This window comes from Halomonas sp. Bachu 37, assembly GCF_039691755.1.
Taxonomy (GTDB): Bacteria; Pseudomonadota; Gammaproteobacteria; order Pseudomonadales; family Halomonadaceae; genus Vreelandella; species Vreelandella kashgarensis.
This window is the reverse complement of record NZ_CP137552.1, coordinates 1,434,161-1,491,115: the sequence shown is the minus strand read 5'-3', so window position 1 is coordinate 1,491,115 and position 56,955 is coordinate 1,434,161. Positions and strand designations below refer to the sequence as shown.

Sequence of the window (56,955 nt, the reverse complement as noted above, 5' to 3'; positions counted from 1 at the left end):
GGTATGCAGCTTTATACAAACTACTGCATGGGCTGCCACTCCCTGGAGCATCAGCGTTTTGCCCGGGCGGCGGAAGATCTGGGTATGCCGCAAGATCTGGTCGAGGAGAATCTTATCTTCTCGCCGGAGCTGGCTTATAACGATCAGATGCACAACGCCATGTCGCTGGAAGATGGGAATAACTGGTTTGGCGCTGCCGCTCCTGATCTTTCCCTGCGGGCGCGTTTGCGTGGTCATGACTGGATCTATTCTTACCTATTGAGCTTCTACAAGGATCCTAGCCGACCGACCGGTGTCAATAATGCCGTCTTCGAGCTGGTCGCCATGCCTAACGTACTGGAGCCGCTGCAAGGTGTTCAGGAAATGGTGTGTGCCCAGACGGATCGTCCGGAAGAGGGGCAGCAACCGGATCCGCTGACCGGCAAGTATCAATCCTGTCATGTGCTGCAAGTCACGGAACCAGGTGCGATGGAACCCGACGAGTTCGAGGAAGCGGTTTACGACTTGACCAATTTCCTGACCTATGTGGGCGAACCATCCAAACTGCATGCGCAGACGCTGGCACCCAAGGTACTATTGTTCATCTTCATTTTCGGCGTGATCGCCTACCTGCTCAAGCGCGAGTACTGGAAAGACGTTCACTGATCGATTCATCATAGAGAAAATGAAAGGGCGCACGGCCAGCCGGCTGTGCGCCCTTTCTGTTGTCATTAATTCGGATAGAGTCGCCTGCTTCCCCTAAAACGGGGTGGGCGTGTTATTATCCTTCTCTTGATTTGATGCGAGGATTGTTTCATGGGTGTTGTGGCCAAACGGTCGTCGATGATTTTTTATTCTGGAAGCGATGACCACTTCAGTCACCGTGTACGTATCGTACTGGCTGAAAAGGGTGTTGCGGTGGATATACTCGAAGTCAACGACGAGCAACCAGCGGAAGAGCTTGCCGACCTTAATCCGTACAATAGCGTGCCGACATTGCTTGATCGAGACCTGGTACTTTACGAATCCAAGGTCATGATGGAGTATCTGGATGAGCGCTTCCCGCATCCGCCCCTGCTCCCGGTTTATCCCGTCGCACGCGCCCAGAGTCGCCTATGGATGCATCGTATCGAGCGCGAGTGGTGCCCGATGGTGGATCAGATTCGCCTGGGCAGCAAGAAAGAGGCGGACAAGGCTCGCAAGGAGCTGCGGGAAAGCCTGATCGGCATTTCGCCCATTTTCGAAGATATGCCTTACTTCATGAGCGAAGAGTTTACGCTCGTGGACTGCTGTCTGGCTCCCATTCTCTGGCGCCTCCCCGAGCTCAACATTGACTTGCCGGAAAAGCAGGTCAAGCCTTTATTGAGTTACATGCAGCGTGTTTTCGAGCGTGACGCTTTCAAGGCCGCCCTGAGCGAGCGCGAGAAGGAAATGCGATCTTGATTTCGCGGCCCTGACTTCAGGGCCTTCCCTCGCAAGAAGGAGCGAACTATGCAATCGAGTCGACCTTATCTTGCCAGAGCCCTTTACCAATGGCTGCTGGACAATGAACTAACTCCGTATCTGGTGGTAGATGCCGAGCTGCCTGGCGTCGAAGTGCCTCGGCAATTCGTTCAAAACGGCCAGATTGTGCTGAATGTAGCGCCTACCGCCGTGCGTGATCTGTTCATGGAAAACCAGGCCGTGGGCTTCAGTGCTCGCTTTGGCGGCCAGCCCATGCAGGTCATGATTCCTACCGAGGCATTGATCGCCATATATGCGCGGGAGAACGGCGTCGGCATGGTCTTTGGTCATGAGCCGGAGCTGGAGACACCGACGGAAGATGCCCCGGAAACAGCGGCCGCGACTCGTCCCGAGCTGAGTGGTGTCGACGGAGGAGCCGAGAAGGACGATGACGCGGCCAAGGAGAAGGCCTCGCTTCGCCAGGATGACAAGAGGGAGGGGGGGACGAAAACCACAGAGAGTAAGAAAGACGAAAAGAAACGCCCCTCCTTGCGTGTCGTCAAGTAATTCAGGCCTACCATTTTCTGGAAGTCAGTCGTTAGCCAGTTTTCAGCCCCGGCCCCGCCAGGTTTTCCTGACGGGGCCGGTTCCGTTGGCAGTGGCTAACGATCAATCCAGGTAATCGAATACCTTGACGATGCGTTGGATACCGGCAACGCTGGATGCCGCCTGGACGATCCGTTCAGCCTCGGCGCGCGTAACGATGCCCATCAGGTACACGGTTGCGTTTTCGGTCGTGACCTTGAGCTTGGAAGAATCGACACGATCATTGGTGGCCAGGCTGCTGATGACATTGGTAGTCAGCCAGGTATCGGCCAGGCGCTGCGTGGCGGGCAGGTTGGCCGCTATGGTCAGTTCATTGTGAACAGTATCCACACCGCGTAAGTCGCTCACCACGCTTTCCGCCATATCCTTCAATTCCTGGCTCGGCACCTGGCCGACCAGAAGTACTGTGCCATCAAAGCTGTGCGAGCGTATGCGCGCATCACCCAGGCGGGCGTCGGCCTGCTTCAGGGAGCGGCCAATCTGATGTTCGATGGTTTCATCGATGGCTTCGACATCATCGCTGCGTTGGCCATAGTTGCTCTGATTCGTTGCAGTGTTGGTGGCGCAGCCACCAATGAACAATCCGATGCAAACGCTGGCAACAGCAAGCATGCGGGTTTTTGCTTGAACGGCCATCTCTATCTCCTCGGAGTTCTTGTGACGGGTATGACTCATGTGCGAGCAACGGTTAACACGGGTCGATAGTGTGGCCCAGGTTATTCCATCGCGCCGAATATCTGTTCATCGATCAAGTCGCAAAGGCAATGAATGACCAGTAGATGGACTTCCTGGATACGTGCCGTGGAGGTCGCGGGGACGCGTATTTCACAATCATCCTGGCCCAGCAGCGATGCCATGTTGCCGCCGTCCCTGCCGGTAAGCGCTACCACGCTCATTTCGCGATCATGCGCCGCCTGGATGGCCTGAATGACATTGGCGGAATTGCCGCTGGTGGATATGGCCAGCAGGATATCCCCCGGTTGACCCAGGGCCCTGATCTGCTTGGAGAAGACGTCGTTGTAACTGTAATCGTTGGCAATCGAGGTCAGAGTCGACGTATCGGTGGTGAGTGCGAGAGCCGGGAGGCTGGGGCGCTCACGCTCGAAGCGGTTGAGCAGTTCTGACGAGAAGTGCTGGCTATCGCCGGCGCTGCCACCGTTGCCGCAGGCAAGTATCTTGCCCTCGTTCACTAGGCTATGCACCATCATCTGACTGGCCACCTCAATGAAAGGCGGCAAGACTTCACTGGCGTAGGTCTTGGTGTCGATGCTGGCGTTGAAATGTCCGAGTATGCGTGTCTGAAAATCCATGCGGCTTCCTGGTCCGGAGGGGTCAGTACGCTTCGAAGGCCGCCTTCACCCAAGTGAATTCTAGGTCGGGCGGAGAGCCGATAACGGCCAGGACATCGAAGCGGCAGGGACATGATATCCCGTTGCGCGCCAGATAAAAACGCGCCGTGCGAACCAGGCGTTGCTGCTTCGCTGGCGTTATGGTTTCCAGCGGATGACCGTGACGCGTATCGAGGCGATGTTTGACCTCGACAAAGACCAGAACATCGCCGTCTCGCATCACCAGGTCAAGCTCGCCGCCCTTGGCATATTGATTTCTTGCCACCAGGGTCAGTCCCTGGTGGCCGAGCCATTGGGCTGCGACCCGCTCGATGGCTGAGCCGCGTGCTCGTGCGGTTCGGGAGTTATTCGTCACCCATCAATCCGGGAGCGAGAATCGGGCGCGGGACACCATTCTCGAACTTGGCCCAAGGCAGTTCACGACGAATGCGACCATCGGAACCTGCGCGCAAGACGCCGGTGCTGCCCTGGACTCCCTGCTCCAGCTGCGACAGGTCGGCAAGGGCGAAGGCGATTTCGTAGGCATCGACTCCCATGGCCATCAGACGGAGCATCGAGCCGTCGGCCTCGTCGCTAAGACGCTGGTAGCTCGGGTAGAAAGGGAGGGCTTCTTCACCGCCCACGGCGGCATCTGGAATCAGCCACGGAATGTCGATGAACATGATGCCATCGAGATCCTTGTCTAGCCGTGGTTGCAACGGGCCTTCGTGAAGGTGAGATGTGGCATAGACCGGCAGCCCCTGGGCGTAATAGTAATCCAGGGTCGGTGGGATCTGGCGGGCGTAGTCGGGGAGAGCCAGCAGGAACAGTGTGTCGATATTGTCGAGTCGAGCGCGTTCACCGCTAACATTGAGGGCGGTGCGTACCGCGGCGGTAACGGCATTGTCCGGGTTGTAGCGTACGGCGTTGGTGATGTCACCGCCTTGTTCGCTCCACTGCTCCCAATACGCTTCTCCCACACGGCGACCCCAGTCGTTGTCAGGCACCATGAGCGCTGCCTGGCGATGGCCATCCTGCCATGCGCGCCGAGCCGCCTGGCGCGCTTCATCTTCCGCCGACAAGCCGTACTGGAAGAGTCGACGCGCCTGGTTGTAGTCGCCACTGCCATAGTTCAGGGCGAGCGTGGGCAGGGGGACGTTATCACGCTGTTCCAGCTGGCTTACCTTATCCTTGTCCAGCGGGCCCAGTACTAGTTGGGCGCCTTGCTGCCGGGCGCGGTCATAAAGCGCATCGAGATCTTCCCGGCTGCTGTCGTAGAAGCTGAGTCGGGTGCCTGTGCCGCTGATCTCGTGGTGACGCCGGATGGCAGTGGTGAGGGTTTCCGCCACGCTCGAGAGTGGCCCCGATTGGGGCAGAAAGACGGCGATATTGCGTAGTTCCTTACCCTCCAGTTCCGGCAATGCCAGCAGTTCGGGGTCGGGGCGATCGAGCGTATCCCGAGCCCAGCGCTGCCGCTCGGTAAGGGCTCGCTGTTGCTCAGCGGTCATGGAGAGTTCGGCGTCCAGTACCTGAGTGGCACGCAATACGTTGCGTGGCTCCTCCTCGCCCCGGGCGAGTTCGGAAAACAGCACGGCCCAGCGAACCCGATCGTTTTCACCAAGTTCGGATTCATCGATGGCATCGGCGGTTTCATAGGCTTGGCTGCGCTCGCCTTGGCGAGCCAGTATTTCGGCGGCTTCCAGGCGTGTTCTGGCGGCCTCGGCCGGCGCTTGCTGAGACGCTTGTTGCAGGAGTTGGCCGGCGTCTCGCTCGGGCGCGCGGTCCACCTGGGTGGGAGGCTGGTAGGCGCAACCCGCCAGCAGCAGCGTCGTGATGGTAGCGGCCAGCAGGCCACGAATAGTGTGTTTCATGTATCCTTCCTTGTCCCATTTACGCTTTGTCGTAAGTCACCTAGTCGTGAGCCACTGCTCAAGCATAGCGCACCGTCCGTGCTATCCATCAACAAATCGGGAGCCATGATGACAGACATGAATGTGGGAACATTGTACGTGGTTGCCACGCCGATTGGGAATCTGGACGATTTGACGCCGCGAGCGGCGCGCGTCCTGGCGGAAGTCGATCTGATCGCAGCCGAAGATACGCGCCACAGCGCCAGGCTATTGGCTCATCTTGGCATTAAGACGCCCATGGTATCGCTGCATGAACATAACGAATCGCGCCGCATCGAGGAGCTGGACGCCAGGTTGGCGGCTGGTGAGCAGGTCGCCCTGATCAGCGATGCCGGCACGCCGCTGATCAGCGATCCGGGATTCGTGTTGGTCCGCGAGCTGCGTGAGCGTCGCCGTCGTATCGTGCCGCTCCCTGGCGCCTGTGCCCTGACCGTGGCGTTGAGTGCAGCGGGTCTGCCGACGGATCGCTTCATGTTCTGTGGTTTTCTGCCGGCCAAGCAGGGCGCTCGCCGTCAGCAGCTGGAGCAGTGGAAGGAGCGTGAGGAGACATTGGTTTTCTACGAATCTCCCCATCGCATACATGCCACGCTGGAGGCATTGCAGGATGTCTTTAGCGCGCGGCCTGTGGTGCTGGCTCGCGAATTGACCAAGACGTTTGAAACCTTCCTGCAGGGAAGTGCCGAAGCGCTGCTGGCCACATTGGCCGATGATCCCAATCAGGCGCGTGGGGAATTCGTGGTAATGGTGCAAGGCAGTCCGGCCGTGTCCACCGAAGAAGGGGCGGATATTTCCGCCGATACTTTGCTCCAGGCGCTGCTCGACGAGGGAGTTGGCGTCAAGCAGGGGGCGGCGGTGGCGGCACGCCTGCTGGGCGGCCGCAAGCAGGTCTGGTATGCCCGTTTACAAGCAATCAAAGGCGAGCATTGAGGCCAGCGCGGGGCGCTGGTATGCTTGCCGCCGGAGTTGGCCAGACAGTCGCCGCCGACGCGCATCAAGTGCGTTCGGGGGAGGAAAGTCCGGGCTCCATAGGGCAGAGTGCCAGGTAACGCCTGGGCGGCGCGAGCCGACGGAAAGTGCAGCAGAGAGTAGACCGCCTAAGCCCTTCGGGGCCGGTAAGGGTGAAAGGGTGCGGTAAGAGCGCACCGCGCGCCTGGCAACAGTGCGTGGCATGGTAAACCCCACTCGGAGCAAGACCAAATAGGGACCCGATGGCGTGGCCCGCGCTGGGTCCGGGTAGGTTGCTTGAGCGCTGTGGTAACGCAGCGCCTAGAGGAATGGCTGTCCACGACAGAACCCGGCTTATCGGCCGACTCCCCCACACATACAGGGCGCTGGCTCAGGTAGCCACGCTCAACTCATGGAAAATGCATGCCTGCATCCGATGCCAAACCGGTTATTTCCGATTTTCGCCATGCCAGTGTTTTGCTGGATGGCGCCGTTGATGCGTTGGTGCATGCCCCAAAAGGCGTCTACCTGGATGGCACCTTCGGCCGTGGTGGGCATTCACGGGCCATCCTCGCCAGGTTGGCACCCGAAGGACACTTGCTGGCGATGGATCGCGATCCCCATGCCATCGCCGAGGCCGCCAAGCTGGATGACCCTCGCTTTACCATCGCGCAGCTGGATTTCGCCCGGCTGGGTGATTTTGCCGAACGCCAAGGGGTGAACGGAAAGTTGTCCGGCATCCTGCTCGATATCGGCGTTTCCTCGCCGCAATTGGACGATCCCGAACGCGGTTTCAGTTTCATGCGCGATGGGCCGCTGGATATGCGCATGGACCCCAGTCAGGGCCAGAGTGCTGCGGAGTTCCTCGCCAAGGCCAGCGAGGCGGATATCGCGCATGTGTTCAAGACCTATGGAGAGGAGCGTTTCGGCAAGCGCCTGGCGCGTGCCGTGGTAACACGTCGCGTGGAGCGACCCTTTAACCGTACCGTGGACCTGGCAGAGGTGCTCAAGGCCGCGCACCCAGCCTGGGAGAAAGGGCGCCATCCCGCGACCAAGGCTTTTCAGGGGCTGCGAATTTATCTCAATGGCGAGCTCGAGCAACTCGAGGCGGCACTGGAAGCGGCGCTGGAGGCACTGGCACCGGGGGGGCACCTGGTGGTGATCAGTTTTCACTCTCTGGAAGACCGCATGGTAAAACGCTTTATCCGCCATCATGTGCGCGGCGATACGCATTTGCCTCGCGGCGTGCCGGTACGCGATGACCAGCTTAACCGCCGCCTCGAGTCGCTGGGCAAGGGGCAACGGCCCAGTAGCGAGGAAGTCGAAGCCAACCCGCGCGCGCGCAGCGCGGTAATGCGAGCGGCGCGCAAGTTGGCATGAGGCGTGGATAATGGTTGCTTTTCCTTCCCCCCGTATATTGGCCTTGTTGAATGCCCGCTGGCCGTTCAAGCTGCGTCCGAGCCTCTGGGGGGTATTGGTCCTGGTCTTGATAGCGGGCTGTCTGGCCTCCGCTTTGGCAGTGGTTACCTTCACGCACATGACTCGTGATCAGTTCGCCCAGTTGCAGAAACTGGAGCTGGAGCGAAACCAGCTGGATACCGAGTGGGGCCAATTATTGCTGGAAGAGGGCGCCTGGTCTTCTCCCGCACGAATCGAACAGGTCGCCACCGAACGCTTGAACATGCGACTTCCCGATGTGGATGATGTCGAGGTCATCCGGCCATGAGCACTCCCCGTCGCGGCGTTTCCTCTCGCCAGGCACCAATTGCTCCTCCGCTGGGCAAATGGCGTATCGGTTTGATGTTTTTCATGATTGCCGTGGCCATGACGTTGCTGCTGGGGCGGGTTACCTTGCTCCAAGTGATTGATCGTCCCTTCCTGCAGAGCCAGGGAGACGCCCGTACGTTGCGCCACGAAGCCATTCCCGCCCACCGAGGCATGATCACCGACCGCAACGGCGAACCGCTGGCGATCTCGACGCCGGTGGTAACATTGTGGGCGAACCCTCAGGATCTGCCCGATGACGGGATACAGCGAGTCATGCTGGCCCAGGCGCTGGGATTGTCGGTGGATGAGTTCGCGGCGAGGGTGGAGCGCTACCGCGAACGGGAGTTCATGTACCTGCGCCGTCAGATGACACCCGACGATGCCCAGCGGATCCTCGATCTGCGCACTCCCGGGGTCTATGCCCAGCATGAATACAAGCGCTACTATCCGGCGGGAGAAGTGGCAGCACAGTTGCTGGGGGTGACCAATGTGGACGATAGCGGCCAGGAAGGTGTGGAACTGGCTTATCAAGCCTACCTGGCCGGTCACCCTGGGCAGCGGCGAGTGATCAAGGATCGGCGCGGGCGACTGGTTCGCGATCTCGGTGTCGTCACATCCGCCCGTCCGGGTGGAGAGCTGACCCTCTCCATCGATCAGCGTTTGCAGTACATGGCCTATCGAGAACTACGCTCGGCAGTCGCCGAACACGAAGCCGATGGCGGCAGTCTGGTAATGATGGATGCGCGCACCGGCGAGGTTCTGGCCATGGCCAACCAACCTTCCTACAACCCCAATAACCGGGCCGGTCTGGACCCGCGAGGTCTGCGCAACCAGGCGATCGTCGATGTGTTCGAGCCGGGGTCGGTGACCAAGCCGTTGGCGATGGCGGCGATACTCGAGAGCGGGCACTTCGATCGTGACGTGGTAGTGGATACGTCTCCCGGCTGGATGCGAATCGACCAATACACCATTCGCGATATTCGCAATTACGGTGAGTTGGACCTGGCGGGAATTCTGGAAAAATCGTCCAATATCGGTATGTCGCGACTTGTGCTCGAACTCTCGGATACGGCCGTCTGGGACAAGTACAACGCCCTGGGGCTCGGGCAGGCTCCCGGTACGGGGTTCCCCGGCGAGGCCAGCGGCAGCTTGCCCACACCGGTGCGCTGGTCGCGTAGTGAGCGGGCGGCGCTCTCCTACGGCTATGGACTATCCGCATCGGCCTTGCAATTGGCTAGTGCCTACACCGCTCTGGCGAATCAGGGCCAGCGGCTCCCTCCCTCGTTGCTACGCCTGGCAGAGCCTCCGCCGGGGATACCGGCTATCGAACCCCGAGTCGCCAACGACCTGCTGCGGATACTGGAGACCTCGGTCGGGGCTGGTTCCGGGGGGCGGCGCGCCCGGGTAGAGGGTTACCGGGTGGGCGGCAAGACCGGCACGGTGCGTAAGACCGGTAGCAGTGGTTATGCCGAAAACGCCTATCGCAGCGTGTTCGTGGGTATCGCTCCGATATCGGACCCGCGCATCGTGACGGTGGTGATGATCGACCATCCCAAGGCCGGCGATTTCTATGGCGGAGCGGTTGCGGCCCCGGTCTTTTCCAGCGTCACCGGCAATGCCTTGCGATTGCTCGACGTCCCCCCGGATCAAGATACGCAGTGACCTGCCCGGTTGAAGGAGAACCCATGTCGCCAAGATTCGACGAACTGATTACCGTGCTGAAGAGGTTGTGGCCGCAGGTGCGCTTGCCCCACGATGTCACGCCTAATGAAGACAGAGTCTCGCTGGTGACTGATTCCCGTCGGCTGCGGCCGGGTGACGTCTTCGTGGCGGTGCCCGGCAGCCTGGCGGATGGCCGCGACTATATCGTCGAGGCGCTCGAGAGCGGCGCGTCCCTGGTGCTGGCACATGCGCGAGAGGGTGAGGAAATGCCCTCCGTTGACCCGCGCCTCATCGTGCTGCCTTACCTGGCACAGCGGCTGGGAGAGCTGGGGCGTGATCTCTACGCCGTTCCCGCTTCGCTTGAGGTTATTGCCGTCACCGGAACCAACGGCAAGAGCTCGGTCACTCACTACCTTGCCGCCCTGAGCGAGCTGCTGAACACCCCGGCAGGCTTGATCGGCACGCTAGGAAACGGCAGGCCGGGGGCGCTGGTGGACTCGGGGCTGACCACTCCCGGCCCGCTGGCATTGCAAGCATCGCTGGGTGAGTTTGCGGCGGGGGGAGTTCGCCGTGTTGCTGTGGAAGCTTCCTCCCATGCTCTGGATCAGGACCGGCTGGATGGTACTCGGGTCAAGGCCGCAGTTTTTACCAACCTCTCCCGCGATCATCTCGATTATCACGGCAGCATGGCGGCCTATGCCGCCGCCAAGGCCAGGCTGTTTCGCCGCAGCGAGCTGGAGCTGGCGGTGGTCAATGGTCAGGACCCTCTGGCACGGCTGATGCTGGCGGGATGCCATGACGATGTCAGGGTGCTGGCGACGGGTGAGGACGAAGCCGTGACGTTGAGAGTTCTGGACTGGCAGCCGCACGGCCAGGGCCAGCAGGCCATGGTCGCCACCCCCGAGGGCGAGGTGGTGCTGGAACTCGGGCTGATGGGACGCTTCAATCTGGATAACGTGCTGCTGGCCATGGCTACCCTGTATGGCCTGGGCGAGCCCCTGATGCCACTGGTGGAAGCGGCAAAGCAGCTGGAGCCCGTACCCGGTCGCATGCAATTAATCCAGCAGCCCCAGGCGCCCGGGGTGGTGATCGATTATGCCCATACGCCTGCGGCACTGGAAAATGCCCTGATAGCGCTGCGCGCTCACTTAGGCAGCCAGGGGGCACTGTGGTGCGTATTCGGTTGCGGCGGTGATCGCGATACGGGCAAGCGCGCCGAAATGGCGAAGGTGGCCGAGCGATACGCCGAGCATATCGTCGTGACGGACGACAACCCGCGCAATGAACCGGCCGGGCAAATCCGCGAGCAGATCATGAGCGGATTCACTACCGAGGGGCGCAAGCGGGTCCAGTCGGTCGAAGGGCGTGAACTGGCCATTGCCCAGGTAGTGGCCCAGGCAGCCGCCAACGATGTTGTGTTGATTGCGGGCAAGGGGCACGAAGCCTATCAGGAGATCGCTGGGGTGCGTCACCCGTTTTCCGATCATGCCAGTGTCGGCCGAGCGCTGGCGGAGCGCGACGGATCATGATGAATTGGACGCTGGCCCGGGCCAGTCAAGCCTTGGGCGAGACACTTACTTCACATGATGTGGCGCTCAATTCCATCGTCACCGACACCCGACGACTTAGTCCCGGTGCGCTTTTCGTGGCGCTCGAGGGAGAGCGTTTCGATGGCCATGAGTTTCTTGCCCAGGCTCGCGAGGCAGGAGCCGCCGCCGCCGTGGTCAGTCGCAAGGTCGATGATCCGCTACCGCAGCTGCTGTGCAGCGACACCCGGCTGGCTCTGGGCTTGCTGGCGCGAGAGCAGCGCCGAGCCTGGGGGAAGAAGCTGGTCGCCATTACCGGGAACAGCGGCAAGACGACGGTAAAGGAGATCCTCGCGCACCTGCTGGGAGGACGCCAGCAGGTTCTCGCCACCGAGGGTAATCTGAACAATGATATCGGCGCGCCGCTGACCCTGCTGCGGTTGTCCGACGAGCATCGGGCCGCGGTAGTGGAGCTGGGAGCCAATCATCTGGGAGAAATCGCCTGGACCACGGCACTAGCCTTGCCCCAAGTGGCAGTCATTACCAATGTCACCGGCGCCCATGTCGGTGAATTCGGCGGCATGGGCAGAATCGCTCAGGCCAAGGCCGAGATATTGGGTGGCTTGGCCGCGGATGGCCTGGCGGTCCTTAACAGCGATGATGCCTATTTCACCACATGGAAGAGCCTGGCAGCGCCGCGCAAGGTTTGCAGCTTCGGCCTGAACAATGACGCCATGGTCACGGCCAATGCGCTTTCTTGTGATGCCTCGGGACGGTATGCTTTCACCTTGGTGGCGGAAGGTGTCGAGCTGGGTCGAGTCACGTTGCCCCTGTTGGGCCGCCACAATGTCAGCAATGCCCTGGCCGCAGCCGCAGCCGCCTTGGCGCTGGGCCTGGACGGTAAGCGATTGGTGGAGCGCCTGGGGTCGGTAACAACACTGCCCGGGCGTTTATGCGTGGTATCCGGGGTGCGCGGTACACGGCTGCTGGACGATACCTATAACGCCAATCCCGGCGCCATGCACGCTGCCCTGGAGACCCTCGCCGAGTTGCCCGGCCCGCATTGGTGTGCCCTGGGCGCGATGGGCGAGCTGGGTGAGGCCTCGGCTTCGCTGCATGCCGAGGTCGGCCGGCGGGCAAGGGAGCTCGATATCGAGCGGCTGTTTACGATAGGGGAAGCCGCCCGGCCGGCGGCGCAGGCCTTCGGGCCGGCAGCCCAGCATTTTGACGATCACGCGGCGCTTGTGCGCCATCTTATTAACTCGTTGCCGTCCGGGGCCAGTGTGTTGGTCAAGGGATCGCGCAGTGCAGGAATGGAAGCTGTCGTTTCTGCCCTGCGTACGGATGAACCAAGGTAAACGCCGTTCATGTTACTTTTTTTGGCGAATTTTCTGACCCAGTTCCAGACCGGTTTCCAGGTCTTTCACTACTTGACCCTGCGTATCATTCTCGGCGCCTTGACCGCCTTGTTGGTGTGCCTCTGGCTTGGGCCATGGGTAATTCGGCGCCTGGTCGAAGGGCAGATCGGCCAGGCGATACGCGATGACGGGCCCCAGTCGCATCTTTCCAAGGCCGGAACCCCGACCATGGGCGGAGTGATGATCCTGCTGGCGATTGCCTTCAGTACCCTGATCTGGGGCGATCTGACCAATCACTATGTGTGGGTGGTTCTCGGGGTCACACTGGGCTTTGGTGCCATCGGTTGGGTGGATGACTATCGCAAGGTGGTGGAGAAAAATCCTAGAGGGTTACCGGCCCGCTGGAAGTATTTCTGGCAGTCGGTGGTCGGTCTGGGCGCCGCCACCATCTTGTACCTCACTGCAGCAAGCCCGGTCGAGACCAGCTTGTTGATTCCCATGCTCAAGGAAGTGGTCCTGCCGTTGGGGTTGTTTTATATCGTCCTGTCCTATTTCGTCATTGTCGGCAGCTCCAATGCGGTCAACCTCACCGATGGACTGGACGGTCTGGCCATCATGCCGACGGTTCTGGTGGCCATGGGATTGTCGGTGTTCGCCTATGCCAGCGGCAACACCGTGTTTGCCGGTTATCTGCATATCCCGTTTATCCCCGGGGCAGGCGAGTTGGCGGTTTTCTGTGCCACCATCGCCGGCGCCGGATTGGGATTTCTATGGTTCAACACCTATCCTGCCCAGGTTTTCATGGGAGACGTGGGCGCGCTGGCGTTGGGTGCCGCCCTGGGAGTGGTAGCTGTCATCGTGCGCCAGGAAATCGTGTTGTTCATCATGGGGGGCGTATTCGTTCTGGAAACCGTCTCGGTAATACTCCAGGTGGCTTCCTACAAGATGACAGGGCGGCGTATCTTCCGCATGGCACCGCTGCATCACCATTATGAGCTCAAGGGTTGGCCGGAGCCTCGGGTGATCGTGCGCTTCTGGATTATCACTGTGGTGCTGGTACTGCTGGGCCTGGCAACCCTCAAGCTGCGTTAAGAGAGCGAATCGGTGACTTGTTCCTGTATGAGAGGGTGAAAGCGTGTCGATGAGCAAGGTGCCAAAAGGATTCACGCTGGTGATTGGCCTGGGAATTTCCGGACGTGCCATTTGCCGTCACCTTCAACGCGAGGGCGTCCCGTACATGGTGGCCGACAGCCGCGTATCTCCGCCGGGGCTGGAGGATTTTCAGACGGCACATCCGGGGGTGACGGTGCATTGCGGTCCTTTTCTTGAACTGGACCTCACCGATGCCGAAGAGGTGGTGATGAGTCCCGGAGTCGATCCCATGACGCCGGGACTGGATAGCCTTGCTGGCGAAATCAATCCCGCTACCGGAGAGCCGCGGCTGGTAGGCGAAATCACCCTGTTCGTACGTGCAGCCAAGGCGCCGATTGCCGCGATTACCGGCTCGAATGCCAAATCAACGGTTACCACCTTGCTGGGCGAAATGGCCCATGCTTCAGGTATCAATGCAGCGGTAGGCGGCAACCTGGGAACGCCCGCCCTGGATTTATTGGTGCAAGTGCCGGGCGCCGAACTATTCATCCTTGAGCTTTCCAGCTTTCAGTTGGAAACGACCTCATGGCTGGGGGCGGCCAGCGTGGCGTTTCTCAATTTATGTGAAGATCATCTGGATCGACATGGCGACATGACGGCTTACCGTGACGCCAAGGCGGCCATATTTCGTGGTGCCCGCCATGCCGTGGTCAATGCCGATGACCCGCTTACCTGGCCGCAACCAGACCTTGCATGCCAGGAGATGTTTACCTTGCGCGAGCCGGGAGAGCGGGAATGGGGCGTGGCCCGGGACGCAAACGGTCGGCAATGGCTTCAGCATGGCAAGGAACCCTGGCTGGCGGTGGAGCGCCTGAAAATGCCTGGTCGACATAACCAGGCCAATGCCATGGCGGCATTGGCCATGGGCAACGCACTTGGCTTCAAGCGCGATGCCATGCTTAAGGTGCTTGAGGAGTTCGCCGGATTGGCGCACCGCAGTGAAGTGATAGCCCATATTGCCGGTGTCACCTGGATCAACGATTCCAAGGGAACCAATGTCGGTGCCACCTTGGCGGCCATCGAGGGAATCGGCGCCAACCTCGACGGCAAGCTCATCCTGCTGGCCGGGGGAGTGGGCAAGGGCGCGGATTTTCAGCCCCTGGTGGAGCCTCTGGCGCGTTGCGCGCGCCAGGTGCTGGTGTTCGGCCAGGATGCCCCGCGTCTTTTTGATGTACTTTCCCCTCGCATTCGCGTATCGCAGGTGGACGACATGGCCCAGGCCATGCAGGCCGCCTACGAACTGGCTCGCCCCGGCGATTGCGTGCTGCTGTCCCCGGCCTGTGCCAGCCTCGATCAATTCCCCAATTACCAGGCGCGCGGTGATGCCTTCAGACGCTGGGTGCTCGAGGCTGGCGCCGCGGTCACCGCGCGGCAGGAGGCGCGATGAGTCGCTTGCATCGACTACGGCAGGTGTTGTCCACCAAGGGTTTGGTGTGTGATATATGGCTGGTGCTGGCGGCGGCTGCGCTGGCCTGTCTGGGTTGGGTAATGGTCAGTTCCGCGTCCATCGGGTTGCTGGAAGACAATTATCATTACAGCATACGCCATGGCATCTTTCTGCTGCTGGCGCTGGGCGCGACGCTCTTTGCCTTGAGTGTACCGCTGGAATTGTGGCGTCAGAATGCCGCCTTATTGCTGCTGATCAGCATCGCCTTGCTGGTATTGGTGCTGATTATCGGTCAAGAGATCAATGGCAGTAAGCGCTGGATTGCCTTGCCGGGGCCATTGCCGAGCCTGCAGGTATCGGAATTCGCCAAACTGGGGCTGATATTCTACATGGCCGCCTTCATGGCGCGCTTTGCCTACGATCTGCGCCGGCGCGCCTTCAGCCTATGGCGTCCCCTGGCGGTGTTGGCCGTGCCTGCAGGCTTGCTCTTTCTGGCGCCCGATTTCGGTGGCATGGTGGTCTTCAGTGTCTGCGTTATCGGCATGTTGTTGATGGCCGGGGCCTCGATAGTCCTTCTGCTGGGCAGTGGCAGCCTGTTGACTGCCGGAGCTGTGCTGATGGTGGCTCACGAGCCGTATCGCCTGGCCCGCTGGACCAGTTTTCTCGATCCTTGGGCGGACCAGTTCGCAACCGGTTACCAGCTGACCCAGGCCCTGATCGCCTTCGGTCGCGGCCATGTCACCGGCATGGGGCTGGGCAATAGCGTGCAGAAATTGCACTACCTGCCCGAAGCTCATACCGACTTCATCTTCGCCGTGGTAGCGGAGGAGCTGGGTATGCTGGGCGCCATCACGGTGGTGCTGCTGTTCGGACTGCTGATCGTACGCGCCATGTTAGTGGGGCGGCGAGCGGAATTGGCCGGGCACCTCTTTGCCTCCTACATGAGCTACGGCATAGGTTTCATCATTGCGGCGCAGGCGTTCATCAATATGGCGGTCAGTGCCGGCTTGTTGCCGACAAAAGGCCTGACCCTGCCGCTGATCAGCTATGGAGGCTCGAGTCTGCTGGTTACGGGCCTGATGATCGGCCTGCTGCTGCGGGCCGATATAGAAACCCGCAGTAAGCCAAGGCAGGCTTCGACGCCGTACAAGGCGCGTCGTGAACCGCGTTTCGCGCCGAATCGATAACCAAGGAGTGATGAGTGAGCGATACGCAGCGTCGACGAATCCTGATAATGGCAGGTGGCACCGGTGGCCATGTTGTCCCAGCCCTATCATTGGCCAAGGCGCTGTCAGCTCAAGGAGTGATGGTCGAGTGGCTGGGCAGCCCGCGGGGTATCGAGAATCGCCTGGTTCCCGAAGCGGGTATCCCGCTGCACACGATTGCCGTGAGCGGTTTGCGTGGCAACGGCGCCAAGAGATGGCTGGCCATGCCGCTGAACCTGTCGCGTGCCATTGGTCAGGCGCGACGCATCATCAGCGAGCTCGACCCGCAGTTGGTTGTCGGCCTGGGCGGGTTTGCCAGTGGCCCGGGCGGGCTTGCCGCGAGGCTCAGCGGCGTACCCCTGGTAATCCATGAGCAGAATGCCGTAGCCGGACTGACCAATCGCGTGTTGTCACGCCTGGCACGCAAGACCTACGCCGCGTTTCCCGAAGCCTTCGGCTCGCGGGCCGAGGTGATCGGCAATCCGGTACGCGATGAAATCGCTGCGCTGGGCGAGGCGCCGCGTCTGGCTTCTGCCATGCGAGAGCGCGCCTTGCGAATGCTGGTAGTAGGGGGCTCGCTAGGTGCCCAGGCACTCAATAGTCGCATTCCCCAGGCCCTGAGCGAACTGCCCGAGGCGTTGCGCCCCGAAGTTCGCCACCAGGCCGGGCGTGACAAGGAAGCCGAAACGCAAGCCAACTACCGCGCCGCCCAAGTCGCGGCCGAGGTGACCCCTTTCATCGACGACATGGCGCAAGCCTATGACTGGGCGGACCTGGTGGTATGCCGAGCAGGGGCCTTGACGGTAGCCGAGCTGGCGGCGGCGGCCAAGCCGTCGTTGCTGATTCCCTTTCCTCATGCGGTGGACGACCATCAGCGAGTCAATGCCGAGGTGCTGGTGAAGGCCGACGCCGCCCAGTGCCTGGTACAGGCAGAGCTCACCACACGGCTGTTGAGCGAGCGGCTCGCAGAACTGTTGCATCCCGAGACGCTGGAGAGCATGGCGGCCAATGCCCGCGGTGCCGCCCGGCTGGACGCCACGCAGCGTCTGGCGGAAGGGTGCATGACGATAGCTTTCCAAGGAGATACAGCGTGACCGAGTCCTCGAGCAAGCCGCTTTCACCACATGCGGTAATCCCGCCCCAAGGGCCCGGCATGCGTCGTATTAGACGGCTGCATTTCGTCGGTATCGGCGGGGCCGGGATGTGCGGTATTGCTGAAGTGCTGGCCAACCAGGGCTATAGCGTCAGTGGTAGTGACGTCAAGGATTCGCCCGTGCTGCAGCGCCTGCGCGAGTGTGGTGTCAGTGTCGCTCTGGGGCATGCGCAGCAGAACGTGACCGGCGCCGATGTCGTGGTGGTTTCCACAGCCGTCGACCCGGACAATCCCGAGATACGCTGGGCTCACGAGCATCGTATTCCCGTCGTGCGCCGTGCGGAAATGCTGGCGGAGCTGATGCGTTTTCGTCACGGCATCGCCGTGGCCGGAACCCACGGCAAGACGACCACTACCAGCTTGACCGCCACGCTGCTGGCCGAAGGAGGGCTCGACCCGACGTTCGTGATCGGCGGCAAGTTGACCAGCGCTGGCACCAATGCCCGGCTGGGAGAAGGCGACTACCTGGTGGCGGAAGCGGATGAATCCGACGCCTCCTTTCTACACCTTCAGCCCATGGTATCGATCGTGACCAATATCGATGCGGACCACATGGCAACCTACGGCGGGGACTTCGAGAGGCTGAAGTCCACGTTCATCGAGTTTCTACACAACTTGCCATTTTACGGCCTGGCCGTGCTGTGTATCGATGACAGCCACGTGCGTGGACTGCGCGAGCAGGTCAAGCGTCAGTTCGTTACCTACGGTTTTGCTGAAGATGCCGACTATCGCATCGTCGACTTTCACCAGCGCCAGGGAGAAGTGCGCTTCACCGCCCTGCGACCCGGGGAAGCAGAGCCGCTTGAGGTGAAACTGGCCATGCCCGGGCGACACAATGCCTTGAATGCCATGGCCGCCATCGTGGTGGCGCTGGATGCCGGGGTCAGTGACTCGGCGATCCTGCGCGGCCTGGCGAATTTTGCCGGTGTCGGTCGCCGTTTCCAGGTTCACGGTGACTTCCCCGCCCCCGAAGGGGCGGGTGAGATCATGCTGGTCGACGATTACGGCCATCACCCCCGCGAAGTGGAGATGGTGATCAAGGCGATACGCGCGGGGTGGCCGGAGCGTCGGCTGGTGATGATGTACCAGCCTCATCGTTATACCCGGACCCGCGACCTGTACGAGGATTTCGTCCGGGTGCTTTCCGGCGTGGACACCCTGGTTCTTCTCGATGTCTACAGTGCCGGCGAGGCACTCATCCCCGGCGCTGAAGGACATACGCTGGCGGGCTCGATCCGTCAACGCGGGGAAGTGGACCCGTTATTCGTCAAGGACAAGCAGGAGCTGCCCGCGCTGTTGGCCAAGGTGCTGCGGCCGGGTGATATCTTGATTACCCAGGGGGCCGGGGACGTGGGTGGCATCGCGCTACGTCTTGCCCAGGCGCGACTGGCTTTCGATGAGGTGACGCTGTGAGCGAGATGGTTTCCAGCAGCAATAACGGAGACAAGATGGGTAAAGTTGTCGTGGTTTACGGCGGGGACTCCGCCGAACGCGATGTTTCGCTCAAGAGCGGAACGGCGGTGCTTGCCGCGTTGCAGCGTGGTGGTGTATCGGCGCAGGGGTATGACCCCGCCGAGCGTGGCCTGGTCGGGCTCGAAGCGCTGGCTCCCGATGTTGTCTTCATCGCCCTGCACGGCCGGGGAGGCGAGGATGGCACCTTGCAGGGGGCGCTTGAGTTGTTGAACATTCCCTACACCGGCAGCGGTGTACTGGCCTCGGCGCTGGGCATGGACAAGCAGCGGACCAAGCTCGTATGGCACGCCCTGGGCTTGCCCACACCCGAAAGCATCATGCTGAGTGATGATGCCGATTGGACCGCCGTCGTGGAAACGCTGGGCCTGCCCCTGATCGTCAAGCCGGTGCATGAGGGCTCGACGCTGGGCATCAGTATCGTCGAAAGCCGGGCGGCACTCGAGGCGGCTTATCACGAAGCCGCCCGCTTCGATGCCAGGGTCATGGCGGAACGCTTTATCGAGGGCGAGGAGTACACCGTAGCCTTGCTGGATGGACAGGCCTTGCCCGCTATCCGTGTGGAAGTGCCGGGCGGCTTTTATGACTACGAAGCCAAGTACATGACCGATACCACGCAATACCACCTTCCCTGCGGGCTGGATACCGCCCAGGAGGCTGAGCTCGCGCATCTGTGTCACGAGGCTTTTATCGCCATAGGCGGTGAGGGGTGGGGGCGCGTCGATGTGATGCGCGACCAGGCCGGGCGCTTCTGGCTGCTGGAGGTCAATACCGTGCCGGGCATGACCGATCATAGCCTGGTTCCCCAGGCAGCGGCCCATGCCGGCATCGATTTCGACAGCCTTGTAGCGCGAGTGCTGGCTACCGCCGGGAAGCAGAAAGCGCAATGACACGGCGCGGGGCGTGGTGGGGAATATTACTGTTGGGACTGGTGCTGATCGCGGGGGGGAGAGCCCTGTGGTTGTGGCTAGACCGGCCCATCGAGCGAGTCTCCATTCGCGGTGAGTGGGAATATGTCAGTGCGGACTACCTGCGTACCCAGCTGGCTCCCTTGATTCAGGGCACTACCTGGCTGTCGGCGGATCTGGGTGAGATTCGTGACCAAGCGCTGAAGATTGGCTGGCTGCACGAGGTTCGAGTAGCCCGTGAGTGGCCCAATACGCTGGCTTTCGAATTGGTCGAACAGGAACCGGTGGCGCGCTGGAACGATGATTTCCTGCTCAATACCGAGGGCGAGGCGTTTGCCTTTGCGCCGCTTGAAGCACCGTCTCAACTTCGTGATCTAGCCGGCCCGGCGGGCAGCGGCAGAGAAGTGCTGAATTACTATCGGCGTCTTGTTCCACGCTTTGATGCCCTTTCTCTGGAACTGACCCAGCTGCGTCTGGAGCCAAGGGGAGCATGGCGTTTTCAGCTCAATGATAGTGCTTGGGTAATGCTCGGACGTCGTCAGCACGAGGTGCGCCTGGCTCGTCTGGTGGCGTCATGGCAGAGGGAACTTCACCAGCAGGCCGAGCTGATCCGTTACGTCGATTTGCGTTATCCCAATGGTGTAGCGGTAGCCTGGCATGGTGAAAGTGAATTCGAACAGGCCGAACCTTGAGAATCGCGTTTGTTGGATAGCGAAAGATGCGTTCTGAGGTGAATCATGTAAGTGATCGCCAACGCCGAAAATCCCTGAAATGGGGTTTTAATTGTTTTATTAGGCCAGTATTGTAGGGCTAGGCTAGGCGTGAGAGATATATTGTTCCTATACTAGGAAATATTTTCAGGCTTCTAAGGTATTATCTCTACCAGGTTTTTAACGTCAGGTTTTAGCATGACGTGAGAAATCGAGACTAATACGCGAATCTGGATGAAACCCTCTCGATACGTTGCCTTCCAGATAATAGCGGTAATCGAAGATACCAATATTGGGAAATGTCGCTAATAGAAGAACCAACCACCTTGCGCATTTAGCATAAGACATATAACAAACCATGTTCGCTCTCGGACGAGAGCAGGCATTATTTGACGTAACCAGAAGGAGAATACCCGGCTCATGGCAGGCTCACCCAGCGCATCCAACATGGTGGTCGGGCTGGACATCGGAACGTCCAAGGTCGTCGCGATCGTCGGTCAACCCACCGACGATGGTGGAATCGAAATTGCCGGTATCGGCTCGCACCCATCGCGCGGCATGAAACGAGGCGTGGTCATCAATATCGAGTCTACCGTGCTGTCTATCCAGCGGGCGGTGGAAGAAGCGGAACTGATGGCCGGTTGTGATATTCATTCCGTCTATGTCGGCGTGGCCGGCAGTCATATCAGCTCAATGAACTCTGACGGCGTCGTGGCGATCAAAGAGCGCGAAGTCACTCCTTCGGATATCGATCGAGTGATCGATTCGGCGCGAGCCCGCGCCATCTCCGAAGGGCAGCGCGTGCTGCATGTCCTGCCTCAGGAATTCTCCATCGATGCCCAGGGAGGTATCCGCGAGCCGCTCGGCATGTCGGGTGTGCGTCTGGAAGCTCAGGTGCACCTGGTTACAGCCGCACTCAATGCCGTTCAGAATATCGAAAAATGCGTCAGGCGCTGCGGCCTGGATGTGGATGCCATCATCCTTGAGCAGTTGGCCTCGAGCATGGCGGTTCTGACCGAGGACGAACGGGAGTTGGGTGTCTGCATGGTGGATATCGGTGGCGGCACCACGGATATTGCCGTATTCACCGAAGGTGCCATCCGCCATACTGCAGTGATCCCCATCGCCGGCGACCAGGTGACCAATGATATCGCCATGGCGCTGCGAACTCCCACGCAGCACGCCGAGGAGATCAAGGTCAAGTATGCCTGTGCCCTGACGCAGCTGGCCGCCAGCGATGAAATGATCAAGGTTCCGAGCGTCGGCGATCGCCCCGCGCGAGACCTGTCGCGGCAGTCGCTGGCGGAGGTGGTCGAGCCACGCTACGAAGAGCTGTTTACCCTGGTGCGCGATGAGCTGAGGCGCAGCGGGTATGAGGATATGGTCGCCGCCGGTATTGTCTTGACCGGGGGAACCTCACGCATGGAAGGGGTGGGGGAATTGGCGGAAGAGATTTTCCACATGCCGGTACGCATCGCCTGTCCACAGAATGTCAAAGGGCTTGCCGATGTGGTGCGCAACCCGATTTATGCCACCGGGGTGGGTTTGTTACATTATGCGCTCAAGGAAACCCGAAATGGGCATGGCCGTGAAGGCCAGGGGGGAGTAATCTCGGCATCACCGGGACGCAATGACGTCTCCCGGCGCGACGACAGGGACGGCATTACGGCGCTGGCAAGAATCAAGGGCTGGTTCAAAGGAAATTTCTGACAGGGCCGCAATCGCGGTTCAGGAGACGGGGCTTATGTTCGAATTGGTAGATAACGCACCCTCGAGCAGTGCGGTCATCAAGGTAGTGGGCGTTGGCGGCGGTGGCGGTAACGCTGTCAATCATATGGTCGAAAGTAGTATCGAAGGTGTTGAGTTCATTTGTGCCAACACCGATGCCCAGGCGCTCAAGCGGGTCTCCGCCAAGACGGTGCTGCAGCTGGGTAGCGAGATTACCAAAGGGCTGGGCGCGGGCGCCGACCCCGACGTGGGGCGCCAGGCGGCAATGGAGGATCGGGATCGGATCGCCGAATTGCTGAGCGGTGCCGACATGGTCTTCATTACCGCCGGCATGGGTGGCGGTACGGGAACCGGTGGTGCTCCCGTGGTGGCCCAGGTGGCCAAGGAGCTGGGCATTCTCACGGTAGCGGTAGTCACGCGGCCCTTCCCCTTCGAAGGACCCAAGCGCATGCGTGCCGCGGAAGAGGGAATGAAGGAGCTCTCCGAGCACGTGGACTCCCTGATCACCATTCCCAACGAAAAGCTGCTTTCGGTGCTGGGCAAGAATGCCACGCTGTTGACGGCGTTCAGCGCCGCCAATGACGTGCTGCTTGGCGCCGTGCAAGGTATCGCGGAGCTGATAACTAGCCCGGGGATCATCAACGTCGACTTCGCCGACGTGCGTACCGTGATGTCGGAAATGGGCATGGCGATGATGGGTACCGGTGGCGCGACTGGAGAAAACCGGGCGCGCGAGGCCGCCGAAAAGGCGATCCGCAGTCCGTTGCTGGAAGATATCGATCTCCATGGCGCGCGCGGCATTCTGGTCAACATCACCGCTGGGCCGGATCTTTCCATCGGTGAATTCAACGATGTCGGCGCCACGGTTCAGGAGTTCGCCTCCCAGGAAGCCACTATCGTCGTGGGGACTTCCATCGACATGGAAATGTCCGACGAGTTGCGCGTTACCGTGGTGGCAGCGGGGCTGGATGGCCGTCAGGCCAAGGCGGCTACGCGTGAGCCGGCCCGGCGAACCAGCGCCGAAGCGTCGGATTACCGCAAGCTGCAGCAGCCGACTGTCATGCGCCAGCAAGCGACTGCCCGGGCGGAAGCACCTGAACCGGTCGCCAAGCCGCGGCCGGAAAACCGACGGGCCGCCGAGGCTGACGACTATCTGGACATACCCGCATTCTTGCGTCGCCAGGCGGATTGAAGCAAGCAGCGCTATTGCAATAGCCAACGGGTGTTTTTCTTTGTTGAAGCGCCCGTTTGCTGTTAAAGTGAACACTGTTTGATAATTTTTCGTTTACCGTCACCAGAGTCCGGTTACTGCCCATGATACGACAACGCACCCTTCAGAATGTCATACGCGCAACTGGCGTGGGTCTGCATTCTGGCAAGAAAGTGCATCTGGCCCTGCGGCCCGCACCGGCCAATACCGGTATTGTCTTCGTCAGAACCGATCTGGACCCCATGGTGCATGTACCGGCACGAGCGGAGCTCGTAGAGGACACTACGCTCTGTACGGCACTCTCCTGGCAAGGCGTAAAGGTGGCGACGGTCGAGCATCTCATGTCCGCGTTGGCGGGGTTGGGCATCGATAACGCCTACGTGGATCTCAGCGCGGCGGAAGTGCCGATCATGGATGGCAGCGCCAGCCCCTTCGTGTTCCTGATTCAGTCTGCCGGTATCGCCGAGCAGGACGCTCCCAAGAAATTCATCCGTATCAAGCAGAAGGTGGTGGTGACCCAGGAAGACAAGGAGGCCACCTTCCTGCCGCATCAGGGGTTCAAGGTTTCGTTTGCCATCGATTTCGATCATCCCGTCTTCGCGCAGCAGAAGCAGACGGCCAACATCGATTTCTCCACGACCTCCTTCGTCAAGGAAGTGTCGCGGGCCAGGACTTTCGGTTTCATGCGCGATTTGGAGTTTCTACGCTCCAACAATCTGGCGTTGGGCGGCAGTCTGGACAACGCTATCGTGGTGGACGACTACCGGATCGTGAACGAAGGCGGATTGCGATATGACGATGAATTCGTCAAGCACAAGGTGCTGGACGCCATCGGCGATCTTTACCAGTTGGGATACAGCCTGATTGGCGAGTTCCGAGGCGTAAAATCGGGGCATGCGCTCAATAATCAGCTGTGCCGCCAGTTGATGGCGACACCCGAGGCCTTCGAGATCGTAACTTTCGAGGACGAGAAGGCGATCGCGCCGATTTCCTACTCCGCGCCAGCCATGGCGTAAATTGTATTCTCTGCAATCAAGAGCGGGCGTTGCCATCAGGCAGCGCCCGTTTTGCATCTGGCCGCTCGCAACGTATCGTGAGAGTAATGTCTAGATAGAGGGAAGCTGGTACCTATTGCTCGGGAACTGCGCGCTTGGCGTGGCCGGCAAGACGTTGCAGGGCATCTTTCAGCTTCGGGTCATCCACGTCCTCGGCGCAGCGAGACAACAGCTCTCCGGCTTCGTCAGGAAGTTCGCGTGTGTAGCGTACGGGGAGTTTCGGCGGGCGCACCGGACGCACCTTGAAACTCAAGCCGATTACCGACTCGAAACCGTGCAATTGGTGCAGAAGCTCCAGCAGCCTGGTCTGTTCGAAGCGCAACCAGGTGAGCCAGATTGCGCGGTTGGTGATCACGGTCAAACGGCCTTGGCGATAGCCGCCGACAAAGACATGCTCTCGCATCTCCTCGGGAAGATGAAGGCGAAGATGACGTTGGGCCTGCTCGAGCATGTGCGAGATGCGCATCAACTGGCCCAGTTCGCTCGAGTTGTCGAGGAGACGGGAGATGGGCTGTGCGCGTGAACGCTTAACCTTTATACTCATGGCCTTGCTTCCTGGGGGAATCCCCTGAATGTCACCCGGTTGGCGTGTCAGAACCACGCTCCGGCAATTACACATGATGAAGAGCCTAGCACGCTCGGGAGTCAGTCCACAGCATGTCGCCACCTCCTGTCTTGCCTGCCGCTACGTCGAGGCGCCACCGTCGCTACGGCGTAGCGCGCTGGTGGCTGGCGGGCTTGTTGGTCAGCTGCCTGCTTCCCGCCAGCTTGAGTCAGACGGATGCGTTGCGCTCGACAGAACGAGCCGTGGCCGTTTGCCTGATGGTGCCCGCGGTGCTGCGTGCTCGCTGCGGTTGGTTGAAGCGCCGCCGAGTTTCACTGCGGCCAATACGCCATATCCGTTTTACCCTCCAGCGCCTTTCGGGTCTGTCGCGGTTATTGCATGTCCTACTTCGCGTACCAGCGGCCCACGATGTCCTGACTCGGCGAGGCCCGCCTGCGTCGGCCTGAGCATACTACAAGTTAGTACTTGCGAGAGAGTACTTGTAAAAAGAGCCCCGTTGACTCGGGCAACGCCCGAATAGGCCATACGCAGATAGTGGACGTTTCATGATCAATAATTTGTTGCGCAAAGTCGTCGGTTCGAAAAACGACCGTGAAGTCAAACGCATGCAGAAAAGTGTGCGGCATATCAATGAATTGGAAAGCGAGCTGGAAAACCTGGACGATGCGGAGCTGAGCGCCAGGACCGCGGAGCTGCGGGCACGTCTGGATAACGGAGAACCCCTGGATAGCCTGCTCCCGGCTGCCTTCGCTACCGTGCGCGAAGCCAGCAAGCGGGTTATGGGCATGCGCCATTTCGACGTGCAGATGGTGGGGGGCATGACGCTCAACAAGGGGCGCATCGCCGAGATGAAAACCGGGGAAGGCAAGACCCTGGTCGCCACGCTCGCCGTTTACTTGAACGCCCTGCCCGGCAAGGGAGTCCACGTCGTCACCGTCAACGATTACCTGGCCCGGCGAGATGCGGAATGGATGCGCCCGCTGTACGAATTCCTGGGATTGTCGGTTGGGGTGATCTTCTCCGGCCAGAGCGGTGGGGAGAAGCGCCATGCTTACGCCTGCGACATCACCTACGGCACCAACAACGAGTTCGGCTTCGACTATCTGCGCGATAACATGGCGTTTTCGCTGGAGGACAAGGTGCAGCGCGAGTTGCACTACGCCATCGTCGATGAAGTCGACTCGATTCTTATCGATGAAGCTCGCACCCCACTGATCATCTCCGGTGCCGTGGACGAGAATACCGAACTCTACAAGGTGGTCGACCGCCTGGCCCAGAACCTGGAAAAAGGAGAGGAGATCGAAGGCGACGAAGTGACTGTCACCGGTGATTTCCTGCTCGAGGAGAAGCAGAAGCAGGTCGAGCTTACCGAACAGGGGCACAACCGCGTCGAGGAGTTGATGCGCGCCGAGGGACTGCTGAAGGAGGGAGACTCCCTTTACGCCGCCCAGAACCTCAATCTGTTGCAGCACATGCACTCGGCGCTTCGTGCCCGGCACCTTTATCACCGTGACGTGGATTATATCGTCTCCGACGGTCAGGTAGTCATTGTCGACGAACATACCGGCCGCAGCATGCCGGGACGGCGCTGGTCGGAAGGTCTGCACCAGGCAGTTGAAGCCAAGGAAAACCTGACGGTACAGCGCGAAAGCCAGACCCTGGCTTCGACCACCTTCCAGAATTATTTCCGCCTTTATCAGAAGCTGGCCGGCATGACCGGTACCGCTGATACCGAAGCCTTCGAGTTCCGCCAGATCTACGGCCTGGACGTGGTGGTGATTCCCACCAACCGTCCTCTGGCGCGTCAGGATTTCAACGACCTGGTCTATCTCAGCGGTGAAGAGAAGTTCGAAGCCATCATCAAGGATGTGCAGGTGCAGACCGAGGCGGGCCGCCCCGTCCTGGTGGGTACCGCGTCGATCGAGACCTCCGAGTACCTGGCGCGCCTGATGCGGGAGGCGAGGTTGGCATTCAATGTCCTCAACGCCAAGCAGCACCAGAGCGAAGCGGAAATCATTGCCCAGGCCGGGCGTCCCGGGGCGATCACCATTGCCACCAACATGGCCGGACGCGGAACCGATATCGTGCTGGGGGGCAACTGGGAAGCGGAAGTCGCGAAGCTCGAAAACCCCACCCCAGCGCAAGTGGAGAGCTTGAAGGCGGAGTGGCAGGCGCGCCATGAAGCCGTCCTTGCGGCGGGTGGCCTGCATGTAATCGGTTCCGAGCGTCACGAATCACGGCGCATCGACAATCAGTTGCGCGGGCGGGCGGGTCGCCAGGGGGATCCGGGCTCGACACGCTTCTTCCTTTCCCTGGAAGATAATCTCATGCGCCTGTTCGGCTCCGACCGGGTCAAGCGTCTGATGCAGGCACTGGGGCTCGAGCGCGGTGAAGCCATCGAGCACAAGATGGTCTCCAACGCCGTGGAGCGTGCACAGAAGAAGGTCGAGGGGCGTAACTTCGATATTCGCAAGCAGTTGCTGGAATATGACGACGTTGCCAACGACCAGCGGCGGGTCATCTACGAACAGCGCAATGAGATTCTTGCGGCCGATGAAGTGTCTGCGTCAGTGCTGGGTATTCGTGAAGAGGTGATGGAAGACGCCATCAGCGATTACGTGCCGCCGCAAAGCCTGCCCGAACAGTGGGATCTTCCCGGTCTTGAGGTGCATCTCAAGACCGAGTTCAACCTGGACGCGCCGGTCGTGCAATGGATGGAGGAAGACGAGCGCTTCAATGAAGAACAGCTGCGCGAGCGCTTGCAGCAGATGCATCGGGAAGCGTATGACGCCAAGGTGGCCTCCGCGGGAGAGCAGCTGATACGGCGCTTCGAGAAACAGGTCATGCTCCAGGTACTGGACACCCGGTGGAAGGAACACCTGCAATCGATGGACCATCTGCGCCGGGGCATCCATTTGCGTGGCTACGCCCAGAAGAATCCCAAGCAGGAGTACAAGCGGGAATCCTTCGAGCTGTTCCAGCACCTGTTGACCAACATCAAGGCCGATGTCGCCCGTATCCTGAGCCATGTTCAGGTGCGCCAGCCGGAAGAAGTCGAAGCCCTGGAGCGCCAGCGCCGCGAGGCACTCGAGCGCGAGAAGGCGACCGCTTCCAGCCGTCACGATGACCTCTCCGCCGATGGTGAGGAGTCACCCACCGACAGCGAGGCGCGCCCCGCGCGCCGTGAAGGCCCCAAGGTAGGACGCAACGATCCCTGTATTTGTGGCTCGGGAAAGAAATACAAGCAGTGTTGCGGCAAGCTCAGCTGACGACACGCCAAAGACTGTCTGCCAAGCGCAAGGAGACCTGCATGGCTGTGGGACAATCACATTTTCCCGACATGCCCCCCCTCGAGGGGGTTTGTCTGGGTACCGCGATGGCGGGCATCAAGAAGGCCGGCCGTCGTGACCTGGTCGTTATCGAGCTACCGGAAGGGGCCAGGGTGGCCGGCGTTTTCACCCGCAATGCCTTTTGTGCCGCCCCGGTAACGGTGGCCCGCGAGCACCTTGAGCGCTGCCAGGCACAAGGCACTGCACCGCGTTATCTCTTGATCAACACGGGCAATGCCAATGCCGGTACGGGCCAGACGGGGCTGCGCGATGCCCGGCAAAGTTGTGCCGAGCTGGCGCGCCTTGCCAGTGTCACCGAGGAGGCGGTGCTACCATTCTCCACCGGGGTGATCGGCGAACCGCTGCCGATGTCGGCGCTATTGGCGGGTCTGCCCGACGCCTTGCATAACCGGGCAAGTGACGATGCGGCTTGGAAATCGGCCGGAGAGGGCATCCTGACTACCGACACACGCCCCAAGGGGGCGAGTGTCAGTGTGGAAATCGGCTCGCAGCAGGTGACCATCAATGGAATCGCCAAGGGCTCGGGCATGATCAAGCCCGACATGGCCACCATGCTCGGGTTCGTGGTAACCGATGCCGCGATCGAGCAAACGCTACTTGAACGGTTGTTGCGCGAGACCGTGGACCGTTCCTTCAACTGCATCACCGTCGACAGCGATACCTCGACCAACGATGCCTGCATGCTGGTGGCAACGGGGCGGGGTGCCTCGGTAAGCAGCGAAGACGAAGTGGCGGTGTTTCGCAACGCCTTGCAGCGGGTGATGACCGAGCTGGCTCAAGCGATCATTCGCGACGGCGAAGGTGCGACCAAGTTCGTTACCTTGCAGGTCAATGAAGCGAAAAACCGCGAAGAGGCCTTGGCGGTCGCTTTCACCGTGGCGCATTCGCCACTGGTCAAGACGGCGTTATACGCCTCGGACGCCAACTGGGGACGGATTCTTGCCGCGGTCGGGCGGGCGCCGGTTGACGAGTTTGATGTCGAACGCGTGGTGATCGACCTGGACGACGTGCGCCTGGTGGAGAACGGCGGCCGGGCGCAAGGCTACAGCGAAGAGGCGGGAAGCGCGGTAATGGCTCGTGACGAGCTGACGATCCGTATCAACCTTGGGCGGGGCGAGGAAAACGCCACCGTCTGGACATCGGATCTGTCTCACGACTATGTATCGATCAACGCCGATTATCGCAGCTAATTGGCCCACGCCGGGGCCGGCAATCCTATCGTTCCCGTAGCAAAGCGGTATTCCCGCCGGAGCCGGCTGGCCGCCATGGATAAAGTGGAAAAGACGTAATGAATGTATTGGTAAAACGACGGGTTCACGTAGCGGCGGCGGCCATCATCAGCGCCGACAAGAAACAGGTGCTGTTGGCCCGCCGCCCATCCAGTGTGGATCATGGCGGGCTGTGGGAGTTTCCCGGGGGTAAGCTCGCGCCTTACGAAACCGGCCTGGAAGGGCTCAAACGTGAGCTGCATGAGGAATTAGGTGTGGAAATTACCCGCGCTCAGCCTCTGATTCGGGTCCACCACGAATACACCGACAAGCATATTCTGCTGGACGTATGGCAAGTGCATGCCTACTCCGGTGAACCGTTCGGCCGTGAAGGCCAGGCGGTGCGCTGGGTGCCCATGGAAGAGCTGGTCAATTATCCGTTTCCGGCGGCCAACTTGCCCATACTGCGCGCCGTGATGCTGCCCACGGAGTATCTGATTACCGGTGAGGAAGGTGACGAGGCCCGCTTCGATACGCGCCTGGAGCGAGCCTTACAGGAAGACGGCATTCGCCTCGTCCAGCTGCGCGCAAAAGAGCTGGAGCACGAGGCCTATCTGGCGCGAGCCAAGCGCGCCCTGGCGTTATGCCGTCAATACGACGCTCGCTTGTTACTCAATGGCGAGCCTGGTCTGCTCGACGAGGTCGATGCGGATGGTATACATCTCACCAGCGAACGCTTGATGTCGTTGGAGCGCCGGCCGATCGCCGAGAACAAGTGGCTTTCCGCCTCCACCCACAGCCGTAAGCAGCTGGATCAGGCGGCCGTTCTGGGTTGCGACTTCGTCAGTCTTTCGCCGCTGCGTACCACGCCGTCCCATCCCGATGTGTCGCCCTTGGGCTGGCACGATTTTCAGCAACTGGTCGAGCGTGCGGGAATGCCGGTCTTCGCTCTGGGCGGCATGACGCGCTTCGACGCCAACCATGCCCGTGCCGTCGGTGCCCAGGGAATCGCCTCGATCCGCGATTTCTGGAAGTAAGTCTTGCGCTGGCCCGCCCCACTCGAATTCCGAAGCGGGGCGGGCTTGGTACGCACTTCTAGTCCCGGTAGCGCTGGGTAAGCTCGCCATAGGCGTCGACTCGGCGGTCGCGCAGGTAGGGCCAGATCCGCCGGGTACTCTCGCCGCGTCCCATGTCGAGAGTCACGCATAGGCGTTCGGCGGACTCGCCGGCATGGGCCAGCAGTTCTCCCTGGGGCCCACAAATGAAGCTCCCTCCCCAGAAGTCTATTCCTTCACCCGAGCCCGAGAGATCGGCCTCGAAACCGACGCGATTGGCCGCCATCACCGGCAGCCCGTTGGCGACGCCGTGGGCGCGCTGGATCAAGGTCCAGGCATCCTTCTGGCGGCTCTTTTCGTCCGCCTCGTCGCTGGGGTCCCAGCCGATGGCCGTGGGGTAGAGCAGGATGTCGGCACCGGCCAGCGCCATCAGCCGTGCGGCTTCCGGATACCACTGGTCCCAGCAGATCAGTAGCCCCAGGCGGCCCACCGAGGTCGCGATCGGCGTGAAGCCGGTCTGTCGCTGGGGATCGTAGTCGCCGGGGGTAAAGTAGAATTTCTCGTAGAAGCCGGGGTCATCGGGGATATGCATCTTGCGATAATGGCCCACGCGACCTTGCTTTCGGTCATACACCACGGCGGTGTTGTGGTACAGACCAGCCGCCCGGCGTTCGAACAGCGAGCCGACCAGGACGATATCCAGTTCGCGGGCCAGATTTTCCAGATAGCGTCCGCTGGGGCCATCGAGGGGCTCGGCCAGGTCGAACAGGGCGGTATCTTCGAATTGGCAAAAATAGTGGGTCGTGTGCAGTTCCTGCAGCAACACGAGCTCGGCCCCTTGGGCGGCAAGCTCGCGAATACCGGCTTCACTTTCCTGCAGGCTTTTGGCCTTGTCGGGCCAGGCGGCTTGTTGCACCAGGCCAACGCGAAGTGTCTTGGACATGGGAGTTCCTCAGTCAGCGGGGCGTAGGATCGAGCGGGCAGCCAGGGTTCCTTGCGCCAGTTGCATGGTCAGGCAGTGTAGGCTGCCGTGCTGGCGGATGACACTGCGGCAATCGATGGCGACGATGTCGCGGGTGGGAAAGGCTGCTTCCAGCGCCTTGAGGGCGGTCAGATCGGCGCTGTCGCCATAGGTGGGCACCAGCACCGCCCCGTTGATGATCAGGAAATTGGCATAGGTGGCAGGGAGCCGGTGCCCGTCTTCCGGGTCGTGGCACGCCTGCGGCCAGGGCAGGGGGATCAGCCGATAGGGCTCACCGTTGGTCTGGCGAAACGCTTGAAGCTCCGCCTCCATGGCCTTGAATGCCGGATAATGTGGGTCGCCCTGATCATCGCAGCGAACGTAGGCGATGGTAGAAGGGTCGCAAAAGCGCGCCAGGGTATCCACATGACTATCGGTATCATCGCCTTCCAGGTGGCCATGGGCCAGCCACAGCACGCGCTCGATGCCCAGTTCGGCGTTCAGCCTGGCTTCCACCTCAGCTCGGTTAAGCGTGGGGTTACGGTTGGGGTTGAGCAGACAGGCCTCGGTGGTCAGTAGCGTGCCGAGGCCATCGGTCTCGAGAGCGCCGCCTTCGAGCACCATGTCACAGGATTCGACCGGCACGGCAAAGACGCCGGCCTCGGCAAGCCGTCGCGTCAGGCTATTATCGCGCTCGGCGGGGAACTTGCCGCCCCAGCCGGTAAAGGTGTAGTCGAGTAATTTCAGAGTGCCATCGTTCGCTACCGTAAGCGGACCGTGATCGCGCGCCCAGGTATCATCCGCCGCGGCGGTCACCAGTTCGAGCCGGTCATCGTTTACAGCGTATGCCTCGAACAGCGCCGCGAGCCGCTGTTGTGTCGCGTTGTCGGGCACGCTGATCAACACGCGCTGATAGCGAGCGACCGCTACCACGATCGATTCCAGCGTGGCCTCGATGCGCTCAAGCAAGGCGGACCAGTCGCTATCGGCGCGTGGCCAGGTCAACTGCACGGCATCTTGCGCGTGCCATTCGGGAAGCAGGCGATAGCTCATGGAACCTCGGGATCGTTGGGTGTGTTCACAACCGAGTCGGCAGTGGATACGCGGCTTCGGTGCGACTTGGCGGTGGAATAAACCGGCGCAATTTATGCCGTCTGGGCAAACGATGCAAGAGACGGCTTTCATACCATGCAGGCGAGCCCAAAAAACCGTACCATGAGCGCTTGCTGATAAGGAATGTATCCATGCTTGATCGTTTGCCTTTTCTCGTCGGGTTGCGTTACGTGCGCGCCGAGCGGCGAAATCACTTTATTTCCTTTATATCGCTGACTTCGATGCTGGGCTTGATGCTCGGGGTGGCGGTGTTGATCCTGGTATTGTCGGTAATGAACGGTTTCGACCACGAGTTACGAACACGTATCCTGGGCATGGTGCCGCATACCAAGATCGAGGCGCGAAACGGCTTGACCGATTGGCAAGCGCTGGCCGAACAGCTGGTGCAGCGTGAGCGGGTCATCGGTGCAGCACCTTACGTGGAACAGCAGGGCATGTTTTCCGTGGGAGGGCGTAACGCCGGAGCAATGGTCAACGGCATCAACCCCGAGTGGGAAGGCCAGGTGTCGATCGTGGGCGAACACATGCGCCAGGGGCGGCTGGACGATCTGGAACCGGGTGAATGGAACGTGGTACTGGGCGCCATGCTGGCGCGCAACCTCGGTGTCGGCATTGGTGACCGGGTCACGCTGCTGGTGCCGGAGGCCTCGATTACTCCCGCCGGGGTCTTCCCGCGCCTGAAACGCTTTACCGTCAGCGGTATCTTCAGCGTTGGAGCGGATCTCGATGCCAACCTCGCCTATGCCAATATCGAAGACATGCAGACCCTGGCGCGCCTTGGCGATGCCGTGGGCGGGCTGCGTCTGGAACTGAACGACCTGTTCGTGGCGGGCAGCGAAACCCAGGCTATCCTCAACGAGCTGGGGCCGAGTTATCGCGGTAGCGACTGGACGTTCTCCCACGGCAATCTCTTCCAGGCCATCCAGATGGAAAAGCGCATGATCGCGTTATTGCTGACGGTGATCATCGCCGTGGCGGCGTTCAATATCGTTTCCACCCTGGTGATGGTGGTAACCGACAAGCGAGCCGATATCGCCATCTTGCGGACCATCGGGGCGACGCCGCGTTCGATCATGGGCATCTTCGTCGTTCAGGGCCTGGCCATCGGCGTGATCGGAATTGCCATCGGGGTGGGGCTGGGAGTGCTGCTGGCGTTGACCATCGCGGACTTGATCGGATGGGTGGAGAACATCTTCGGTATCCAGTTCCTCGATGCCGGGGTGTATTTCATCAGTGACTTGCCGTCACGGCTGCATTGGGCCGATGTACGCGATATCGTCCTGGCGGCTTTCGGCCTGACATTCCTTTCCACCCTTTACCCGGCATGGCGCGCCGCACGTGTGCAGCCGGCGGATGTATTGCGCTATGAATGAGAATGGCATGAGTCAAAGCAGAACAGCGGAACGACCGGCACTGATGCTGGATTGCCACAACCTGACGCGGATCTATCAGGAAGGGCCACAGGATATAACGGTACTGGACGATCTGGAGCTTCGGGTTCATGCCGGCGAACGCGTGGCGGTAGTGGGCAGCTCCGGCTCGGGCAAGACGACCCTGCTCAACTTGCTTGGTGGCCTGGACCGGCCCACCAGCGGCGAGGTATTGATTGCCGGGGAGCCCCTGGCCGGCTTGAACGAGACGGCCCTGGGACGTTTTCGCAATCGCTATATCGGCTTCGTCTACCAGTTCCACCATCTCCTGGCGGAGTTCACCGCGCTGGAGAACGCCGCCTTGCCGTTGATCGTGCGTGGGCAGCGCAAGAAGGATGCCGAGGCCCGTGCCATGTCTCTGCTGGAACGGGTGGGGATGCAGGCGAGGGCAGGCCACAAGCCGGGCGAGCTTTCCGGCGGCGAGCGCCAGCGTGTCGCTATCGCTCGCGCTCTGGTGACCGACCCGAGCCTGGTGCTGATGGATGAACCGACCGGTAACCTGGATCAGGCCACGGCGGCCAATATTCTTGCGATGATGGATGAACTGGCCAGCGAGAGCGCTTGTGCGTTTGTCATCGTGACGCATGATATCGGCCTGGCAGCGCATCAGGATCGTGTCCTGCGACTTGACGAGGGGCGTCTGGTGACTCAGCTCGTCTAACCGTTCAAGTCATCGAATTCCGATTCGATGCGCTCTCGACGCTGGCGTCGCTTAAGCCGGCGCAGTTTCCAGTGGCGCGATACATGCCATCGCCAGAGCAGCCGAATCATGACGTTGGCTACCAGGGCGAGGCATACCGCCGTCACCAGGGAGCCGAGTATCAGCGCCGGCATGATGTCGGTCATCTGCTCGGCGATCCAGCGAGTGGAGATGCGGCTGGGGGGCTCGCGCAAGGGAGTATCGATCAGCCAGCTACCCAGACGGTAGTTGCCATAGAAAATCAATGGCATGGTCAAGGGATTGGTAATCCAGACCAGTCCTACCGAGAGCGCCAGATTGCAGCGGCTCAACCAGGAGCCCAGCGCGGCCGCTCCCATCTGGAAGGGAATGGGCAGCATCGCGCAAAACAGGCCCACACTGAAGGCGTTGGCCACGCTGCGTCGCGACAGTACCCATAATGCCGGATCGGCGATCAATGGGGCCAGCAAGCGCAGCGAACGTTGGCGCCGTAAGGTATCGGGCTTGGGCATGTGGCGCTGCAGAAACCGGCGCGGCATGTCGGTGTGCTCGCTTGCTTCGATAGATGCCATTATCCATACAAGGCGTACCCACCGCCATGGGATAGCATTGTCGGAAAAAATCAGCCAAGGCAGCCAAGGCGCAAGGGGATAGGAGGAAGGGGTGCAGACAGGCGTGGCTGTCCCGGTGGTGGTTGCCGCATTGCTTGGCGTAGGCCTCGCCCTGCCAGGCAATGTCTATTGGGTTTCACCGTTTCTGTTTTTAGCGAGCGTGGCGCTCATCCTGCTGCCGGCCGTATGGCGCCACCCCTGGCGATTGCTGTTGGTGCTTGCCTTGGTCCTGGCGTCGGCGAGCATCCACCTTCAACGGGGAGGTGTTCTGCCCTTGGGCTTGAGCGGCGAAGATCTTCAGGTTGAAGCTGTGATCCTCGAACATGATCAGCAGCCCAACTCCCAGCGGCTCTTGCTTGCAGTGAAATCCTGTCATGCCCCATCGGCAAGGCCGGACTGCAATGCATTGCGCCGAGCTCGGGTAAGCTTCTATTCGTCTATTGAAATGGATGTGGGCGAGCGCTGGCGTTTGACGCTGCGCCTGCGTCCGCCACGGGGGTTCGTCAATCCCGACACCTTCGATTATGAGGCCTGGTTGTGGCGCGAGGGAATCCAGGCCACAGGCTATGTGCGCGCCGCCCCGGCTCCCGTTCGCCTGGCTCCGCCGTCACCTTCCTTGCGGCAAATGGCCCTGGACTACCTGGATCGACAACCTGTTTCTGGACAGGCGCGTCGCTGGCTGGCGGCCTTGACACTAGGGGCGAGCGAACGGCTTGAACCGGAGGATTGGGAGCTGCTCAATGCCAGCGGCACTACGCATTTGGTGGTGATTTCCGGCTTGCATATTGGTCTGATCACCGCGTTTGCGTTGCTTTTGAGCCGGATCGTGGCTCGCCTGGTGACCCCGCTGAATTGGCGCTTGCGAGCGTGGCCGTGGTGGGCGGCGGGAAGTGCTGCCATCGGCTATACCGCCTTGTCGGGTATGTCGCCCCCGGCATTGCGCGCCATGATCATGGCATTGGTCGGGTTATGGGTGGCCAGCGGCCGTCACGCGCCGGGTCCCTGGCAGGGGTGGTGGCTGGCCCTTGCCATCGTTGTATTGCTCGATCCCCTGGCCGTGTGGCGCCCGGGCATGTGGCTATCGTTTCTGGCCGTGGCGTGGCTGATCGTGATCTGGCAGGGACGAAAACGGCCCCAAGGGTGGCGCGGCTGGCTGTGGGGACTGACACGCACCCAGCTGTTACTGGCTCCGCTGATGGCGGCAGCGGTATTGCTGGCGTTTTCGCGTGTCGCTCCGGCAGCCCCGGTGATCAATCTGGTCGCGGTGCCCTGGGTGAGCATGATACTGGTGCCGCTGGCGCTTGTGGGCTGGTTGGTGGCGTGGGTGCCCGGGCTGGGGACGCTTTGCTGGTGGCTATTCGCCCAGGCGCTCGAGCCGTTGATCGTCGCGCTCGAAGCCGGCGTGCAATGGTTTCCCTTGTGGCAGCCACCAGGCGAATGGCTTGTGCCGTTGGCGCTGGGGTTGGGCCTGCTGGCGTTGGCTTGGGGTTTACCTAGCTTGCCCGGTGCATTACGCCTGGGGACCACGGGACTTCTGGGGGCGTTGCTGCTGGTGAGCGAGCCCGACGCGAGACCGCCGGGCCTGCTTACGGTGCGTATCCATGACGTGGGCCAAGGGCAATTGATCGACCTGCGTTCGGCGAACTATCGCCTGCTTTACGATACCGGGCCTCGCTTCGGCTCCGGCTTCATGCCCTTGAGCGGGCTGTGGCCACCCGGGCAGTCTTTCGATACGGTCATTATCAGCCATGCCGATAACGACCACGCCGGAGGCGTGACAGCGATGGATGAACATCAGGTCAAGAACGTGCTGGCGCCGCAAGGGGAAACCGTTGGTCTGCCGTTCACCCCCTGCTTTGCCGGGCAGAACTGGAAGCGTGATGATGTTTCCTATCGCATTGTATGGCCGCCTCGGGGGGAGAATACGCTGCCGGCCAATGCGCGCTCCTGCGTGCTGGAAGTCTCGGTGGGCCAGCAGCGCCTGCTGATCACCGGAGACGTGGGCACCGACGAAGAAAGACGCTTTCTGGCGCAGCTCGAGCCAGGTGTCGATGTGCTGGTGGCGGGCCATCATGGCAGCCGGAGCAGTTCGGGAGCGCAATTCGTCCAGCAGATGACGCCCACCCACGTGATCTTCAGCGCCGGTCGTGATAACGCCTTCCAGCATCCCGACAACGACGTGGTGAGGCGGTTTCGCCGTGAGCAGAGCTGCCTTTGGAATACCGCTCATGATGGTGCCATCGATGTGGAGCTGGGGCGCGGGGATGGCGTTCGGGTGAGCTCGATGCGTTCCGTCTTCCATGGCCTCCCGCGGTGTTGATGGCGGCTGCCATGGGGTAGAATCGCCTGCACGAGATCTATCGCACCGGCAACAGCGGTGAATCTCTCGGCAAAAGGCGGCAGAGGCCTTGGTTAGCCTGCCCCGAAATCCCTACTGAACCCTGACGAGCGGGAGCTTGCGTTGACTCACGAATCTGGTTGGACGCTCTACAAACGCCTGCTGGGCTACGTCAAACCCCACTGGCGGGCTTTTGCCTTGGCGACACTGGGCTATGTCATCTATGCGGCTTCGAGCACGGCGTTGGCGGAAATGATGAAGCGCCTGATCGATGGCATACAGAACCCCGATGCTGGTTTTCGCCTGTTTTTGCCCCTGTTCGTCGTCATCATGTTCGCCGCCCGTGGCCTGGGCACTTTTCTCGGCACTTATTTCATGACATCGGTGGCGCGTCACGTCATCCATGCGCTGCGCTGTAATGTATTCAATCATTTACTGCACTTACCGGGTGAGTTCTTCGATCACCACTCAAGTGGGCATCTGGTTTCCCGGGTGACCTACCACGTGGAACAGGTAGCCGGCGCGGCGACCAAGGCCATTACCATACTGCTGCGCGAAGGGTTGTTTGTCATTGGACTACTGGCCTATCTGCTGTGGACCAACTGGCTGCTGACACTGCTGTTTCTCGCCGTCACGCCGTTGATCGCCGGAGTGGTCAGCTATGCCAGCAAGCGTTTCCGGCGCATATCCCGGCGCATCCAGCACACCATGGGGGACGTGACCCATGTGGCTTCCGAGGCCTTGTCGGGCTATCGGGTGGTGCGAACCCACGGGGCCGAAGAGTACGAGAAGCAGCGCTTTGCCAGGGTCAGCGAGGAGAATCGCCGGCAGAGCATGAAAGAGGCGGTTACCAAGGCCACCAGTACACCGGTGATCCAGCTGCTGGTGGCGCTTTCCCTGGCCCTGCTGGTTTGGGTGGCGATGGCGCCGAGCCTGATTGCCGAAATGACGCCGGGGGAATTCGTGGCCTTTATTACTGCGGCGGCGTTGATGGCCAAGCCCGTTCGCCAATTGACCGAAATAAACAGCGAAATCCAGAAAGGTATCGCCGCGGCGGGGGAGCTTTTCGGTCTGCTCGAAGTGCCGGCGGAGCGCGATGACGGCGATCATGAAGTGTCGCGCCTGCGTGGCAAGATCGTCTTGAGCGAGCTGGGCTTTCGCTACGCCGAGGAACAACCGGAAGTCCTGCAGGGAATCAATCTGGAGGTCGAGCCGGGCGAGATGGTGGCGATTGTCGGTCGTTCCGGCAGTGGCAAGTCGACCCTGGTCAGCTTGTTGCCGCGCTTCTATCATCCCAGCCACGGAAAGATCTATCTCGATGACGTGCCGCTGGAGCGCTACCGTCTGGGCCCCTTGCGCCGTCAGATCGCCCTGGTTTCTCAACAGGTCACGCTGTTCAACGCCACGGTAGCGGAGAATATCGCTTACGGCGCATCCAATCCCGACCCGGCGGCAATCGAGGCCGCGGCGCGTGCGGCCTATGCTCATGAATTCATCGAACAGCTGCCTCAAGGCTACGCCACTCCGGTGGGAGAGAACGGCGTCATGCTCTCGGGCGGCCAGCGCCAGCGCCTGGCGATCGCCCGTGCCATCTTCAAGGACGCCCCCGTTCTGATTCTGGATGAGGCCACCTCCGCACTCGATACCGAATCCGAGCGCTATATCCAGAAGGCGCTCGAGGCGGTGTGCCAGGGGCGCACCACCTTGGTCATCGCGCACCGACTTTCGACCATCGAACGCGCCGATCGAATCGTGGTGATGGACCAGGGACGGCTCGTTGAGCAGGGTACCCACGCGCAATTGCTGGCTCGAGACGGCGCCTATGCGGCGCTGCATAAACTGCAGTTTCAGGACGCCCATGAGCCCGAGTGAACACTGGGTGAAAGCCGCCTATCGCGGTAGCGGCTGGCTCAAGCTGTTGCGTCCGTTGGCGGCGCTGTATCGCTATGCCATGGCGCGGCGGGAAGCCGCCTACCGCCGAGGCGACAAGAACCAGTGGCGGGCACCGGTCCCTGTGCTGGTAGTGGGTAATATCACTCTCGGTGGAACCGGCAAGTCCCCCCTGGTGGCGTGGCTGGCGCGCTGGCTCGTCGCGCGTGGCTATCGACCGGGCATTGTCTCGCGGGGTTACGGCGGCAAGTCGCCAAGCTACCCCCTCGACGTTCATGCCGACACCCCGGTGGCACACAGCGGCGATGAACCGCTGATGCTGGCGCAGCAGACGGGTGTGGCGGTGGTTGCCGACCCCCAGCGGGCGAGGGGCGCGCAGCGCCTGGTGGCGCTGGGCTGCGATATCATTCTCAGCGACGACGGTCTGCAGCATCTGGCACTGGCGCGGGATATCGAACTGGTCGTGGTCGACGGGTCGCGTGGGCTGGGCAATGGCGAATGTCTTCCCGCCGGCCCATTGCGCGAGCCGGCAGAACGCCTGCAACGCGTGGACAAGGTGATCGTCAACGGTGGCTGCGAAGCGGCGTCTTTCGGCGAGGTGCTCGCCGTGGACTTCACTGCCATGACCTTGAAGCCAACGGCATGGCGAAGGCTGGATGGCCTTCGCGCTCCCCTCGAGCCCCTTCCTTTCGAGCAGCCTGTCCACGGCCTTGCGGGTATCGGCAATCCGCAGCGATTCTTCAAGACGCTGACATCCCTGGGGGTGAAGGGTGACTGGCATGCGCTGGGCGATCATCATCGTTTTCGAGCGGAGGATTTCGCTTTCGGCGATGAGCGTAGCATCGTGATAACCGCCAAGGATGCGGTCAAGTGCCGCGAGCTGGCCCCAAGCAATACCTGGATACTGGAAGTGGAAGCCGACCTGCCCCCACACTTTGAGGACTGGTTGGCAACACGCCTACTGGAAATTACCTGAAGCGGAGAACCTGCAATGGACAAGGAACTGCTGGCGATGCTGATCTGCCCGCTGTGCAAGGGCAAGCTGAAATATGACCGTGAGGCAGAGGAGCTGCGCTGTCATTACGATGGCCTGGCCTACCCCATCCGCGAGGATATTCCGGTCATGCTCCCGGAAGAAGCAAGAGTAATGGATATCGACGAGAAACTTCCCCCTTCGCCCGGGCGCACGGGAGAAGCGTAATGGCGGCGGTGGAGTTTATCGCCGTGGTGCCGGCGCGTTTCGGCTCGTCGCGGCTGCCGGGGAAGCCTTTGCTCGACATTGCCGGCGAGCCGATGGTCGCGCATGTGTGGCGAAGGGCGTGCGAAAGCGCCGCCAGCCGGGTGGTCGTGGCGACCGACGACCCGCGTATCGAGCGCGCCATGCAAGCGTATGGCGCGGAGGTCGTGATGACGAGTCCCGATCACCCCTCGGGCACCGACCGCCTGGCGGAGGTGACCGAGCGGCTGGGACTCGACGATGCAGCGCTGTTGGTCAATGTCCAGGGGGATGAGCCGTTGATTCCTCCCGCCCTCATCGATCAGGTAGCCGCGCGGCTGGCAGATGATGATGGCGCCTCGATGGCCACGCTGGCGGAGCCCATCAGTGATATCGACACCCTGTTCAACCCCAATGTGGTCAAGGTGGTGCGAGCACTTTCCGGACGCGCCCTGTATTTTTCCCGTGCTCCGATCCCCTGGGACCGCGAGCATTTCGCCCGCCGCCCCGAGCTGCTGGAAACCGATGGCTGGCTGCGCCATATAGGGCTCTATGCCTATCGTGCCGGTTTTCTCCATGAGTTCCGCACGTGGGCGCCGGCGATGCTCGAGCAGCTCGAGCAGCTCGAGCAGTTGCGCGCGCTGCATCATGGACATGCCATTCAGGTTGCTCTGGCCTGCGAGATCAATCCTGCCGGGGTGGATACCCCGGAGGATCTGGCGCGGGTGCGAGCGCTCATGCAGATCGTCAGCCCTTCGTCCAACCCGGCGGGAGCCCACCGATGAAGATTCTGTTCGTCTGTCTAGGCAATATCTGCCGTTCGCCCTCCGCCGAGGGGGTGTTTCGCCACGCCCTGGAACGGGCCGGGATGCAGCATGAAGTCAGCGTGGATTCCTGCGGCATCGGCCCCTGGCATGTCGGCAAGGGGCCGGATGCACGGGCTCGCGAGGCCGCCTTGCGTCGCGGTATCGATATCGGCACCTTGCGGGCGCGTCAGTTAGCGCCTGTGGACTTCGATGAGTTCGACTACCTGCTGGCCATGGATCATGACAACCTGAGCGCGCTCCAGGCGCAACAACCCGCCGGTAGCAAGGCACGAGTGGAATTGTTTCTGAATTATGCCGATACCGCTGAAAAAGCGGTCCCCGACCCTTACTATGGCGGCGAGCAAGGGTTTGAAACGGTGCTCGACCTGATCGAAGAGGCAAGTGAAGGCTTCATTGCTCATCTGCAGCGTGGGGATAAATAGTGCTGCGCCAACACGAACTCAGCCACGCCAACACTCTGCGCCTGCCTTGCCGGGCCGAGTATTACGCCAGGCCCGGAACCTTGCGTGAGTTGCGTGACACGCTGGGCCAGGCAGCTGCCGCCGAACGGAAAGTGACTATTTTGGGTGGCGGCAGCAACGTACTTCTTCCTGCCGATCTGCCCGGCCTCGTCATTACTCCTGACTTGCGCCAATGGTGGCTGACCGGGGCGAAGGGTGAATCCCATGTGGGCTTGCACGTGGGGGCCGGCGTGGCCTGGCATCCGCTGGTGATGGAAATGGCGGCGCGAGGTTACTGGGGGCTGGAAAACCTGGCCTTGATCCCGGGGCTTTGCGGAGCCGCACCGATACAGAATATCGGTGCCTATGGCGTGGAGTTGGGCGACGTGCTGGAAGCGGTGCAAATTATGGAGATCGCCAGTGGAGAGCTACGCTGGCTTGACCGAGCCGAGTGCCGCCTGGGCTATCGCGACAGTATCTTCAAGCATGAGCTGGCGGGCAGGGCCGTCATCACTCGGCTGGTATTGCGGCTGAGTCGTGTGCCGACACCCCGGCTAGGGTATGGCGACCTTGCCCGTCGGGTCGGCTCCGAGCCGAGTGCCCTGGACGTGGCCAGGGCGGTATGCGCAATTCGCGAGGAAAAATTGCCCGACCCCGCCGAGCTGGCCAATGCCGGAAGCTTTTTCAAGAACCCGCTAGTACCCCGTGACCAGGCGGAGCAGTTGCTGGAACGCTATCCCAATATGCCCAATTTTCCTCAGCCTGGCGGTATCACCAAGCTCGCCGCCGGGTGGCTGATCGAGCGCTGTGGCTTGAAAGGCTGGCGTTGCGGCGCCTTCGGCGTGCATGAGCGGCAAGCCTTGGTGCTGGTGCATTTTGGTGGAGGCACCCGCCAAGAACTACTGGAGGTGGCCGGTCGTATCGCGGCAACGGTCGAGAAGGAGTTTGGGGTTACCCTCGAGCCCGAGCCGCGCCTGCTGGAGTAGAAACTGCACGACTTGGTCATTGCACAAGCATAAAAAAACCCCGCAAGCGTGAGCTTGCGGGGTTTCTGGTTACTGGGAGGCGCTTATTCGCTGCCACCCTCTTGTTGACGCTTGCGCAATTCGCGTGGGTCATTATGAGCCCGACGTCGGCGCGGCTTGTCCGCCTTCGTTTGGGCGTCCTGCTTCGGCTCGTCGGCGGTTGCCTCCGTCTGTGCCTGCGGAGTCACCTCGGGCGCTTCCGCTGTAGGCTCGCTCGATGGAGTCTCGCCATCACCGGTTACCTGTACATCCTGCGGCTGGGTGGGCGCAGCTTCGGAGGGACGAGGCTGGACTTGCTCTTCCTTGGCTTCGACAGGTTGGGTTTCGTCACTTACCGGGGGCTGCTCGGCTTTAGGCTCCTCAGGCTGGGCCTGGGGAGTCTCGTCCGGCTTATTGCCAGCCACTTCATCTTGCGCAGGGGTTTGCTCTTCATGCACCGGGGCAGCGGTGTGCGTCGCTTCAGCTTCAGCCGCCTCGGGCGTTTCGCTATCACGGGGCGATGCATCAGGCTCCCCAAGCGCATCTAGCTGCTGCTCCTGGTTAGCCTCCGCGTCGGTGGCTGAAGAGACCCCGGTAGCAGAAGCGGTTTCGTCGTCCGCGGCCGCTTGCGGCGTCTTCTGCGCTACTTCTGCGTCAGCTTGCGCCTCATCCTTTACCTCTGGTTCCGGCGTAGCGGGTGGCTCGCTGGGTGCGGTGACATCCGCCATTACCTGGGCATCGGCCGGCCCTTGGGCGTCGGGAGATAGCTCTGCTTCGGGCGTGCTGGCAGCCGGCTCGACCGCCGGTGCCTGCCGTGAGGCAGCAGCATCGGTTTTTTCCTGCCGCTGGGATTTCGCAGTTTCCTTCCTTGCCGCTGCGTTTTCGTTCTCGCTGACCGCTGTCGCTTCCTTGGCTGCTGGTGCTTCTTTAGCCACTGCTACCGGCGCTGCTTTCGAAGCGCTTTCCGCTACGGGTGAGGTGGCACTTTCAGCCGCGTTGGCAGACGCTTGCTCGTCATCCTGCGCTTGCGCCTGAAGCTTGAGCTGCTCGGCTTCGGCCTGAGGCTGGATGGCGTGCTTGCGCGTGCGCTTGCGAGGGTTGTTGCGGGTACGCTTGGGCTTGCCATCATCCTTCTTGTCCGCAGCTTCGGCGTTGGGTTCGGGAGCAGGACTGTTCCCGGCCTTGGCCCGAGTCTCGGGTTTCTCTCCGCGCTTGCTCTCTTCGGGCTTGTTGTCTACTGACTTGTTCTCTTCGGGCTTGTTCTCTTCAGACTTGGCCGCGGCGTTATCCTTGCGCGAAGGCTTGCCGGACCTAGCCGGGTTCGGCTTATTCTGATTCGGCTTGTCTTGGCTGGCCTTGTCCTGATTCGCCTTGTCCTGGGCGGGTTTGGCATCTTCCGAGCGATTGCGCTGGCGGTTATTGCGCGAACGGCTAGGAGTGCCGCGCTCTTCGGCAGGCTTGTCGTTGCGGCTTTCACCACGCGCAGGGCGAGATGCCTGGCGTGCCTCCTGGCGCTCGTTGTCTGCCTGGGCCGAACGGGTACGGGTGCGCGAGGGTTGTTCGTCGCGCGATGCGCCCCGGCGTGCCTGGGTATCGGCGGCGGCTGGAGTGGCTTGGGTGCTGGAGCTGCTTTCTTCGCCGCCGAGCAATTTGGCAACACCACGGAACAGGCGACCCAGAACATTGCCCGATTCGCCCTCGCTTGTGCGGGAAGCCGGTTTGGTGGTTGCCGGAGCGACGCTAGGCGCCTCCTCGGGGGCCGGCTTCTCCTTTTGCAACGACGCGGGAGCCGGAGCGTTATGAGTCACGCTCTTCACCGCGGCTTCGGCGCGCTGTGCCGGTGGCGCAAAGCTGTGGTTCGGCTCCTTGCCCACCTCGGTATCAGTGGAAAGCTCGAAGCTGGACAGGCTGCTGGAATCGTCGTCATCGAGATGGTCGTCACGTAGACGTTGAACATCGTAATGGGGCGTGTCCATGTCCGGGTTGGGCAGCAACACCACACGAACACCCTGGCGTGCTTCTATATCGGCCAGCACGCTGCGCTTCTCATTGAGCAGGTAGGTCGCTACCGGCACGGGAAGAATGGCGCGAATTTGCGCGCTGCGCTCCTTCATGGCTTCTTCCTCGATCAGGCGCATGATCGAGAGCGACAGCGAGCGAACGTCCCGAATGGTACCTTGGCCGTTGCAGCGGGGGCAGACCACACCGCTGGTCTCGCCCAGCGAGGGCCGCAGGCGCTGGCGCGACATTTCCATCAGGCCGAAACGCGATATACGGCCGATCTGAACCCGGGCGCGATCCAACTTCAGTGCATCGCGCATGCGGTTCTCGACTTCGCGCTGGTTGCGCGCCGGGCCCATGTCGATGAAGTCGATCACCACCAGGCCGCCGATATCCCGCAGGCGCAGCTGACGAGCAATCTCGTCGGCGGCTTCGGAGTTGGTCTGCAGGGCGGTCTCTTCGATATCGCTGCCGCGGGTGGCGCGGGCGGAGTTGATGTCGATGGAAACCAGCGCTTCGGTATGGTCGATGACGATCGAACCGCCGGAAGGCAGCTTGACCTCGCGCTCGTAGGCGGTCTCGATCTGGGATTCGATCTGGAAGCGCGAGAACAGTGGCACTTCGTCGGCGTAGAGCTTGAGCTTCTGCTGGTAGGACGGCATTACCTGGCGAATGAAACCGAGTGCCTCGGCATGGACTTCGGGGCTGTCGATCAGGACTTCGCCGATATCCTGGCGCAGATAATCGCGCATGGCGCGAATGATGACGTTGGATTCACGATAGATCAGGAAGGGGGCCGAGCGCTTGCCGGCTTCGGACGTGATCGATTCCCACACCTGGACCAGATAGTCGAGGTCCCACTGGAGCTCTTCAGGAGAGCGGCCGATGCCCGCAGTACGCACGATCAGCCCCATCTTGTCAGGGACGGTCATCTGTCCCATGGCCTCCTTGAGCTGGCTGCGCTCCTCGCCCTCGATGCGCCGCGAGATGCCGCCCGCGCGGGGGTTGTTCGGCATCAGGACCAGAAAGCGACCGGCCAGGCTGATGAAGGTAGTCAGTGCCGCGCCCTTGTTGCCGCGCTCTTCCTTGTCGACCTGGACGATGACTTCCTGACCTTCCTTGAGGACTTCCTTGATACTGGGGCGGCCGGAGACGTCCTTGACGAAGTATTCGCGGGAAATTTCCTTGAGAGGCAGGAAGCCGTGGCGCTCGGCACCGAAATCCACGAAGGCGGCTTCCAGTGAGGGTTCTACTCGAGTGATCTTGCCGCGGTAGATATTGGCTTTCTTCTGTTCACGAGCGCCGGATTCGATATCCAGGTCGTAGAGGCGTTGACCATCGACAAGCGCGACGCGCAGCTCTTCGGGCTGGGTCGCATTGATGAGCATCCGTTTCATGTTGTCTCGCATGACGTTGCGTGCCGGCGTTCGCTGATGATGAGGCGGCGTAGGCGAACCGCTGAGTGCAGTGTGCTTGTGCTTCGCACATGTCATGGATGCTGTAGCGCCCCACTGGGAAAGGCTTGAATCCCCTCCAGTGTGATCATGTCGAGTACGTGGCGGAGGCAGGACGTGTTTCGGTGGGTGTCACGCCCATCCGGCCCTGCTGACTCCGCCAACACCTGGCATTCATCGATTCGCCCACGCCGACCACCGGCACGATGTTGAACTTGTCACCCTGGGCCGGACATCGTCCTGTGACGTGTAGACGAAGCCGCTTCGGGCGTGGCGTTATCGTGTGACCCGATAATGTCGACAGGGTCACGTCGACCTGCCGGCTGCATTCTTGCAAGCGGCAGGTATGCTGCATTTCGTGCAAGCTTGTGACAGCAATAAATCGACTTGCTATCCAATCTGATGCTCGGCCTGCGTGTTGGACGTGCAGGCGCTTGTTCCAAGCATACGACCGTGTGTATGGAAAGTGGCGGTATCTTGGCGTGAGAGCGGTTTGGAATATAACAGTAAACCTTGGCACCAGCAATTGACGCATTCAGCCGGGCACTACGCTAGAATGCCGTTTTCAGCGTTAAGCAGGAGTGCTCGGCATGGCCGAAGGGCGTGAAGTGCAGTGGGTGGAAATCGCGCCGGAGCAAGCGGGGCAGCGCATCGATAATTTTCTCATCACACGTTTGAAAGGCGCGCCGCGAGCATTGATCTACCGCATCGTGCGCAAGGGCGAAGTGCGCGTCAACAAGAAGCGTATCAAGGTCGATTATCGCTTGCAGGCGGGCGATCTGGTGCGTGTTCCCCCGTTGCGACTGGCGCCGAAGGAAGCCGTCAAGGAAGTCAGCGACAACCTGCGCGATCTGCTGGTAGGTAGCGTGATCATGGAGGGGCCTGACTGGATGGTGATCAACAAGCCTTCCGGGCTGGCGGTGCATGGCGGCAGCGGCGTGAAGATCGGTCTGATCGAAGCCTTGCGGCAAGTGCGCGACGACTTGACGTTCCTGGAGCTGGTGCATCGCCTGGATCGCGATACCTCGGGCTGCCTGTTGCTGGCCAAATCGCGTGAAGCACTGCTGACCCTCAACGAAGCGTTGAAGAAACACGCCATGGACAAGCGCTATCTGGCCCTGGTGGAGGGGCGCTGGCCGACACGCAAGACCTATGTCAGCGCTCGGCTGGACCGCTACGATGCGGGCAATGGCGAGCGTCGCGTCAGAGTCGACCCACAAGGCAAGGTGTCGCGGACCCACTTCAATGTGGTGGAGACTTTCGAGAACGCCACCTTGATCGAGGCGGAACCCGTGACCGGGCGTACCCACCAGATTCGGGTGCACGCAGCGCATGCGGGCCATGCGCTGCTGGGCGATGACAAGTACGGTACGCGGGAGAGCCAGCGCGTCTCCACTCGATTGGGTGTCGATCGTCTCTTTCTCCATGCCCGCGCCCTGACTTTTCCCGAGCCGACCAACGGCCGCCCGGTTACCGTGAAGGCGCCGCTGCCCGAGGCATTGGAGACGGTACTGGGCGCCGCCCGGGGCCGTCATGGTCAATAGCCGCCATGATCAATAAAGGAAACGGCATGCGTTACGAGCTGATCATTTTCGACTGGGATGGCACCTTGATGGATTCGGTGTCGCGGATTGTCTCGAGCATGCAGGCTGCCGCCCTTGAGGTGGAGTGGGGGAATCTGGAGGATGCTGCCGTTCAGGACATCATCGGCCTGGGACTGCCCGAGGCGATCGAGCAACTGTGTCCCGGTATCGGCCCTATTCAGGCGGAACGTCTGCGCCAGCGCTATGCCCACCACTTTGTCGAAGCGGACCTGACACCGATGACGCTATTCGACGGCGTCGCGGAGGGTATTGCTCGACTGCGCACGCGGAAAGAGCAGCGCCTGGCGGTGGCCACCGGGAAGAGTCGACGCGGGCTGGATCGCATTTTCGCCGAGACCGGGAGTAGTTCCTGGTTTCATGCCAGCCGAACGGCGGATGAAACCTGCTCGAAACCCGACCCGCGCATGCTGCATGAGCTGTTGGAAGAATTGTCGATACCGGCGGAGCGTGCCGTGATGGTCGGCGATACGGAGTATGACCTGGAGATGGCGCGAGCACTGGGCATGGATCGAGTGGCCGTGACCTACGGAGTGCATGCCCCGGCCCGGCTCAACGCCAGTCAGCCGGTTTTCGTGGCGGAGGATGCCGCGCAGCTGTTCGATTGGCTGCATAACGCTTCGGTCTAGTTAACCCAGCCCATTCGATACATATTTCAGGATGCCTTCATGAGCGATGAAACCCCACGCGATGACACACCCGACTCGCGTACCGAGCGTACCGCACCCTCCTCGTATCGCTGGACCCATGGCCCTCAGGTAAGCCCGGCAAGCGGGCGCTCGACGTCATCGGGAAAGGCGGGCTATCCCGACGATGATGCCGAAACCTTGCGCGAACGTCAGCGTCTGGCCCAGATGGAGATGATGGATCACTGGATCGGTGGCGTGTTGGCGGAGCAACGGCGCAGCCGGCGCTGGAAGTTGTTCTTTCGCTTTTTGTTGGCCGCCCTGATTCTGGCCTCGCTGTCGGCCAGCTTGTATAGCCTGTTCGGGCCGGGGGCCGCCGGTTCGGCGGTTCCCGGCCCGCACCTGGCCGTGGTGGAGGTGCATGGCGTTATCGCTCGGGAAGCCCCGGCCAGCGCCGAACGCTTGATCGAAGGGTTGCGGCGTGCCTGGAGTTCCGAAACCGCCGCGGCGGTGGTGCTGCATATCGACAGCCCCGGCGGAAGCCCGGTGCAATCCCAGCGTGTCCATACGGAAATCATGCGTTTGCGCGCCCTGGGCGACAAACCCATCCTGGCGGTGGTCGAGGACATCGGCGCCAGTGGCGCTTACTACATTGCTTCCGCTGCCGACGAGATCATCGCCTCACCGGCGAGCCTGGTGGGGTCGATCGGCGTGATCTATGCCGGCTTCGGCTTCGAGGAAGCGATCGACGAGCTGGGAATCGAGCGCCGCGTGATGACGGCGGGCGAGCACAAGGCTTTCCTGGATCCGTTCCAGCCGCTAGGCGAAGACGAACGAGACTTCTGGCAGCAAGTGCTGACCGACACTCATCAGCAGTTCATCGATGATGTCCAGGCGGGGCGGGGAGAGCGTCTGGACGAATCCGAGGAGCTCTTCTCCGGTTTGATCTGGAGCGGCGAGCAGGCATTGGAGTTGGGGTTGATAGACTCGCTGGGGAGCCTGGAGCAGGTGGCCAGACACTACCTGGAGGAGCCGAGGCTGGAGGACTACACGCCAAGCCTGGACCCCTTCGAGCGGCTGACGCGTCGCTTTACCCGTACCGCCGCGCAGGTATTGGGTATTCAGCATACGGATTCGCCGCTACGTTACCAGCTGCCCTGATCGTGTTCTGAGCAGATCGGGCTATGCGTCAAGCGGGTCAATTCCCGCCTGGCGCAACATGGCACACAGGGCAATCAAGGGAAGGCCTATCAAGGTATTGGGGTCATCACCCTCGAGCCGTTCGAACAGGGCGATCCCCAGGCCTTCCATGCGAAAGCTGCCGGCGCTATCCAGCGGCTGTTCCTTGGCGACATAATGCATGATCTCGGCAGCGTCGAGCCGGCGAAATACCACATCGAAGGTTTCCACCCTTACCTGATGCGATGAGCGGCGTGTATCCAGTAGCGCCAAACTGGTGAGAAACGTGACTCGCTGGCCCGAAAAGCGTTTCAACTGCTCACGAGCGTGTGCTTCATTGCCTGGCTTGCCCAAGATGTCACCATCGAATACCGCCACCTGGTCGGAGCCGATAATCACATGCTCCGGGTAAAGCGGTGCAACGGCGTGGGCCTTGGCCAGGGCCAGTCGATGAACCAGGACATGGGGCGACTCGCCGAGGCGTGGTGTTTCATCTATTTCCGGACTATGCCAGCTATAGGGAAGCATCAGACGGTCGAGCAGGGCGCGCCGCCATGGCGAACTGGAGGCGAGAACTAGCCCCGGATGGTTCTGGTTATCGTGATTGGACGAAGTGGAAGCGGGATCAGTCAAAAGAAGCTCCGTTCAAGGTTGCACTGACGTTAATCGAAAAGTCGTCACAAAAAAGGCATCACAAAAAGGTCATGATGTCGGGTATAAAATGGCAGTGAAAGCAGAAATAGGGTGCCGAGAAAACGATTCCAGGCAGGCGGATGGCGTTTTCGTCCCCGATAGAGGCGCAAGAGTGCAAGTTTTCGGATTACAGCTTTGACAGCGGCAGGGCGAGTGCCTATCATTGCGCGCCTATGTTGACCTCACATCTCCCCAGCCGGGTTGAGCCCTACAAGCTTGCAGCCCGCCGCGAACGACTGGAAGGCCTGGTGGCGCTGGATAAGCTGCCCCGTTTGGCCGAAGAAGTCGGCACCCAGACAGGCGACTGTCATGTCGAGCTTGAGTTTGGTGTCGATGCCCAGGGCCGTCGCGAAATACGCGGACATCTCAAGGCGATGCTGGCCTTGCCCTGTCGCCGTTGCCTGGCGCCTCTGGCGCAAGAGGTCGAAAGTGACTTCCTTCTGGGAATGGTCACTAGCGACTCGCTTGCCGCCGAGCTGCCGGCCGGACACGAGCCGGTACTGGTGGAAAACGAACAGCTGGACTTGCTGACGGTAATCGAGGATGAGCTCATCCTCAGTTTGCCCCAGGTTGTCTACCACGATGAGGCTGATTGTCAGGTCTCGGCGGAGCAGTTGGTCAGCAAAGCAGAGGGCGAGGCGTCCGAAGCGCCTGCCGAAAATCCTTTCGCGATACTTAATGCCTTGAAGGGCAAGAAGTAACGTTTCACTACGCTATACACCTTGGAGTGATTACCCATGGCAGTTCAAAAGAACCGTAAAACCCGTTCCAAGCGCGGCATGCGTCGTAGCCACGATGCGCTGAGCGCACCGACACTGTCCGTTGATCCGGAAACCGGTACCACTCACCTGCGCCACCACGTGGCCGCGGATGGCTTCTATCGCGGCCGCAAGGTCGTTGAAGTCTAAGTTTTTCTGCTGAATCGCAGCTATAGAGTCTCTGAGTGCGTATTGCCGTTGATGCTATGGGGGGAGATGCTGGCCCCCAGGCAACGGTATCAGGAGCGGCTCGCGCCATCCTGGAGCAACCGGGACTGGAACTCTGGCTGTTCGGTCAACATCAGCAGTTGACAGCTGAACTTGCGCGCTTGCCGCAGCCCTTGGCTGCGGCAGCGTCACGTTTGGTGCTATGTGAAGCGCCGGATGTCATCGACCAGCATGCCACGGCGGCAACGGCATTGCGCCACGGCGGCTGCTCCAGCATGGCATTGATGCTGGCAAGTGTAGCGCGTGGCGAGGTGGATGCCGGGGTCAGTGCCGGCAATACCGCTGCATTGGTGGCATTGTCGCGTCGTACGATCGGCACCGTTAGCGGTATCGCGCGCCCGGCGATCAGTACGGCGATACCGACACGCGGAGAGAGGAGCTGTTATCTGCTCGATCTCGGGGCGAATGTCGATACGCCAGCATCACGATTGGTGGATTTCGCCTTGATGGGCGCCGTCATGGCGCGCCATGTGGATGCCGTCGAGCTTCCTCGTGTGGCACTTATGAACGTCGGCGTGGAAGCGATCAAGGGCAGCCAGCGTGTACGCGAGGCGGATGCCATGTTGCGCGCGTATCCGAGTCGAGGAGCTTTCGAATATTGCGGTTATGCCGAAGGCGGAGATCTTTTTCTCGGTCATGTGGATGTCGTGGTGTGCGACGGCTTCGTGGGCAATGCAGTGCTCAAGGCCAGCGAAGGTTTGGCGGAAATGCTGGTTGAGCGCGTACAGGCAACATTCGCGGCGCGTTGGAGCGGTCGGCTGTTAGGCTTATTGGCGCGACCGTCGTTGCGCCGACTCAAGAATGAGCTGGATCCGGTGCGTTTTAATGGCGCCAGCCTATTGGGCCTTAAAGGAATCGTGGTGAAAAGCCATGGTGGGACCGGCTCGGATGGCTTCCATTACGCCATCAAGCGCGCCGTCCAGGAAATCGATCGGAACTTGCCGAAACACCTGGAAGAGCGCCTTGCAGTTCATGTCAATCTGTCGACGTGATCAGAAGTGGTTGCGAAAGTGGCTTGCCTACTACAGTAGGAATAATGGTGGCGAATAAAGAAGCATGGTGTTGGCATCCAGTATGACGAGAGTGGATGGCAACGCCTGTTCCGTCAGAACTGTTCAGTCAAAACTCAGGGCTTCAGAGCTATCTGTCGGAGCTACGTTCAGAGCTACGTTTCAGAACTACCTAGCATGACAAGAGCGAGAACAGGAAATTTTACTGGGCGGCACCAGGTATCTAGCAGGAGTGCTGGATGCCTCGCCTTTTATCGCCAACAAAAGCAAAGGTGATCGACATGTCTCAACCCCTTGCCCTCATCTTTCCCGGGCAGGGCTCTCAGCAGCTAGGAATGCTGCGGGAGCTGGCCGAGCGCTACAGTGTGGTGGGAACCACCTTCGAGGAAGCTTCGGATGCGTTGGGGTACGACCTGTGGCAGGTGGTTCAGGAAGGCCCGGAAGACGCACTTAACGCCACGGCGTGTACCCAGCCGGCTCTGTTGGCCTCCAGTGTGGCGGTGTGGCGAGTCTGGCAGGAATTGGAAGGGCCGCGTCCGGGGGCAATGGCTGGGCATAGCCTGGGGGAATACAGTGCCATGGTCAGCGCTGGGGTGATGAGCTTTGCCGAAGGCATCAAGCTGGTCAGGCTACGCGGTGAAGCGATGCAGCAGGCCGTTCCCCTTGGCGAGGGCGGCATGGCGGCTATTCTGGGGCTGGAAAGCACGGCGGTGGAAGAGGCTTGCGCCGAGGCGGCGCACGGCGACGTGGTGTCGGCGGTGAACTACAATGCACCGGGACAAGTGGTGATCGCCGGCTCGAAGGCGGCGGTGGAGCGGGCCATCGTTGCCTGCCAGGAGGCAGGAGCCAAACGAGCCATGTCGTTGCCGGTATCGGTGCCTTCGCACTGTGCCTTGATGCGGCCGGCAGCGGAGCAGCTTGCCGAGGCGATGGCACAAATAGAGCTGCGCCCTCCGCGGTATACCGTTTTTCAGAATGTTGACGCCCAGGCGCATGCCGACGTGGAAACCTTGCGCACTCGGTTGATCGAGCAGCTCTACCAGCCGGTACGCTGGACCTCGTGTGTCGAAGCAATGGCGGACAATGGCGCCCAGGTTTTCATCGAATGCGGTCCGGGCAAAGTTCTTACCGGGCTCAACAAGCGTATCGTACGAGGAAGCAAGGGGCTTGCCGTGAATGATCCGGATAGCCTCGAAGCAGCGCTCGAGCTGGCGCGTGAAACGTTGACCGGAGAAGCATGAGGCAAGCGGATTTGCGCTTATTCATGCTTGTTTACACCGACGAAGGCGGAAGTTTATGACACAGGAACGCAGGGTTGCGCTAGTGACTGGCGCCAGCCGGGGGATTGGCCGTGCCGTGGCTCATGAGCTAGGGCGACAGGACCGAATCGTCATCGGTACCGCTACCAGCGAGGCGGGGGCGCAAAAGATCGATGAGGACCTGAAGGCTCATGGAATCGCGGGAGCCGGGCGCTGCCTGAACGTGACCGACCAGGCCAGCGTCGATGCGTTGATCAAATCGATCAACGAGGAGTTTGGCGCCCCTACCATTCTGGTCAATAATGCCGGTATTACCCGGGACAACCTGCTCATGCGGATGAAAGAGGATGAGTGGGACTCGGTGATCGATACCAATCTCAAATCCGTCTATCGTGTAAGCAAGGCTTGTCTACGCGGCATGACGAAGGCGCGTTTTGGTCGTATTGTCTCGATCAGCTCCGTCGTGGCGACTATGGGCAATCTCGGCCAAACCAACTATGCTGCGGCCAAGGCGGGTATGGAAGGTTTTACCCGGGCCTTGGCTCGTGAAGTGGCCTCGCGAGCCATCACGGTCAACTCGGTCGCGCCTGGCTTCATTGCCACTGACATGACGGAGGCACTGCCGGAAGCCCAACACGAGATGCTGCTCAAGCAGATTCCGCTGGCCCGCCTGGGCGCGCCGGAGGAGATCGCGGCGGCGGTGGGCTTTCTGACGGGAGAAACGGCCGGGTACGTGACGGGAGAAACCCTGCACGTCAATGGCGGGATGAATATGCGTTGATGGCCTTGCGGTAGGCGGTTGCGTCGACCCGAGGGCGTCTATAAACTACCCCGCAGCTTTTGGCTTGCGGTTTCCAAATGGCTGGTCATTTGAACGGCTAATGTGAACGACTGGAGTACGTCAATGAGTACTATCGAAGAGCGCGTAAAGAAAGTTGTGGCTGAGCGCCTGAACGTCAAGGAAGAGGACATCCAGAACAGTTCTTCCTTTACCGAAGATCTGGGTGCGGATTCTCTCGATACCGTCGAGCTGGTGATGGCATTGGAAGAAGAGTTCGATACCGAGATCCCCGACGAAGAAGCGGAAAAGATCACAACGGTTCAAGAAGCAATCGACTACGTAAACGCCCACCAGTAAGGGCGACGGCGATGCCGCCGAACCGAGGTGAGCCCGAGGGCTCACCGCTTGAAAGCCGTCCTGTCCCAGGACGGCTTTCTGCGTTCGGCTCCTTGCGGACTTTAAACCGTGGCGCCAGCAAGTCATTGCTGCCACCCTGAACCTTAGGCCATTTGTCCGTTATAATGTGGCCAGCAGCGACTCGCGGGAGTCGTGTCACCTAGGATGCCTGGAGGAAAGCTGATGGCGCGAAACAGGGTAGTGGTAACCGGGTTAGGCCTGGTGACCCCAGTCGGTAACACCGTCGATGAATCGTGGTCGAACATCGTCGCGGGCCAGAGCGGAATAGCGCCTCTCGAACATTTCGATACCAGTGGGTTCAACACTCGCTTTGGTGGGTCCGTCAAGGACTTCGATATCAGTCCTTACCTGAATCCCAAGGATGCCCGCAAGATGGACTTGTTCATCCAGTACGGTATCGCAGCGGGCGCTCAGGCGATTGCCGACTCGGGTATCGAGTGCAGCGAAGAGAACGCTGACCGCATCGGCGTGGCAATTGGTTCCGGCATCGGCGGCCTGCCGATGATCGAGCATAATCATAATGCCTTGCAGAAGGGTGGCGCGCGGCGCATTTCGCCCTTCTTCGTGCCGGGCTCCATCATCAACATGATATCCGGCAATCTGGCGATCCAGTATGGATTTCGCGGCCCTAACATTGCGATCACCACCGCTTGCACCACGGGTACCCACAATATTGGCTACAGCGCGCGCACGATAGCCTACGGCGACGCCGATGTAATGATATGCGGCGGGGCGGAAATGGCGACCACTCCCTTGGGGCTGGGCGGGTTCTCGGCAGCGCGAGCGCTTTCCACGCGCAACGACGATCCGCAGGCGGCCAGCCGTCCGTGGGATCGGGACCGGGATGGGTTCGTGCTGTCGGATGGTGCCGGCGTCATGGTGCTCGAGGATTACGAGCACGCCAAGGCGCGTGGAGCCACCATCTACGCCGAGTTGGTTGGTTTTGGCATGAGCGACGATGCCTACCACATGACGGCGCCACCCGAGGACGGTCGCGGTGCAGCACTTTCCATGCGCAATGCGATCCGCGATGGGCAGATCGATCCCGCTCAGGTGGACTATATCAATGCCCACGGGACATCTACCGCTGCGGGAGATCTTGCAGAAAGCCGAGCCATCGAAAAGGTGATGGGTGAGGCGGCCAAGAGCGTTGCGGTAAGCTCGACCAAATCGATGATCGGTCATCTGCTGGGAGCGGCGGGAGCCGTGGAGGCGATCTTTAGCGTACTGGCTATCCGCGACCAGGTGGCACCTCCCACCATCAACCTGGATAACCCGCAGGAAGGCTGCAATCTCGATTACGTGCCTAACCAGGCGCGGGAGATGAAAATCGATGTGGCACTTTCCAACTCCTTCGGCTTCGGCGGCACCAACGGTTCGCTACTGTTCAAGCGTATCTAGTCGGCAATGAGCTTGCCCCAGGTGCCATTCGATGATCGCGGCCTGGCCTATGGTGACGGTCTCTTCGAGACCGTGCTGGTGCGCTATGGAGAACCGTTGCTGTGGGAATACCATATGCAGCGGTTACGTCGGGGCTGCCAGGTTCTGGACATGGCGGAGCCTTCTCGGGAATCGTTGGACGCCACGCTTGAAGAGGTGCAAGGCGAGTTAGCCGTGCTCAAGCTTGTCGTGACGCGAGGCAGTGGAGGGCGAGGCTACGCTCGTCCCGCCATTGCACAACCCCGGTTGTTGAGTCACTGGACCCCCTTTTCTACCTCGCCGCAGCGTTGGCGCGAGGGTGTTCGGGTTCGTGTATGTC

At 61.0% G+C, this 56,955-nt stretch carries 53 protein-coding genes and 1 other RNA gene (2 of these 54 only partly in view); 44 read left to right on the top strand and 10 right to left on the bottom strand.

The genetic code is table 11. The features are described from left to right. The 3 genes from R5M92_RS06855 to R5M92_RS06845 all read left to right on the top strand — a co-directional run. Positions 1–645: the 3' portion of a cytochrome c1 gene (locus tag R5M92_RS06855; protein ID WP_346798861.1), read on the top strand. It extends 123 nt beyond the left edge of the window; 645 of the gene's 768 nt are visible here — the last part of the coding sequence; the start codon falls outside the window, past its left edge; the stop codon is at positions 643–645. Positions 646–795: 150 nt separating this feature from the next. Next, complete coding sequence (gene sspA, locus R5M92_RS06850; protein WP_346798860.1) at positions 796–1,422, top strand: stringent starvation protein SspA; 627 nt, start codon at positions 796–798, stop codon at positions 1,420–1,422. Between the two features lie 48 nt (positions 1,423–1,470). After that, on the top strand, positions 1,471–1,989 hold the full coding sequence (locus R5M92_RS06845; RefSeq protein WP_346798858.1) for a ClpXP protease specificity-enhancing factor: 519 nt from the start codon (positions 1,471–1,473) through the stop codon (positions 1,987–1,989). A gap of 102 nt (positions 1,990–2,091) precedes the next feature. Here the strand turns inward: R5M92_RS06845 and R5M92_RS06840 are convergent, their stop codons facing one another. The 4 genes from R5M92_RS06840 to R5M92_RS06825 all read right to left on the bottom strand — a co-directional run bounded on the left by R5M92_RS06840 (position 2,092) and on the right by R5M92_RS06825 (position 5,227). Further along, positions 2,092–2,664, bottom strand: coding sequence for a BON domain-containing protein (locus R5M92_RS06840; protein ID WP_346798857.1), 573 nt, complete (start codon positions 2,662–2,664; stop codon positions 2,092–2,094). Positions 2,665–2,744: 80 nt separating this feature from the next. Then, positions 2,745–3,338 carry a phosphoheptose isomerase gene (locus R5M92_RS06835; RefSeq protein WP_346798855.1) on the bottom strand — a complete coding sequence of 198 codons (594 nt, stop codon included), beginning with the start codon at positions 3,336–3,338 and terminating at the stop codon, positions 2,745–2,747. Between the two features lie 22 nt (positions 3,339–3,360). Further along, positions 3,361–3,732: a YraN family protein gene (locus R5M92_RS06830; protein WP_346798853.1), complete on the bottom strand. Its 372-nt coding sequence runs from the start codon at positions 3,730–3,732 to the stop codon at positions 3,361–3,363. After that, a complete protein-coding gene (locus tag R5M92_RS06825) occupies positions 3,722–5,227 on the bottom strand; it encodes a penicillin-binding protein activator (protein WP_346798851.1) in 1,506 nt (501 codons plus the stop codon). Before R5M92_RS06825 ends, R5M92_RS06830 begins: the two co-directional genes overlap by 11 nt. A gap of 108 nt (positions 5,228–5,335) precedes the next feature. Between R5M92_RS06825 and rsmI the strand changes: the two genes are divergently transcribed. The 17 genes from rsmI (at position 5,336) to lpxC (ending at position 24,463) form a co-directional block, all read left to right on the top strand. Next, on the top strand, positions 5,336–6,193 hold the full coding sequence (gene rsmI / locus R5M92_RS06820) for a 16S rRNA (cytidine(1402)-2'-O)-methyltransferase (protein ID WP_346798849.1): 858 nt from the start codon (positions 5,336–5,338) through the stop codon (positions 6,191–6,193). A 32-nt stretch (positions 6,194–6,225) separates the two neighbouring features. After that, an RNA gene (rnpB, locus tag R5M92_RS06815) (RNase P RNA component class A) lies at positions 6,226–6,584 on the top strand. A 50-nt stretch (positions 6,585–6,634) separates the two neighbouring features. Then, positions 6,635–7,591, top strand: a complete 957-nt coding sequence (gene rsmH, locus R5M92_RS06810) for a 16S rRNA (cytosine(1402)-N(4))-methyltransferase RsmH (RefSeq protein ID WP_346798847.1) — start codon at positions 6,635–6,637, stop codon at positions 7,589–7,591. A 10-nt stretch (positions 7,592–7,601) separates the two neighbouring features. Further along, positions 7,602–7,937 carry a cell division protein FtsL gene (ftsL, locus tag R5M92_RS06805; protein ID WP_346798845.1) on the top strand — a complete coding sequence of 112 codons (336 nt, stop codon included), beginning with the start codon at positions 7,602–7,604 and terminating at the stop codon, positions 7,935–7,937. Continuing rightward, complete coding sequence (locus tag R5M92_RS06800) at positions 7,934–9,640, top strand: peptidoglycan D,D-transpeptidase FtsI family protein (protein ID WP_346798844.1); 1,707 nt, start codon at positions 7,934–7,936, stop codon at positions 9,638–9,640. Before ftsL ends, R5M92_RS06800 begins: the two co-directional genes overlap by 4 nt. 23 nt (positions 9,641–9,663) lie before the next feature. Next, the gene (locus R5M92_RS06795) at positions 9,664–11,169 is read left to right on the top strand and encodes a UDP-N-acetylmuramoyl-L-alanyl-D-glutamate--2,6-diaminopimelate ligase (protein WP_346798842.1); all 1,506 of its coding nucleotides are present in this window, start codon (positions 9,664–9,666) and stop codon (positions 11,167–11,169) included. Next, a complete protein-coding gene (locus tag R5M92_RS06790) occupies positions 11,169–12,524 on the top strand; it encodes a UDP-N-acetylmuramoyl-tripeptide--D-alanyl-D-alanine ligase (RefSeq protein ID WP_346799285.1) in 1,356 nt (451 codons plus the stop codon). The genes R5M92_RS06795 and R5M92_RS06790 overlap by 1 nt, the downstream gene beginning before the upstream one ends. Positions 12,525–12,533: 9 nt before the next feature. Beyond that, positions 12,534–13,616 (top strand): phospho-N-acetylmuramoyl-pentapeptide-transferase, encoded by a 1,083-nt coding sequence (gene mraY, locus R5M92_RS06785; protein WP_346798840.1) that lies wholly within the window; start codon positions 12,534–12,536, stop codon positions 13,614–13,616. Positions 13,617–13,665: 49 nt separating this feature from the next. Next, positions 13,666–15,063, top strand: a complete 1,398-nt coding sequence (murD, locus tag R5M92_RS06780) for a UDP-N-acetylmuramoyl-L-alanine--D-glutamate ligase (protein ID WP_346798839.1) — start codon at positions 13,666–13,668, stop codon at positions 15,061–15,063. Continuing rightward, positions 15,060–16,250 carry a putative lipid II flippase FtsW gene (gene ftsW, locus R5M92_RS06775; RefSeq protein ID WP_346798837.1) on the top strand — a complete coding sequence of 397 codons (1,191 nt, stop codon included), beginning with the start codon at positions 15,060–15,062 and terminating at the stop codon, positions 16,248–16,250. Before murD ends, ftsW begins: the two co-directional genes overlap by 4 nt. Before the next feature lie 14 nt (positions 16,251–16,264). Beyond that, positions 16,265–17,362 carry an undecaprenyldiphospho-muramoylpentapeptide beta-N-acetylglucosaminyltransferase gene (gene murG, locus R5M92_RS06770; protein ID WP_346798836.1) on the top strand — a complete coding sequence of 366 codons (1,098 nt, stop codon included), beginning with the start codon at positions 16,265–16,267 and terminating at the stop codon, positions 17,360–17,362. Positions 17,363–17,421: 59 nt separating this feature from the next. After that, entirely contained in the window at positions 17,422–18,834 is a 1,413-nt protein-coding gene (murC, locus tag R5M92_RS06765; RefSeq protein ID WP_346799283.1) for a UDP-N-acetylmuramate--L-alanine ligase, read from the top strand. Positions 18,835–18,869: 35 nt separating this feature from the next. Then, positions 18,870–19,781 (top strand): D-alanine--D-alanine ligase, encoded by a 912-nt coding sequence (locus R5M92_RS06760; protein WP_346798834.1) that lies wholly within the window; start codon positions 18,870–18,872, stop codon positions 19,779–19,781. Then, the gene (locus R5M92_RS06755) at positions 19,778–20,491 is read left to right on the top strand and encodes a cell division protein FtsQ/DivIB (RefSeq protein ID WP_346798832.1); all 714 of its coding nucleotides are present in this window, start codon (positions 19,778–19,780) and stop codon (positions 20,489–20,491) included. Before R5M92_RS06760 ends, R5M92_RS06755 begins: the two co-directional genes overlap by 4 nt. Positions 20,492–20,929: 438 nt before the next feature. Next, complete coding sequence (gene ftsA / locus R5M92_RS06750) at positions 20,930–22,219, top strand: cell division protein FtsA (protein ID WP_346798830.1); 1,290 nt, start codon at positions 20,930–20,932, stop codon at positions 22,217–22,219. Positions 22,220–22,253: 34 nt separating this feature from the next. Then, entirely contained in the window at positions 22,254–23,429 is a 1,176-nt protein-coding gene (gene ftsZ, locus R5M92_RS06745) for a cell division protein FtsZ (RefSeq protein ID WP_346798829.1), read from the top strand. A 122-nt stretch (positions 23,430–23,551) separates the two neighbouring features. Then, the gene (gene lpxC, locus R5M92_RS06740; RefSeq protein WP_346798827.1) at positions 23,552–24,463 is read left to right on the top strand and encodes a UDP-3-O-acyl-N-acetylglucosamine deacetylase; all 912 of its coding nucleotides are present in this window, start codon (positions 23,552–23,554) and stop codon (positions 24,461–24,463) included. A 112-nt stretch (positions 24,464–24,575) separates the two neighbouring features. Here the strand turns inward: lpxC and R5M92_RS06735 are convergent, their stop codons facing one another. Further along, on the bottom strand, positions 24,576–25,046 hold the full coding sequence (locus R5M92_RS06735; RefSeq protein ID WP_346798825.1) for a DUF721 domain-containing protein: 471 nt from the start codon (positions 25,044–25,046) through the stop codon (positions 24,576–24,578). Between the two features lie 113 nt (positions 25,047–25,159). On the opposite strand from R5M92_RS06735, the gene R5M92_RS06730 reads away from it, so the two are divergent. The 4 genes from R5M92_RS06730 (at position 25,160) to R5M92_RS06715 (ending at position 30,662) form a co-directional block, all read left to right on the top strand. Next, entirely contained in the window at positions 25,160–25,513 is a 354-nt protein-coding gene (locus tag R5M92_RS06730) for a hypothetical protein (RefSeq protein ID WP_346798824.1), read from the top strand. Between the two features lie 99 nt (positions 25,514–25,612). Beyond that, positions 25,613–28,336 (top strand): preprotein translocase subunit SecA, encoded by a 2,724-nt coding sequence (secA, locus tag R5M92_RS06725; protein ID WP_346798822.1) that lies wholly within the window; start codon positions 25,613–25,615, stop codon positions 28,334–28,336. 41 nt (positions 28,337–28,377) lie between these two features. Next, the gene (argJ, locus tag R5M92_RS06720; protein ID WP_346798821.1) at positions 28,378–29,607 is read left to right on the top strand and encodes a bifunctional glutamate N-acetyltransferase/amino-acid acetyltransferase ArgJ; all 1,230 of its coding nucleotides are present in this window, start codon (positions 28,378–28,380) and stop codon (positions 29,605–29,607) included. A 98-nt stretch (positions 29,608–29,705) separates the two neighbouring features. Then, a complete protein-coding gene (locus R5M92_RS06715) occupies positions 29,706–30,662 on the top strand; it encodes a Nudix family hydrolase (RefSeq protein ID WP_346798819.1) in 957 nt (318 codons plus the stop codon). A gap of 58 nt (positions 30,663–30,720) precedes the next feature. Here R5M92_RS06715 and R5M92_RS06710 read toward each other — a convergent pair whose 3' ends face one another. Continuing rightward, complete coding sequence (locus tag R5M92_RS06710) at positions 30,721–31,623, bottom strand: carbon-nitrogen hydrolase (protein ID WP_346798817.1); 903 nt, start codon at positions 31,621–31,623, stop codon at positions 30,721–30,723. 9 nt (positions 31,624–31,632) lie between these two features. Further along, positions 31,633–32,694, bottom strand: coding sequence for an agmatine deiminase family protein (locus R5M92_RS06705; protein WP_346798816.1), 1,062 nt, complete (start codon positions 32,692–32,694; stop codon positions 31,633–31,635). A gap of 191 nt (positions 32,695–32,885) precedes the next feature. Here R5M92_RS06705 and R5M92_RS06700 point away from each other — a divergent pair, with 191 nt between their 5' ends. Both R5M92_RS06700 and R5M92_RS06695 read left to right on the top strand, forming a co-directional pair. Further along, positions 32,886–34,127 (top strand): lipoprotein-releasing ABC transporter permease subunit, encoded by a 1,242-nt coding sequence (locus R5M92_RS06700; RefSeq protein ID WP_346798814.1) that lies wholly within the window; start codon positions 32,886–32,888, stop codon positions 34,125–34,127. A gap of 7 nt (positions 34,128–34,134) precedes the next feature. Further along, positions 34,135–34,845, top strand: coding sequence for an ABC transporter ATP-binding protein (locus tag R5M92_RS06695; RefSeq protein WP_346798813.1), 711 nt, complete (start codon positions 34,135–34,137; stop codon positions 34,843–34,845). Here R5M92_RS06695 and R5M92_RS06690 read toward each other — a convergent pair. After that, positions 34,842–35,402: a DUF2062 domain-containing protein gene (locus R5M92_RS06690; RefSeq protein ID WP_346799281.1), complete on the bottom strand. Its 561-nt coding sequence runs from the start codon at positions 35,400–35,402 to the stop codon at positions 34,842–34,844. The genes R5M92_RS06695 and R5M92_RS06690 overlap by 4 nt on opposite strands. Before the next feature lie 124 nt (positions 35,403–35,526). On the opposite strand from R5M92_RS06690, the gene R5M92_RS06685 reads away from it, so the two are divergent. From R5M92_RS06685 to murB, 7 genes are all read left to right on the top strand, one after another. Next, on the top strand, positions 35,527–37,794 hold the full coding sequence (locus R5M92_RS06685) for a DNA internalization-related competence protein ComEC/Rec2 (protein ID WP_346798811.1): 2,268 nt from the start codon (positions 35,527–35,529) through the stop codon (positions 37,792–37,794). Positions 37,795–37,935: 141 nt separating this feature from the next. After that, positions 37,936–39,684 (top strand): lipid A export permease/ATP-binding protein MsbA, encoded by a 1,749-nt coding sequence (gene msbA, locus R5M92_RS06680; RefSeq protein ID WP_346798809.1) that lies wholly within the window; start codon positions 37,936–37,938, stop codon positions 39,682–39,684. After that, entirely contained in the window at positions 39,671–40,678 is a 1,008-nt protein-coding gene (gene lpxK / locus R5M92_RS06675) for a tetraacyldisaccharide 4'-kinase (RefSeq protein ID WP_346798808.1), read from the top strand. The genes msbA and lpxK overlap by 14 nt, the downstream gene beginning before the upstream one ends. 15 nt (positions 40,679–40,693) lie before the next feature. Next, positions 40,694–40,903, top strand: coding sequence for a Trm112 family protein (locus R5M92_RS06670; RefSeq protein WP_346798807.1), 210 nt, complete (start codon positions 40,694–40,696; stop codon positions 40,901–40,903). After that, positions 40,903–41,703 carry a 3-deoxy-manno-octulosonate cytidylyltransferase gene (kdsB, locus tag R5M92_RS06665; protein ID WP_346798805.1) on the top strand — a complete coding sequence of 267 codons (801 nt, stop codon included), beginning with the start codon at positions 40,903–40,905 and terminating at the stop codon, positions 41,701–41,703. The genes R5M92_RS06670 and kdsB overlap by 1 nt, the downstream gene beginning before the upstream one ends. Further along, positions 41,700–42,167 carry a low molecular weight protein-tyrosine-phosphatase gene (locus R5M92_RS06660; protein ID WP_346798804.1) on the top strand — a complete coding sequence of 156 codons (468 nt, stop codon included), beginning with the start codon at positions 41,700–41,702 and terminating at the stop codon, positions 42,165–42,167. The genes kdsB and R5M92_RS06660 overlap by 4 nt, the downstream gene beginning before the upstream one ends. Continuing rightward, positions 42,167–43,171, top strand: a complete 1,005-nt coding sequence (gene murB, locus R5M92_RS06655) for a UDP-N-acetylmuramate dehydrogenase (RefSeq protein WP_417339068.1) — start codon at positions 42,167–42,169, stop codon at positions 43,169–43,171. The genes R5M92_RS06660 and murB overlap by 1 nt, the downstream gene beginning before the upstream one ends. 83 nt (positions 43,172–43,254) lie before the next feature. Here the strand turns inward: murB and rne are convergent, their stop codons facing one another. After that, positions 43,255–46,587, bottom strand: a complete 3,333-nt coding sequence (rne, locus tag R5M92_RS06650) for a ribonuclease E (protein WP_346798802.1) — start codon at positions 46,585–46,587, stop codon at positions 43,255–43,257. Positions 46,588–47,234: 647 nt separating this feature from the next. Here rne and R5M92_RS06645 point away from each other — a divergent pair. Genes R5M92_RS06645 through sppA form a run of 3 tightly spaced genes read left to right on the top strand, consistent with a single transcriptional unit; the run spans position 47,235 to position 50,032 of the window. Next, the gene (locus tag R5M92_RS06645; protein WP_346798801.1) at positions 47,235–48,188 is read left to right on the top strand and encodes an RluA family pseudouridine synthase; all 954 of its coding nucleotides are present in this window, start codon (positions 47,235–47,237) and stop codon (positions 48,186–48,188) included. Positions 48,189–48,214: 26 nt separating this feature from the next. Then, a complete protein-coding gene (locus R5M92_RS06640; RefSeq protein ID WP_346798799.1) occupies positions 48,215–48,874 on the top strand; it encodes an HAD-IA family hydrolase in 660 nt (219 codons plus the stop codon). Between the two features lie 39 nt (positions 48,875–48,913). Continuing rightward, the gene (gene sppA, locus R5M92_RS06635) at positions 48,914–50,032 is read left to right on the top strand and encodes a signal peptide peptidase SppA (protein WP_346798798.1); all 1,119 of its coding nucleotides are present in this window, start codon (positions 48,914–48,916) and stop codon (positions 50,030–50,032) included. Between the two features lie 21 nt (positions 50,033–50,053). Here sppA and R5M92_RS06630 read toward each other — a convergent pair whose 3' ends face one another. After that, entirely contained in the window at positions 50,054–50,578 is a 525-nt protein-coding gene (locus R5M92_RS06630) for a Maf family protein (protein ID WP_417339132.1), read from the bottom strand. A gap of 338 nt (positions 50,579–50,916) precedes the next feature. On the opposite strand from R5M92_RS06630, the gene R5M92_RS06625 reads away from it, so the two are divergent. The 8 genes from R5M92_RS06625 to pabC all read left to right on the top strand — a co-directional run. Beyond that, the gene (locus R5M92_RS06625) at positions 50,917–51,444 is read left to right on the top strand and encodes a YceD family protein (protein ID WP_346798796.1); all 528 of its coding nucleotides are present in this window, start codon (positions 50,917–50,919) and stop codon (positions 51,442–51,444) included. Between the two features lie 36 nt (positions 51,445–51,480). Next, complete coding sequence (gene rpmF / locus R5M92_RS06620; RefSeq protein WP_346798794.1) at positions 51,481–51,651, top strand: 50S ribosomal protein L32; 171 nt, start codon at positions 51,481–51,483, stop codon at positions 51,649–51,651. 35 nt (positions 51,652–51,686) lie between these two features. After that, entirely contained in the window at positions 51,687–52,721 is a 1,035-nt protein-coding gene (gene plsX, locus R5M92_RS06615) for a phosphate acyltransferase PlsX (protein WP_346798792.1), read from the top strand. A gap of 299 nt (positions 52,722–53,020) precedes the next feature. After that, positions 53,021–53,980: an ACP S-malonyltransferase gene (gene fabD, locus R5M92_RS06610; RefSeq protein ID WP_346798790.1), complete on the top strand. Its 960-nt coding sequence runs from the start codon at positions 53,021–53,023 to the stop codon at positions 53,978–53,980. Between the two features lie 55 nt (positions 53,981–54,035). Then, positions 54,036–54,779 carry a 3-oxoacyl-ACP reductase FabG gene (fabG, locus tag R5M92_RS06605; protein WP_346798788.1) on the top strand — a complete coding sequence of 248 codons (744 nt, stop codon included), beginning with the start codon at positions 54,036–54,038 and terminating at the stop codon, positions 54,777–54,779. A gap of 123 nt (positions 54,780–54,902) precedes the next feature. After that, a complete protein-coding gene (acpP, locus tag R5M92_RS06600; RefSeq protein ID WP_008956801.1) occupies positions 54,903–55,136 on the top strand; it encodes an acyl carrier protein in 234 nt (77 codons plus the stop codon). A gap of 222 nt (positions 55,137–55,358) precedes the next feature. Then, entirely contained in the window at positions 55,359–56,597 is a 1,239-nt protein-coding gene (gene fabF, locus R5M92_RS06595) for a beta-ketoacyl-ACP synthase II (RefSeq protein ID WP_346798786.1), read from the top strand. 6 nt (positions 56,598–56,603) lie between these two features. Continuing rightward, positions 56,604–56,955, top strand: the 5' portion of a protein-coding gene (gene pabC, locus R5M92_RS06590) for an aminodeoxychorismate lyase (protein WP_346798785.1). It continues 461 nt past the right edge of the window; 352 of the gene's 813 nt are visible here — the first part of the coding sequence; the start codon lies at positions 56,604–56,606; its stop codon lies off the right edge, out of view.

Coding starts and splice junctions, on each gene's coding strand:
- sspA (WP_346798860.1), top strand. CDS start 796: ATGGGTGTTGTGGCCAAACGGTCGTCGATGATTTTTTATTCTGGAAGC.
- R5M92_RS06845 (WP_346798858.1), top strand. CDS start 1,471: ATGCAATCGAGTCGACCTTATCTTGCCAGAGCCCTTTACCAATGGCTG.
- R5M92_RS06840 (WP_346798857.1), bottom strand. CDS start 2,664: ATGGCCGTTCAAGCAAAAACCCGCATGCTTGCTGTTGCCAGCGTTTGC.
- R5M92_RS06835 (WP_346798855.1), bottom strand. CDS start 3,338: ATGGATTTTCAGACACGCATACTCGGACATTTCAACGCCAGCATCGAC.
- R5M92_RS06825 (WP_346798851.1), bottom strand. CDS start 5,227: ATGAAACACACTATTCGTGGCCTGCTGGCCGCTACCATCACGACGCTG.
- rsmI (WP_346798849.1), top strand. CDS start 5,336: ATGACAGACATGAATGTGGGAACATTGTACGTGGTTGCCACGCCGATT.
- rsmH (WP_346798847.1), top strand. CDS start 6,635: ATGCCTGCATCCGATGCCAAACCGGTTATTTCCGATTTTCGCCATGCC.
- ftsL (WP_346798845.1), top strand. CDS start 7,602: ATGGTTGCTTTTCCTTCCCCCCGTATATTGGCCTTGTTGAATGCCCGC.
- R5M92_RS06800 (WP_346798844.1), top strand. CDS start 7,934: ATGAGCACTCCCCGTCGCGGCGTTTCCTCTCGCCAGGCACCAATTGCT.
- R5M92_RS06795 (WP_346798842.1), top strand. CDS start 9,664: ATGTCGCCAAGATTCGACGAACTGATTACCGTGCTGAAGAGGTTGTGG.
- R5M92_RS06790 (WP_346799285.1), top strand. CDS start 11,169: ATGAATTGGACGCTGGCCCGGGCCAGTCAAGCCTTGGGCGAGACACTT.
- mraY (WP_346798840.1), top strand. CDS start 12,534: ATGTTACTTTTTTTGGCGAATTTTCTGACCCAGTTCCAGACCGGTTTC.
- murD (WP_346798839.1), top strand. CDS start 13,666: ATGAGCAAGGTGCCAAAAGGATTCACGCTGGTGATTGGCCTGGGAATT.
- ftsW (WP_346798837.1), top strand. CDS start 15,060: ATGAGTCGCTTGCATCGACTACGGCAGGTGTTGTCCACCAAGGGTTTG.
- murC (WP_346799283.1), top strand. CDS start 17,422: ATGCGTCGTATTAGACGGCTGCATTTCGTCGGTATCGGCGGGGCCGGG.
- R5M92_RS06760 (WP_346798834.1), top strand. CDS start 18,870: ATGGGTAAAGTTGTCGTGGTTTACGGCGGGGACTCCGCCGAACGCGAT.
- R5M92_RS06755 (WP_346798832.1), top strand. CDS start 19,778: ATGACACGGCGCGGGGCGTGGTGGGGAATATTACTGTTGGGACTGGTG.
- ftsA (WP_346798830.1), top strand. CDS start 20,930: ATGGCAGGCTCACCCAGCGCATCCAACATGGTGGTCGGGCTGGACATC.
- ftsZ (WP_346798829.1), top strand. CDS start 22,254: ATGTTCGAATTGGTAGATAACGCACCCTCGAGCAGTGCGGTCATCAAG.
- lpxC (WP_346798827.1), top strand. CDS start 23,552: ATGATACGACAACGCACCCTTCAGAATGTCATACGCGCAACTGGCGTG.
- R5M92_RS06735 (WP_346798825.1), bottom strand. CDS start 25,046: ATGAGTATAAAGGTTAAGCGTTCACGCGCACAGCCCATCTCCCGTCTC.
- R5M92_RS06730 (WP_346798824.1), top strand. CDS start 25,160: ATGTCGCCACCTCCTGTCTTGCCTGCCGCTACGTCGAGGCGCCACCGT.
- secA (WP_346798822.1), top strand. CDS start 25,613: ATGATCAATAATTTGTTGCGCAAAGTCGTCGGTTCGAAAAACGACCGT.
- argJ (WP_346798821.1), top strand. CDS start 28,378: ATGGCTGTGGGACAATCACATTTTCCCGACATGCCCCCCCTCGAGGGG.
- R5M92_RS06715 (WP_346798819.1), top strand. CDS start 29,706: ATGAATGTATTGGTAAAACGACGGGTTCACGTAGCGGCGGCGGCCATC.
- R5M92_RS06710 (WP_346798817.1), bottom strand. CDS start 31,623: ATGTCCAAGACACTTCGCGTTGGCCTGGTGCAACAAGCCGCCTGGCCC.
- R5M92_RS06705 (WP_346798816.1), bottom strand. CDS start 32,694: ATGAGCTATCGCCTGCTTCCCGAATGGCACGCGCAAGATGCCGTGCAG.
- R5M92_RS06700 (WP_346798814.1), top strand. CDS start 32,886: ATGCTTGATCGTTTGCCTTTTCTCGTCGGGTTGCGTTACGTGCGCGCC.
- R5M92_RS06695 (WP_346798813.1), top strand. CDS start 34,135: ATGAGTCAAAGCAGAACAGCGGAACGACCGGCACTGATGCTGGATTGC.
- R5M92_RS06690 (WP_346799281.1), bottom strand. CDS start 35,402: ATGCCGCGCCGGTTTCTGCAGCGCCACATGCCCAAGCCCGATACCTTA.
- lpxK (WP_346798808.1), top strand. CDS start 39,671: ATGAGCCCGAGTGAACACTGGGTGAAAGCCGCCTATCGCGGTAGCGGC.
- R5M92_RS06670 (WP_346798807.1), top strand. CDS start 40,694: ATGGACAAGGAACTGCTGGCGATGCTGATCTGCCCGCTGTGCAAGGGC.
- kdsB (WP_346798805.1), top strand. CDS start 40,903: ATGGCGGCGGTGGAGTTTATCGCCGTGGTGCCGGCGCGTTTCGGCTCG.
- R5M92_RS06660 (WP_346798804.1), top strand. CDS start 41,700: ATGAAGATTCTGTTCGTCTGTCTAGGCAATATCTGCCGTTCGCCCTCC.
- rne (WP_346798802.1), bottom strand. CDS start 46,587: ATGAAACGGATGCTCATCAATGCGACCCAGCCCGAAGAGCTGCGCGTC.
- R5M92_RS06645 (WP_346798801.1), top strand. CDS start 47,235: ATGGCCGAAGGGCGTGAAGTGCAGTGGGTGGAAATCGCGCCGGAGCAA.
- R5M92_RS06640 (WP_346798799.1), top strand. CDS start 48,215: ATGCGTTACGAGCTGATCATTTTCGACTGGGATGGCACCTTGATGGAT.
- sppA (WP_346798798.1), top strand. CDS start 48,914: ATGAGCGATGAAACCCCACGCGATGACACACCCGACTCGCGTACCGAG.
- R5M92_RS06630 (WP_417339132.1), bottom strand. CDS start 50,578: ATGCTTCCCTATAGCTGGCATAGTCCGGAAATAGATGAAACACCACGC.
- R5M92_RS06625 (WP_346798796.1), top strand. CDS start 50,917: ATGTTGACCTCACATCTCCCCAGCCGGGTTGAGCCCTACAAGCTTGCA.
- rpmF (WP_346798794.1), top strand. CDS start 51,481: ATGGCAGTTCAAAAGAACCGTAAAACCCGTTCCAAGCGCGGCATGCGT.
- fabD (WP_346798790.1), top strand. CDS start 53,021: ATGTCTCAACCCCTTGCCCTCATCTTTCCCGGGCAGGGCTCTCAGCAG.
- fabG (WP_346798788.1), top strand. CDS start 54,036: ATGACACAGGAACGCAGGGTTGCGCTAGTGACTGGCGCCAGCCGGGGG.
- acpP (WP_008956801.1), top strand. CDS start 54,903: ATGAGTACTATCGAAGAGCGCGTAAAGAAAGTTGTGGCTGAGCGCCTG.
- fabF (WP_346798786.1), top strand. CDS start 55,359: ATGGCGCGAAACAGGGTAGTGGTAACCGGGTTAGGCCTGGTGACCCCA.